This window comes from Aneurinibacillus sp. Ricciae_BoGa-3 (assembly GCF_028421645.1).
Classification (GTDB): Bacteria; Bacillota; Bacilli; order Aneurinibacillales; family Aneurinibacillaceae; genus Aneurinibacillus_B.
Map to the genome: position 1 here is coordinate 621,682 of NZ_CP116888.1, position 56,830 is coordinate 678,511.

The window sequence follows — 56,830 nt, forward strand, 5'->3', positions numbered from 1 at the left end:
GGAAGGTTTGCTATCACGTACCAACACCCGATAATCAATGTCGGATTCCCATACACTATCACGATTAAAAGTGTCCAGCCACTTATAAATATCAAGTAGTCCTCTTTGCTTTAGGCGATTAAAGAATTCCTGATTTAACTGTTTCTCATAGTCACTTAATTCGTTAGAAAAAAACGAATAAACGGTTTTGTCATATCTCGATGCTTCCAAGGCAGAAGCATAATCACGTAATTCATCGATTGACATATCTGACAATGATTTTTCAGGAATAAGGAAACGTTCTAGTCCGTATTTTTTAATTCTTTGGTCTAAAATTTTCTTTGCTTGTTGCATAGTTTTCTCCTTTTTTATGACGTAAGTTAACAGCGAACTCTTAGCTAAACAGCCTCAATGAACTTCACTAGCTATTGAAGAAGATACAAGCAATGTCATAGCTTCCAAGTAACTCAATTTCACACCTTGTGGAGTAAATACCTTTACCTGATTGGTATTGATGCCGTTATCTTCTAATCGTATGAGCTCGGTTTCCACATCCACTAAAGAACCGTTAATGCTCATGGACATTTCTTCATTCTCTTCAAACCAAACCATTTTCCACATAAATGTCACTCCTTATAAAAGTTGATAAAGTATACTTTGTCTCCTTGTCTTTCTTTCTTATGTATAATACTAATCTATCACATAAATTATAAAAGGTAAATTTAAATTTACAAAATATAAAACGAACGTTATAATTAAGTTAGTATAAAATGAATGTGGTTGAAAGCCTATTTGGAGTTGGGAAGATGAAAAACCCTTTTGAAAACGAAGTTCCCAATCGCTGTCGATGGAGAGCGATTAACCGTGGAAGAAATAAACGATTGAAGTTAACTAAACCATTGAAGTTTGCAGTCACGACTAAGCAACGTGATATTTTACACCAAAAAGCTTTGAAATTTCGAAAAGAAGTAAAACACCGCATGATACAACGAAGAGAAAGTAAAGGTGAGTAGACTTGAACGAAGACCAATATCGCAAACTTGATGTGTTGCTGGATAGACATATTATGGGGAATGACCCGATTGTTAATGTTTATACTCAGCTACCCGTAATTCATACATCTCCTGCTCCTTACTCAACAAATTTAGAAGCCGCTTTTCAATTGGTTCAAAAATTGAGAGGCGACGGAGGTTTTTGTTTTGGTCTCACTGAAACAGATGAACTCGGTTACGGTATTCCTGTTACGGATGAAAGTGTATGGTGTGCCAGCTTCTATACAAAGGATAGGGGAGTTGTACAGTATAAGTATCATTCGGAAATCCCATTAGCAATCGGATTAGCCGCATTAAAAACGGTTGGTGTAGAGGTTACATTTCCGATTAAAGATATCTGGAAGCCTGATGGTTTCGTTGTTGAATAAAGGATGAATCTTAAAATGAGGTTTATTATGTACAGCCAAGATTGGACAAAACTCGAAGTAAGACGCTGTTACCGACACTTTAAAGGCATGCTTTATTACGTTTTTTGTGTAGGGAGACACACCGAAGGGGATAGGGAAGTGCTTGTAACCTATCAAGCCCTGTATGAAGACGGCGAAATCCATCACCGTCCGTTTGATATGTTTATTGAGAAAGTTCCAGATGATAAACAGGATGAAAATGTAACGGGTCAGACCTACCGTTTTGAACCGTTTGATGGCAAGTTGATTTTATAGGAAGTGAATGGGAAAAGCACCTATCAGATAGTACAACACAAAGAGCGAGCGATAATTGTCAGCCTTGGCGTTTGGTACAAAAAATCAAAGGGAGATAGAATCACATGAATAAAGAAATCGTAACCCGAATAGAAAACGTAAAGATTCAAATAGAGTATGGGGTGTATACCCATCAAAAGGGTACAAGCGTATCGATTGAAGATAAAGTAACAAAATTTGTGCGTACGTTCAATAAGCTGATGGAGGCGATTTCTTCGACCACATTAAAAAAGATGAAAAAGGAATATGAGGTAGATGAAGTTCATGTTAAAAGTTTATTCGTGATAAGTGAATCGGATGAAGGACAAATCATTACGTATCTGGATGACAAGGATACAACCATGACCAATATTAATCTGACGGTAGACGAAGGGAAAGAGCCGTCCATGAAAAGAAAAATCACCATTGATGCGGGTACAATTGGTTTCTTTGAAGTAGAAGAAATTACCCAATACTACGCTGATATCAAAGAAAGCGAAGGGGAGCAGGCGGCAAAGGATTTCTTCCGACCTGGAGAATTTGATGGCGATAAAATAGAAGACTACAACGGCAAGCATTTTATCTATGGTTACATGGAATCTTTGACACAAAGTGACCGTTGTCCTTCTTTTCTCTATGACAGCTTGGTAGAAATAAAGAAAGTTACCGTAGAAGAAGTGGAAGAAAATGAATAAACGGGTGCAGTGTGAACGATGTCAGTATTGTAGCGTGGATTGGCTATCGGAAAACCTCGCTTACCAATGCAAAAAGGGACAGCGGGATTTAAGCAGAATGGAAACCATTGAAGGTTTTGAAGTCGAGTGTACAGAGTTCAAATCCCGATATATCGAATATCCTTTAGAAATTACAGGCATTGATAAATCAAAGTAGAAAGGGCTTCGTACAAACCCAAACAAAACAGGTAAGTTGGTAAAAATTCGTCCATCTGCAGAGAAATACGAAAATAAATCCTATCTTGGAATACTATTGGGAGACAGTGATATCGGTCTTTTGATTTCGCATTCGCCAACAACAGGGATTAAGTGTTGAGAGGCATTTTAATCCTGCTATTTATGTGCCTGAACTGAACGAAGTCATTTATGGCATAGAAAGTTGGTGGGTGTTCATAAAAAGTGAAGACGAAGTACAAGCGATTACCAACGAGGATATTGAAAACGTATGGTATATGCGATTGTTGAAGGACTTATCTGTCGAGGAAAAATAGCATCTCATTGAATACCGATGGTAGGAAGAATGTTAGCCACAGTTTATCATTCTTTTGCGACAGGCATTTGATGAAAATAGGAAGGGATTAATTTCATTATAAGCTTTTACGTTTTTTTCGTAATATATAGGTTTATGTTTTCCGAATGTTGTTTTCTGGAAAAAAGAAACAAGCCACCAGTTAAGATGACTTGTTTCGGTAGGGAATGATATTGGATTTAGACGGCTTCGTCTTGTTTTTGAAACCGCCCCGCATCACTATCTCCTTCTTCATTCTCCTCTTTTTTTTCCAAATAGGAGTTGAAATCGGAAGCCATGATGGACAGTCGTTTTTGTACGTTTTCCTTACGAGCACTTCCCGACTGACTAGCCTCGAAGTAGGCTTGTGGAAGGTTATCGAAGAATCCTCTTGCCCAATCACCAAAATCTTTAGGCGTAATGGTGATGCCTTTTTTCTGGATATCTAATACCAGTTTAAAGAGCATCGGAACGTGAAGTTTCTTTAAGAACTTTTCTTTGCGAGTAAATGCTTCGTTGAGATAAAAACATGCGTTTTGCATTTGCGCCCGTAATTCATCCTGAATTTCAACATTGCGTAATTCTTGGACGAACGCTTGCAGTTCTTTACCGCTAAAGCCTGTCTCCCCGTTTTTAAGAAGAGCCAAAATTTGAAGCACCAGTTCCTGGTCAACGTAACGCTGTCTTGCGGATTTTGAAAGGTTCACTTTTTCCGCAAAGAAGTCCATGCTGGCAATATGCTCAACAAATTTAAGCACTTTGCTTCCAAGGATAGCTCTGGTTGTTTCGATTGGACGTAACGGTACGCCGTTGTTGAAACGGTAGAAGAGTTCTTCCATCTCCTCTTGTGTCGCTTCCTCAATTTTAATCGCATCGATTTCGTATTGAAGAAGACGGTTTTGGAAATCTTCTGGAAGTTCTGAGAAACGAAGCCCCGCAATTTCTACACCCTCAACAGGTGGGGTGTCTTGATGAAGCGGATACCCCTCTTTTTCTGAGATGTATGAGAAAACACTCGTTAATCTTTGTTTTCCGTCTAAGAAGTTGTAAACGGAATCCTCTTTAGATGCAAACAGTGCAGGGATAGGATAACCAGACAGGATACTATGAATCAAAATGGATTGACGCTTTAAATCCCATATGTTTTTCTTGCGCTGAATGACCAAGTCAAAATTAACTTTTTTGCCCTTGAACATCTTGGCTAATCGTTCTACTTTCCATGAAACTTTTCCTGTTTTCATGAACACACACTCCTTTTATATTCGTTTCCTTTATAAAAGTATATTGCCAATGCATGTGATTCTATACAATGAAACGAAAAATTTCTGACAAAAAATAAAGAGGTTTGGAACCAAACTTTATTAGTTCATATTATAACGTAAATGGGTTAGAGGTGAAAGAAAAGGTTATGTATTTTGATATAAAAAAGACCTCCCTTACAATAAAAGGGAAGCCTATAGTTTAAAAGACACCTATACGTATGATTCGATAACTTGAAGTTGAAGTTTATTTGCTTTGACAATATCGTACACGTATTGTTTAAAGAAGGATTCGTCTTCGGGTAATCGTTCACCAGATAGGATGCGCTCTACTGATTGGTTGGCGTTTGGGAACTGTTTGCAATACATTTCGGTATTGTATTCTATCGTGAATTGGAGAAGTAGTTGTCGTTTCTCTTTTAGTGGTGTTCCTTTTTTCTCTAAATACAGGGCAAAGAAACGAATCGAACTGTTATAACCTGAATCTTGTGTTCTTCTAACCCATGCTTCAAATTCATCAGGGGAGATGTCGATGTTCTTTAAATAACAAAATCTCGCAATGGCTCGTTTAATGCTTTTTCGTTTTCGGAAGGCTATTTCTTTTAAATCAGGCATCATTGCCGCTCCTTTTATTTGACTATAGTTTATATACTATATTATATAGTATATAAACTAAAAAAACGACAGCTTTTTAAAATTACGCCATGATTTTCCTTGATTTAATTGACAATATGATACAAATTTGTTAGCATTGTCTTATAATTATGGCATAAAGCCACAATGTGAGTGAAAATGTTGCAAAAAGCCACATATAAATCAGGGGGAAGTAAAGTGGATACGTTAATAGGGGAACAACTAAAAAGGATGGAAAATCAGATATCTTATATTCATCCAGACAAACAAGTAAATTATGCTAGCATGCTTGGTTGTTTAAAGAAGTACAACCCCAATCTTACACTCGGCAGTATGGATAGCTTGAGTTTTTACTATAAAAGAATTTTAATGTTGCGGTTGATTCATCATTCCTTAAATGACGCTGTTAACAAAATAAAAACAGTTATAAAGGGCGACACAAAAAAAGAAGCAGTCCTTGATGATTTTCTGTTAAGTGTTCGAGCTTTTTGCGTAGAGAATGTGGACATATCATCTGGAAGATATGAAAAGGACGAGCATTTTTTCTATCAACAACAGGTTCACTCAGCACTTTTTCTCAATCATTCTTTAACAAGTTTAATTTTGGAAAATTTTTTCAAAGTAACTGTCTAAACCCTTAATGTACATATTGAAATCGTATAAATACATAATAAAAAAGCCAAAAAAGCCTCTTAAGATGGAGGTTTTTTCAATGTCAATTTTTAAATAATTATTGACTATATGCTAAAATTAATGTATTATAAAAATACCCCCTTTGGAATATAAAAAGGACGAGGTTTTTTGAACCTCGTCCACTTTTATGCTTGATTATAACTGGTAATTAAGCTATCAAGTTGGGTTAATTCCTGTTTCAATCCATCATGTTGAAAAACGGGTGTTTCTGGAACATCCATATACCATCTCTCGAAAACATTGGAATAACCTAGTTCCAAAACAGATTTTTCGTTTTGCTGGGGTTCTTTAAAAGCTACTTTTAATACATATCGACCTGTATCTTTTATGGCATCAATGCCCTCAACTTTTTGCAGTTTATCTTCAGTGAGAAATTTTAAGTCAAAGAAACGTTGGGCAATGATTTCTCGTTCATGGTCGCCAAAATCAAAATATTGGGTGTTTACTTCTTCGATGGCATCTTCTAACTGAGAGTAAAACCTATCGGTTTCTTCGTCGTCCTCAAAAGAGTCTGTATGTGAGGTTAAGAATACGTTCCAACCGATTTCTTCATAGCAACTGATTTGGAACGAGTAGGGAAGACCAGGGACAAGTATCCGCAAGCCGTTCTCCATCCATGTAATCTCTTTTTCTCTATGTTTAAATATTTTTTCTACTTGATTATGTAATTCATCGCACCCTTGATAATTTACGGTTGCTTTCATTTAACTCACCCCTTATAAGCTATTATATCAGTTTTTGTAAAATTGGGAATGGAATTCAAGGGAAAAGGTAATAAAAATTTACCTTTTTTATTTATTATACTAGTTTGTATGAATGAAAAGGAGAACTTGAGATTGAATAAAAAGGTTATATCGTTATTTTTCGTAATTGTGGTGGTAGGCGTCCTTTTGTTTGGGTTAGAAATGTGGTTCACGAGCTATTATAAACATCAAATTCAACAAAAAGTATCATCTGAACACGGAACAATCGTAAGCATACAGCAATCGAATTGGTTACAAGACCCGTTCCCGCTTTGGGAGCATGGTAAAGGGGCTTATATTTTCAAATTCGTTTATCAAGCAGGCAACCATCAATATACAGGTTGGGCATTGTGTACCTTATTGCACACAACATGGGAACTTCCCACAGATAAAAAGCAGTGATTCCTTTTTTGGTTTCATGCTTTTTTTGCTATACGAATTCGTCGTCTTATAAAAAACGTTAACCAAATTATAATACAAAAGGTACAAAAAACAGGTCCTTATGAGAATATGTAAAAGGAGAGAGGCAGATGTCTATAACAAAATCAGGGAGAAAGAAGCTTTTTAGACTTACCACACAGCGCAAAATCATGTTGAGCAACATTATTGCGACCATAGCAGATAAGATTGAGTTGGAAGAAGGCTTTGGTCGAAGGCTGATGGCACGCATTGAAGACGAGGGAGAGCGAAACAAACGATTAATGGAATCAGAAACGAATCTTAGTCGTTTGAAAACCTATCACGATGTACTTCAAACCGTCGCTTCTCACGAACATGATTTTCATTTGGCATGTTTTGTAAGGAAAAGAGGGAGTGGCGAAACGAGTGGGAGATTCCGCTTGAACTCTGCAATGAAACAATCGAAACGGTCTGTTCTCTTTTGCTGAAATACAAAGAGACGGCGAGTGAAAAGCACAAACTGGACTATGACACTAAAGTTGGTTTTTTAAAAGAACTGCAGAGCTTTCGTGAAAAAGGCGAATAATAAGAATCAATAAAGGAGAGATTGGAATGCATGATAGGTCTTGGGAAAACCTTATTAATCCAGATATGAACATGTTAGGTTAAAAAAACGATACTTCGCACATGAAAAGTTGGATTAACGACATCATTACAAGGGTGGAAGCTATGGAGGATAAAAAACAAGCTATACGTGTTTTGTTTGTCATCAATCAAAAGATTGGCTACACAAAAGGTTCTCCTCACTTTTATACCGAATCGTTATACCAAAGACTTCAAATAACGGTAAATAGGCTTCTTGATAACTATATGAATCAAATAGGCAAAGCGTACGGAGTGCAAGGAATGGCGTTAAAACAGAAGGATGAGTAGAGGTGGAAAAACAGGTGAATGTTCATATCGACTTGTCTCGTGGAGCGCAACAAGTCATTTAACAGTTAGGGTTAAGAATTATTAAAGAGGAAGAATCGGATTGGGATTTTATATCACCTTTACTGTGGAAGAGACGGATTGAACAAGAAGAGTTGGGGATATTTCCTGACTCTTTTTCTTATGTAAGAAAGCAAGGCATTCCCTTGCCTTCTGAAGCTGGTTACTGTAAATCGTAACAGACTTCGCAAAGATACACTTCTTCTTCCTCACCTTCATCATTAATTTTGTAACCGATATTGTACTCTGCGCCCGCTTCAATCATATGTCCACAATCTTCGCCGTCACACATGAAGTCTACATCACTCGTATACATTTTCATCACCTCCTGATGTTAGTATGTGACGTTTTAGGAAGGATTATACATAAAGAAAATGGGGGCTGTATAAGGTCGAATAGAAGGGTGGTTCTATATCAAAAAAATAGGGAGGCACATGAGGACTAATCTTCTGTGTCTCTTTTTATGCAGATTTTTAGGCTTTGGACTATCTCTTTGGCAGATAAAATATCTTCGATTCCCGTTCCCTTGATTTGAGGGGCAATGTTAAAATCCACTGCATAATGTTTGTCCTCATGAGGTACATAATCAATGGCAAAGAGAGCGACATCAATGGATGGGTGATAATCAAACTCTTTTTGTAGTAGTGTTACCGTCACTTCCCCAAAGTTAGAACGCCAGCTATCGGTACTTTGATAGGCAAGCCAAAAACAGTGTTGACCGATTTGGAGTCTACGAATCGAGGTGCTTGGCTTATCAGGAGTGAGGTACTCGGATGCAAAGGAATCCGTATAGTTATCCAAGGCTTGTTTAGTTGGAAGAAGGACTTTGCCTTCAGAGCGATGGGCTGTTTCATTGGTATAGATAACTAAACTGGCAATTTGTTGTTTAGCTAAATCTTTAACCCGTCCAAATCGAGGTGTAAATTCTCCTTTGTTTTTCAAAAACCCTAGCATCTCACTACGTTTCATTCCGCCGTTTGAATAGCGTTCAAGAATCCGTCCTTCTCTATCGAACCAGTGGTCGTAATAATCCGAGAAATCAGTCTTTAGTTTTATATTCATAACAGACCTCCTTATTATATAGACAACAATGAATTAAATTGATACCATAGTCAATATTTGAAACCAAAAAAATACGCATATAATAGAAAATCATTTCAATATAACAGGGGTTCTTATTGAACGAGCATGGAAAAGGAGAGATACAAGATGGGACAGGTTGATAGAGCGTTTTTGGAAGAAGTAGGCTTAGAATTGGTTTATGATTATGGACTTTTGCGAAATGAGCAAGAAACAAACATCTTTAAGGAAAAAATGAACCAAATTGAGACGGATGGTTTTTGGGGTTTTGGGAACAATTATGCCCTTACTTTAAAACACATGAAAGAACATCTGCCTGATGTAAGAACCGTCGTAGACATTGGATGCTGTTGGGGAGTATTTAGCTACATGTTTAAAGACTACCAGTACATTGGAGTAGAAGAAGACCGTGAAATTTGTGAGAAGGACTTATTCATTCGTTACTATCCGCATCATCAGTACGTAGCGGGTGGTTTCCCGTATGCGAATCCTGGTGGTGATGTCTTCATTGCATCGATGTCATTGGGATACGGGGGAACCTTATACCATCAAAAAGATAATCCAGAAGTCATCAATCTTTTTTTAGATGAAATTTCAAGGTACAAATACGGCTATATCAAAGCAGATAAATGGGTAGAAGACTTAATTGCTGAACGTTTTGAAAAGGTAGAGACCATTGGGAAGGTAAAGCCAGTAAAAATACGAAATGTGATACACAACCTTGGCGATTATATGGGTTTTTGGAAACGTAAAGACATGTAAAAAGGCGAAAGCAACCATTGAGTAATAAGTGGTTGCTTCTTTGTTACTTTAAGATGGAGGGAATCGAAAAATGTTAGAAAAAATAGGTGAAGGTGATTTTGGCATTGTCTATGCAATGGGTGATAGAGTCATTAAGAAATACCGAGTGGCTGGTTGTATTGACCATTTGATATTAGCAGATTTGCAAGCAACAGGTTGCGTACCTAGACTTTTCAAATATCAGACAGATAGATATGTGGTCATGGAAAGAATTGGGGGGGAAACGTTAGATGAAGTGAACCCTTTTGATGTCATTGGAGAAACTTGGGAACAAGGTCTACGAGATGTCCTTCATAAAATTGTGGCGGCTGGTTATCTACCAACAGACCTTTCCTTTGAAAATGTTATGCTAACGTTTGCATGGAGAGTATAAGTTGATTGATGTCGGACATTATCAAAAAATCAGCGACATGGAACAATGGATGATAGAACGCCACATTGAAAAGGCAATGGACATGTTTGTACGAAATTTCACTGAAGAAGAGGATTAACAAAATAATAAAGCAGGCATAGACCTTAGTGTTTTCATTGAAATTGATTATAGTCTATGATAATCTTGTTTTGACTTATGGAAAAAGGGAAGAGGAGAGCTTTATATGATAAAAGAGACTTTGATTGTCGTTGACACAGAAACAGGTGGATTAGACCCCAAGCGGGATAGTTTGCTAACGGTAGCGTTTGTTGTTTTGGATGGAACCCGTGTGATTGCCAAACAGGAATGGAAAATCAAACATCCTACGTATCATGTTACGGCAAAAGCTTTGGAGGTTAATGGAATTGACCTTGTTACCTTTGATAAGGAAGCTTTACCGAAAGAACAAGTCGCCCACGAGATGATAACGTTCCTCGGTACACATTGTTCGGAACGCAAAGGGATGTTTGTCGGGCAGAATACCATTTTTGATAAAGCGTTTATCGAAAACTTCTTGAAGGGGTTGAATGATACCTCGTATTTTTCTGCCTACAAGGACTTAATTAGCCGTAGGTATGTGGATTTAATGAGCATTACGGCTTTCCTCAATATGGCGGGAGTGCTGGATACGGATGGATTAGGACTGGATAAGGTGATAGAGACATTCAATCTGCCTGTTGAAGCCCGTCATACAGCTTTGGATGATGCAAAAGTGACATTAGACGGACTTGTAAAGATGATAGGGTTGATTCAAACTAAACAGTTTGTTTCCTAACTACATGATTAAGGAATTTGTATAAAAGAGAGATGTAGCGGGTGGTCGCTCGTTGCTTCTCTTTTTTTAGTTAGATAGGTAGTTGGGCTTTTCGCAAGTAGTTTGGCTGTTTGATGTAGACAACCACAGCTAGTTCTTTCTACATAATGGTTAGAGTGAATGCCAACCTAATATCACGAATATTTCTTACTATAAAGGCAAAAGCACCATATAAGTTTGGCTTCTACTGGCAGAATCCTATCGTTTTAATGCATGAGGTTAAGTATAGATGGTTGTCAGAACAATAAAAAAAGAAGATAGTTTCCTATCTTCTCAGTCAATACTCTTCTTCATATTCAACTTCATTAAAATCTCGTTCGGTTCTCGTCCATTCCTGCAGTTTACTATTAAAAATAACCCCTCTAGGTGCGGATAAAGCCGAAATATCTAAGTCGTCATCCCACCAGACCCCATCTATCTTTAATACGTGTTCCGCAAAAAGAGTAGATAGCAAATCGATGACATCAATGGGTGAAGGCTCACCAAACACTTTCTTGTTCATTTTCTCGGTCGCAATAAAGCCATCTATTTGCTCGATTGCTTCCTCGTCTTTATTACTTTCTTCTAGGGCTTCCTCGTATGTTTGAAACAGTATACTTGCCTCTTCATCCAGGTCGCCATGCCAAAACGTATAACGATAGAGTGTGGCACAGAGAATATATCCCATTTCCAATCCCCATTTTGTCATTTCATCCACTAGTACTGCATTCAATTCATGAAAATCCAGGAAACTCGCATCGTTCTTTACGAACTCATACAAAGAACTTTCAAGGTCTCTATCTGAAATTTTTAACCATGCGTTAGGATGATTGGATATGGATAATCCACTACCCTCATAACTGTTCTTTCTTTTTCTACTGTTATCTATTCTACCGATATGGTACACCTTATTAATGTGAACAATAGGAAAGTTATTCATCGTTTTTCCTCCTAAAAAGAGAAGCCCATATTTTTATATGAGCTTGTCCGTATCTTTACTATTATGAAACAATTCGCCAAGTCGCATCAGGACAATTTTCAGTATTAAACCTTGTGGCTATTCCCATTTGAGCTACCTGGTAATATAACTGGTCTCCATCCTTGTCTTCATTATAGAAGACTTGGAATTTTTCGTTCTCGTTGCTTCCTGCTTTATCCATACTTCAAGCAAGCAAAGATTTCATGTGTTTGCTTATTTTCTTATCCTTTTCTTTTAACTGTCGTATTTAGGCAACTTTCTCTTCCTCATTGGGTTGCCAATCCCCATAGGCTTCTAAGTTGGTTTCAAACTCATTTTTCAGGTATTTTTGCACCTTACTTAATAGGTCTTGAACAGAAGCGGTAACGTTTCCACCATATGCGTATTCTTTATACTTATTGAAAAAGCGATAAAGTGGAGATTTGGTTGGGTTGTGGAAGCGAAGGACTAATCCATACTCCTCATTCACCAGTTTTAAATGTTCATCTTTGATGATATTAAGAATCTCTTTTTCGGTGTATTTTTTCAATAAAGAGCCAAACGGTTCAGCATACAATCCGCCGCACCAATACGTAGTCGTTCTAAAATAATAATCGTATTCATGAAAGTCCAATTTGGTTATAGCCTTTTGAATCCTGTCTTGAAAGTCCAAAGCACATTCAAAGTGCCAATCGAAGGCTTCACACTCGTTCAGAACATCAATAAAAATGTCACTTACGTTCAGTTCTTCGATTTGTTGACCATAAATAGAATGTCTTGTTTTTCTCATTGTCATGGTTCCTCCCTAAGTAAAGTAAATTTCCTTTAAAAATGTTTTATTTAAAAACCTGTTTTCTGTGACTTCTTTGATTATATGCATCATCTGTTGAACTATAGAGCAGGCATACTACGATTTACTTCGATAAAGACATTTTTACGTTTCTATAATATAAGACCAATTCGTGGATTTGCACGATATGGTTAGAAAAAGAAAAGGAGGTGGACGCATGGACATTGATGTGACTTTAAGAAAAAACATTATAAAGGGATTGCTCGTAGACATCATCGCAGACGAAGATAAAGAGACGGTCAAGCTTACAAGAGGATACGTTGCCAATGTATTATCTAAAGAAAACAATAAGAAAGGTATCAGAGTTGAGCTAAGTAATGGTAAAAGAGGGCGTGTGTATTCCATTCCCTCCAAAGACGATATCAAGCGGGAAAACTTCAAATTCTACAACATCTTTTTCTTTCTCCCTAAAATCTATAGTGTTTGGAACCAAACAGAACGGAAGTATATGATTATTCATCATATGAACCAAGCAATGGGACGAACCGAGAAGACGGCTTTGCTTTTCACCGATAAGGAAAAAGCGAAAGCATTCATTAAAGGAACCATGTATGAGGGGAAAGATTTTGCGATTCGAGAAATCAATCGGAATAAACCGATTCCTGACAACTTCAAAACGCTGGACGTGGATTATTTTCGTATTGACGGGGAAAGAAAGCTATCCTTTGAAAGGTTGATAGAGTGGGAGCAATACTTTAAAAACATGCGATAAAAGATTAAGCAAATTTAATTATTGAATATAATCAAAAATATATATAATATAAAATATAAACAAATTAAAGGGAGGTTGATAGTTTTTGTCTTATCCGTTTGATGCGCCTGAAAGAGCAAATCAAGACAACATTTTAAAAGTGGTGATGCAGAAGTTTTTCGTCGCCATGTTAATCGTTTTTATTGGTATGGTTATCGGAATGAAATTTGTGCCGATAACATTAGTAAATATCGTACCAATCATCACACTGGTCTGTATCATATGGGCGGTTATGGTTCGGGGTTCACGAAGTTCCCGCCATAGTTATAAAGAAAGTAATCCTGTATCGATGGGGTTCGTCTATTTCATTTCCTTTACGATTGGAGTTGGAATCTACCCCGCAATCGTGTATCATGTTTCCCATACGGGAGCAACAATGGTGCTGACGGCTTTAGGTATCACAACAGCGTTGTTTGGTGGATTGACATTGTACGCAAGCACGTCCCAAAGAAGTTTTGTTTCCTGGGGTACGACGTTGTTCTTTTCGTTGCTGTTGATAATTATTTTTTCCATTGTGAATCTATTTCTTCATGCACCTCTCTTATTCTTGGCTTTATCCATCGTTGGAGCTATCGTATTTAGTGCGTATGTACTTTACGACATTTCCATTATAAGAAATTCGGATATCACAGAAGAAGATGTACCTTTTGCCGTTCTAAATTTGGTGTTGGATTTTGTGAACCTTTTTGAGGAAATTTTAAACATTGTGAGTTTTTTCAGGAGATAGTACACGGCATGAATGTCGAACGCCATGAAAGATGGCGTTTCTTTTTTGAAGAGAGGAAAATACTTTGTTGATTCTATATATGATTATCACTGCAGTTATTTTAATTTTGAGTTTTTATGGGTTATCCAAATTCTCTGCTAATGTAGATGAAAAAGTATTCAGTTCAAAAGTAAAAAAGTATACAGGTCTTGAATTGGTTTGCATCTATAGTATCATCACATTCACCTGTTTGCTGTTTTTTGAAATTGGCATTTTCATTTGATAAGAGATAACCAAGTTTACAATTTTAAATGATAAAAGTCACCATCGGGGGCGACGCTTGAGCGTTGTCCTTTTTATTTATTGGTAAGTACATAATCAATCAATATCGTAACAACTATAATATAAGATAAATTCATCAAACAGGTGTTTACATAACAAATCAAAAGGGAGCGAAAAAACATGAAGGAAAAATTTCAAGCTGTTTTAGACAATCATATCAAAGAGGATGCTGAGTTTTGGGTGTATTTCTTCAATGAAGAAGATGGAACTCGTACCCTGCATAAAAAAGATAAAGCGTATGTACAGGAATTGTTTAATCAGGTAGAGGAAGTAAGTCTTCACCATGACTTTAAAGATGTATTGATGGTGACCGACAAAGGCGTATTTTTGGTAGACTTCAATGAAAATATTTACTATGAAACAAAAGATACCGAAGGTTATTATGAATATGTGAGCAAGTATAACAAGTATCACAAAGTGTACATTAAACTGGATAAAGAACACAAAACGATTACCTTTAAGTTAGGGGATAAGTGTAAAACCTTAGAGTTAATGGAACACACGGAATTTGTTCATAAACCGTATAAACGAAAATATTTGAAGTGTGTATCGGCTCAAAACCTGGAATCCCACATGCAGGATGCTTTCTGGAACCCCATTATGGTTACAGTAGGTAAGAAAGTCCTTGGCATTAAGGATATTAAGGTTGCGTGATTAGGATGATTAAAACATGCGATTCTTGCCGTAAAAAGATAGATATTCAAGAGCAGATTGAGAATATGGACTTCTTTTATCAAACGGAAGGCATCTGCCAAGATTGCAAAAATCTTAAGGAATAAGGACGAAGGAGAGAGAATGAATGATAAAACTGTTTGCTTCAGAAGAAGAGGAACAAATCATTCGAGAATTCGACCAGGAGCTTTATGAGGATATGAAAAGACGAGAATCCTTGCTGATAGGAGTTTATAACTACCTTGTCAGTGGTGGGGTTGTTTTCATCAATCAAGGACAAAAGGTACGAAAAGAAGGATTGGTTCATCCCAATACCAAGGGAGAGACCCCGTTTCAGTTTAGCTATTTTGACCAATACGGCGCTGTCGGAGATTTTCAAAGGGACACATTGGAAGAAGTAGCGAAAGAAATAGTAGCGTATGGGTTTGTTCCTGCCAATGAAAAGGAATTGCGTTATATTAGTTAGAATATTGGAGAGAGAAGATATTTGAAATTGTTCGAAAAGGAGCTAAAATCGTGGATAAAATCATTGGAGAAGCGCAACTTACAGAAGACTTCGGAGCATTTAAAAAGAATGAAATTGTAGATATTCTGGATATGGATATTGAAAAGGAGGAAGCATTGTTACAGCGGAAAAATAGCGACCTAAAAGATTGGGTTCCGCTTGATAAAGCGTTGGCTCTTGAATGAAAATAGGGAAAAGAATATATTCAAATACCAAATTAAATGTGAATTTCAGGGTATGCAACTTTCAGTGTGGTGAATAAATAATTTGATTGATTTATATACAGGTAGTTTCTGCAAACTTCAGTGTGGAAAAGACCAAAAAAAACGAACTAAGGAGATTTTATAAAATGGAACATTTAGTTAACGAATTAAAAAAGGAAAATGAAGAATTAAAAAGTTGTTTAAGATGGATGATGGATTGTTACAAAGCGACTTTATGGAATAAACCTGTGAGGAATTTAGATGAAGTGTTTTCTTATGCCGATAGCCTTTTAAAAGAAAATAAAGATTGTTAGTTAACTCTTCATAAGTTCCATGTTATCAAGTACGCACAGGAAGACTTAAACGCTATTAGAGTGCAGATTAAGAATGGTCTTCCTAAAGATGAACGTAGATTCCTTACAAAAGACCGTTGGGTTCTACTTCGTAACAAAGAGGATTTAGGGTGGAAAGACATTGAAAGGCGTATGGCTTGGTTTAGACGCTATCCTCTGCTTGAAAAAGCCTACTGGCTAAAAGAAGGCATCAGAGACGTTTATAAACTACTCTATAGACAAACAGGAAGCTCTGGAATGGGGAGAGTGAAATTCCCTCCGAATTCAAGGAATTTAAAGAGATTCGTAAGACCTTTAAATAACAAAGCAGAGATATTTAACTATTTTGATAGCCCATTTACGAATGCCTACACCGAATCAATTAACAACATTATCAAATCGGTAGAAAAGGCAGGAAAGGGGTACACATTTGACGTGTTAAGAGCAAAGGTTTTATACGGTACGAAAGCTACTATTAAGAAACCAAAGTACACTCCTGAAATGGACTTCCAACGCTTTGAAAAGTTATGGGGCGGTAAATTCGATGAACCGATTCACATCTTAACAACTGTAGTGAATCCCTCTGGAAATGATGTTGATAATTGGAACTGTGGAGTGGACATGACCACACTTTCCGAGATTTTAGAGCGAGGTGAGTTTTGATGGATTTTTTTCATCAATTCCACCCTGAAAGTTAGATACCCGAATTTCACGTTCATCTTAAAGGGCGACCAGTATTTTGGGCGCAAGGCAGACCAATAATGCAAACCGTATGTACACTAATTTGTGACCATCCTGATTCATTCAACATCCAACTCAATTACGATAAAGTAGATTCGTTAGTAACAACAAAAGATTAAAATATTAGCTAGACACTTTCAAAAGAAAGTGTCTTTTTTATGTTTCGGTTGAAAGAGGAGGTTTACTTCTGTATAATTAAAATTGACAATAAACAATAAATATATATAAATAGACTTTAAATAATTGAGGGGATGCGGATGGTAAAGCCATACCACGTAAAATTATTAGAATCCAAACAAATCCTTACGGATATATCCGTTCCACTAAAAAATAGACTAGGATATATAGATGGAGAAAGCCTTATTCTGCCCATCTATTTTTACCGTTGTGTAGGGATTAATGGATTGAATACAGAGGAACAGGATATTTTCTTTAATACCCTTTATGAATTGAATCAGTCGCTAGAAAAAAGCATAGCAGGCTATATCAAGATGGAGGGGCATCTTTTAATGCCATCTAGTGACGAAATTAATGAAGTCACAAAGGAATTGAATAAAGTTGGAATCGGAGCAGGTAACGGGATAGATGGAGTGATTAAACGTATACTCACTTCCCATGTATTAGACAAAGGTATTCCGCCAATATTTTATCCTTCTATAGCGGAAGCCTTTCGTAAGGTGATTACTTTATACGCCTCAAACGAACGAACGCTAAACGTCTCTAAAATGGAGAATTTCGCAGTGAAGATAACAGCCTGGTTCCAACGCTATGCACCTCATTTATTAAGGGATGGGTCATTATCTGATGTACCCAAAGTTGTTTTTTACGGGGATATTAAACCTCATGAGGTTTACTTCCTAACCTTTTTAGCCTTAATAGGAATGGATGTCCTATTCATCCATACAGAGAAAGAAAAGGATAGCGTTTTTGATGAAGTGGATAGAGAAGGCGTATTTACCAAGAAAATTGAGAATCCGTACAGTTTACCATTACCCGCATTCCCATCAACAGGAAGGGCAATACGAAAAACAACCGTGGCTTATTCAGCTTCTAAAGAAATCGATACCGTATTGTATGGTAATGATTCAGGCTTGTTTAAAGCATGGCAGTATGAAAAAGATATAACAAAAGCTATTACGCTTAAAACGACCTATGAGGAACTTAAGATATTGTGGAACGAAGAAGCGAAATTCCGTTCTGAATTTGAGGTGAAGGATGAGAAGGTTTATGTTCCTAACCTTTTTGCCAAAATAAACGGAACAAATGAAGACCTGAATGAATATGCCAGGGACATTCGGATGTTTACCTCTACCGAACACACGGTTCTCCTTCCACAAGTCCCGTTTACTCCTATTACTTATAGCAAGCAGGAATTGTATTCAACCGCCTTTTTGTTTACAAAAGAAGGCTTTGTGGATAAGGAACTGCTGTATAAAAGTCCTGTATACAAACTAAAGTATTTAAAGGAATCCATTCAAGATTTAATCGTGTATAAAATCAATGAGTTGATTTCATCCAAACCCTTTAAAAAAGAGATAGATGAAAAAATGAGGTTACGGATTCTGATGACAGTTATTACGATGGAACCGCAACTTCTACGTTTAATTGAAGTCTTTGATTTCACAAGCAAAGTCCCGAAGATTGTCGTTTATGACAATCAACGAGATATATTTAGTGAAGAAGACACGATTATCATCGCTTTCTTTAATGTCTTGGGTGCGGATATCGTGATTTTTACACCAACCAATTACACGAATATTGAACATGGGATACAAGAAGAACGATTTGACATACACCAGCTTCCATCTGTTCGATTTGAAATTGATTTTGCAAGTCTCCCAATGCCAAAGAATAAAGAAGTGCCAAAATCGATATGGCAAAAGCTATTTGGATAAGCACGTAATTAAAAACGAAAAGTTTAGGAGGAAATGTAGCATGTTAAACCTACAAAGAAATGAAGTGGAAGCCGAACTTGAACTGACGAAAGAATCGGTTCCAATGGTGGTTGAACAACAACGAACGCAAATTATCGAGAAAGTCCGAAATTCACCAGAAGTACAAACCATTATCCAACAAATCGATGTGATGAAACCAAACAGTATCATGACTTTTGGAGGACGTTCTGCAGAAGAAATCTCGAAGTCATCGGATAGCATCCTTCGCTCCTTAGAAGCTACGAAAACAGAAGATGCAGGGCAACTTATTCTCGTTTTAAACAAGATAATGGACAAGTTCGACCCGAAAGATTTCGAGAAGGAAGGCAAGCAAGGATTTCTTCAAAAGATATTTTCGAATGCGAAAAACCAACTGGAGGAACTTTTTAAAAAATACCATACGATGGGGGATGAAGTGGAGAAAGTTTTTGTTTCCCTCCGTCAGTTTGAGTCTGAAATTCAAGGAACAAACAGAAACTTAGATGATATGTATCAAAATAATATCGCCTATTATGAGCAACTGCAACGCTACATTGTGGCTGGAGAAATGGCGGTTGAAGAGTTAACCAATAGTTTAATCCCTCAATGGGAAAAACGAGCCAAACAAACAGGAGATAGAGTGGATGTAATGACCGTTCAGAATCTTCATCAAGCGAAAGAGATGATGGAACAACGCATTTATGATTTGCGGTTGGCAGAAAATGTTTCGCTTCAAACGTTGCCCATGATTAAAGCCATTCAATATAGCAACTACAACTTGGTTCGTAAAATCAATTCAGCTTTTATTGTCACGCTACCTGTGTTTAAACAGGCATTAGCTCAAAGCATTATGCTTAAACGTCAAGCGGTACAAGCCAAAGCAATCACCGCTCTGGATGAAAAAACGAATGAATTATTAACGAGAAATGCGGAAAATACCGTTGCTCAAACGAAGGCAACCGCAAAATTGGCTTCTGGTAGCTTTGTTCAAATCGAAACCCTCGAAAAAACATGGCAGACGATTATGAAGGGAATTGAAGAAACAAAACAAATTCAATCGGATGCCAAACGTCAACGAGAAGAGGGAAGTCAAAAGCTCCTGGAATTTAAAAGAGCGTATGAAGAACAAAAATTGTTGAATTAAAAAGAGGAAACAAAGACTAGAGGGTTGCTACATGCAACCTTCTTTTTTGTGTTTATCTCCATTCTAAGACACGATAAAACTGTTTAGCTGTTATCAAATATCATGATAAACCATAAAATAAGTACATTGAATAAAGTCAATAACTTTTAATAAAGGGGGAAGTAAATTTGGCAAACAAATCAAATCAACGATTAAAAAAACAAGTGCTGTTAAGTGTCTTATCAACCGCCTTTGTATTAAGTCCTCTAACGGCTTTTGCAGAGACCACCAATAGCCTGATTGAAAAGAATCATTTTGCTCAAGAGGGATACCAGCAAGAAAAAAATATCGAACAACTAAAACAAAAAGAAGTGGTGATTCCACTTGTCCAAAGCGTAACCCCTTCCATTGGCGCATCGGTTGTGCGTCCTGACCAAAGCGTCACTGTTCAACTTGACCCCAAAGCGGAAGAATATAAAAGGATGTCCAGCTTAATTTCCAGGGGCTTTGTTACAGCGTACCTCATAGATGGAAAAACAGCTACACCATTAGCTCAAAACCAAATGCAGTTTGATGCCGTTTCTGGAAAGGTGACGGTACAACATCCATTATTAACTCGTTATCATCAATATTCAGTGGTGCTTGCCTATGGCATGCAAACAAGAAATGAGAACATTGTACAAGATGAAAAGCGGTTACTTCCTGCTGATTTAGAGAAAAACCTGCCATCAATCGACGTGGTGACGGCTGTAGATACAACAGGTGATACTGTTACTTTACTTAATCATGGAACAATTTCGCTTCCCGTTGTGCATACGGATTACGAAGGACATTCGCTTGTGAAGTCAGTCCAGCCTTATAAAGTAGGGGATGTAGTGACAACGCTAAGAAATCCAATAGATGGAAAAACACACCTGGTTGCACGCAATCAAAATGCCATTTCGACTTTGTTCACCACTGGTTCCGATTTATATGAACCAACCCATGTATCGTTGCCAGAACTTAACACGAACCCAAGCGTGTTAACGAATGCCGATGTGGTAGTCAAAGCCACAGATGATTATGGTTTACCTGCGAACGTAAAAGTGGTTGTAAAAACAACGGAACAAGGAAACCGTTTAGCCAATTCTCTAACCATGATTCAGTCTCCGACGCAGTTAACCAATGGTTCTGCAGATTTTAGGGCAAATGACCACGAAGCGGAAAAAGTCCAGGTTCAAGTCGAGGTTACAGGACAATATGGAGCCAAAAGTGCGTCATCTGAACTCCAATTCCAACCAGGTAATACAGATAAAATTAATCTGACACCTGAAAAGGATTATGTCGTAGGAAAAGCTTCTTCGTTAAAAGGACAAGCCTTAGATGTATACGACAATCCCGTCAAGGATGGGACAGCAATCGAATCATCTTCCAGCCGTGGTAGTCTTAAAGGAGCGCAAACAACCAATGGCAATTTCGAATTGGCGTATCAACCTTCTACGATTAAGGGTAATGATTCCTTAAGTATTTCGGCTAAGGATAGTGGAAAATCTGCAACAACGAATGTATACAATAGAGCCGACCATCCCGCCAAAATTAATCCCAAATCGGTGGATGCAAAAGCGGGTACGCCGTCCCAACTGGTGTTTGACGTTTTAGATACCTTTGGCAATTCCGTTGAAGATGGGGAAGCTCTCACGTTGTCCTTTGACAACAATGCGTTACCTTCTCAAATCGTAATAACACAAAATGGACAAGTGGTTTTTGAAGTGAATCCATCTACTGCAGGTGACTTTAACTACCATATTGATTCAAAAGAAAATGGATTCAGCTATGTTTCTATTGCCCCTTTAAAGGTGGCTCAGCTTGAAACCTATTCCATCGATATTAAAAAAGATATGAATGTTTTATCAAATGGAATGTTTAATTTTAATCCTGGAACATGGACGTACGGTGGGGATAGAAAACAATCGCCTCTTGCTGATGATGGAGCTATTCAGATAAAAAATCCAGGTGTATCTGGTAACTATAGCCATGCTATCAACAATTCAACAACAGCAACCATTGAAGTCGAAGCGAAAACTTTGGCTAATGACGGCTATGATGGTATGAACGGGATGGTTTTATTACGGACAGGTGATACAGGGTTTGTTCTTTCTCTCTTTCCAAATAAAATAGAGCTATACGATGATGTTTTTTCATCACCTCTTTTTTCTCTTTCTATTAATGGCACAAGCTATCACACTTATCGTTTGGTAAAAGATGGTAACAAAGGAACGCTTTATATCGATGGAAAAGCGGTCAAAACTTTCTTTCTTAGAGTAGGTACAGGTTATGGTCAACATTGGTTTATGATAGGAGATGGAACCTCAATGGGTGGTAATTCTATCGATGTTTATTACAAGTCCATTCGTATTGCCGAAGGACAAGCTCTCTATCTGCCATAAATAAAACAATAAAAAGCACGGAAAAGAGTTATCTTCTCTCCGTGCTTTTTTTATATCTACCGAGATTTATTGATTTGTGACCCATTTTTTGTTCAAGGCTTTCCCTGATGCCTCAACGCTACCGACTATCATCAGCGCATTTTTATCAATCTCTTTCACCAGATTTTTAAGTTTCGAAGTTTCCAGGCGAGAGATAATCACGTAAATGATATTTGTTGGGTTTTGTGAGTACCCGCCTTTACCTTCTAAGAGGGTTACACTACGTCCAAGAGTCGTCTGTAGAGCCGTTGATAAAAGCTCATATTTGTCCGAAATGATTAGAACCGATTTGGTTTCATCTAACCCTTGCACGACAATATCGATGACTTTAAACACAATAAAATAGGTAATTAAGGAGTAAGCGGCTTTATCAAAACCAAATACTAGCCCTGAAATTCCTAGAATGAACAAATTGAAAAACATAATGATTTCACCAACGGAAAAACTAGTCTTTTTATCTAAGATGACCGCTAGTACATCCATTCCGTCTGTTGAAGCCCCGTTTCTTAAAATAAGACCACAACCCACACCCATGCAGATGCCGCCAAATACCGTTGCTAACAAAACATCATGCGTGATAACAGGAATCAGTTTGGCAAAATTAAGCCCAATGGATAAGGTTGTGATAGCAAATAGTGTAGAAAGCGCAAAAGTTTTACCCATTCTCCTGTAACCAATTATCAAAAATGGAATGTTTAGAAGGAATGTGAAAATACCAAGAGGGATATGAGAGATGTGGCTTAACATGATGCTGATACCCACAATGCCACCATCAATAATGTGATTGGGAATCAGTAAACATTCTAACGCAATGGAGGCAAGGGCTGAACCCATTAACATAAAAAACAATCGAAAATAAACACTTCTTTTTTTCTTCATCAAACCACCTTATTTCTTACATTTTCCTTCTTTATTATACCATAGTTCGTAAATATTTTATAGTATGTTACTGTTATATTATTGACTAAAGACAATTAAAAATGTATAATAAATGCATAATAAAAAACAGGTGTTGTACATAAAAAGGGAGGCTTTTTAAAATGGAAGAAAACAAAAAAATTGTGGTGTTTACCGTTGACGGCGAATCATTCGGAGCCGATATTTTAGAGGTAAGTGAAATTATTCGTATGGAAAAAATCACACCGCTTCCCCAAAGCGCAGAGTTTGTAGAAGGTGTCATTAATTTGCGTGGAGAACTTTGTACCATCCTAAATCTGCGAAAGCGATTAGGCTATGAACCACAAGCAAATAATGACGACGCTAAAATCATTGTTGTCAGTGAAGCGCAATCAGGATTGATTGTGGATAGCGTAACAGAGATTATTAACGTCCAAGCGGAAGATATTAAACCCATTGATTCCATCGACCTGCTGAAAAATGGGGGAATCGTTGATTATCTTGTACAATCGAACGACCGCATTACCAGCGTTCTAAAGATGGATGAAATTTTAAAAGGTACATCAAAAGAAAAACAAGAAGAAGTAGCCTAAGACTTGGGGTGTGAGGGGTTTCCTTCACACCTCTTTTATTTTCTTTAGAAGAGGAAAGGAGGTAGTCATGGTATCATTTCAAACGATACGATTACGAGAAGTAGGTGATAGGTGTACAGAGATTTTCGACTTGGCAAATCAAGTTTTAGAATCCAAGAACGAGAACGTTTTAGATTTGATTAATACGTATAATCAACAAGGGTTTTCTCTCGCTTCAGTAAACCAACGGGATTATTTTCTTACAAAACGAGTTAATTAAATACAGAAGACGTTTCTGGAAAGGAGTGTGAAATGTGGATAGCGTTACAATTATTTTGGTATCAGGTATGGCGTTTTTCTTCGCAATTATATTAATTAGTATTATCACTTTAGTAAGATGGCATCATACACGGAAAGAAAATAAAAAAACACCTAAAACCTAAAAGTTAAACCGATTCAACAAACGAAAAGTTCTTTTTTGCGCTTTTTTACTACCTCAATTTTTTCCGTTCCTAACCAAATTTAAATATAAACGAAATATTTTAAAATGTTGACTATAAACAATCATTGAGGTAAACTTCAGGTAACAACATGTAAAAGGGGTCTATCTATGAAGAATATGAAAAAAGTTTTTCTTCCAATTGTCGCTACAATAATAGGTGCGACACTTTTCTCGGTAGGGTGCTCAACAAATGAAATTCAAGTTCAACAAGAGCAAAAAGTGCAAAATGCTATCCATGTATTTGAACAAACAAAAGTTCCTCAAATTAACAAGAGTCTAGAACGGGAAAATATTCGTCAACGGATTCTTGTATCCAATGACCCGAATACGTTGATGTGGATTTATCCGATGTCAGCAGGTCGAGTAATTGGTCGATTCCCAGTGAAGGGGAAAGTGACAAGTGGCGGAAAGCGGCTGACAGCTACCACGGAATTTAATAATGCAGGGAATACGCTTGAATCACCAGATGAAATGGGAACGTATGGGGCAAGTGGTGACTATATTTTCTGGTTTGACCCTGCAGGCAGGTATCACCAACATAAAGGTGATTATTTCTTAAGTCCCGTTCCTTATAAAATTGACCTTGGTTATGGAACCATCTCTACGGAAGTTGACCAATCAGAAGATTCCAAGCGGTCATCGTATAACAATCAAATACGACAAACAAACGCCAAACTTGTACAGCAGGAAGAGCCAAGTACTCCAACTGTGGTGATGGATAAGGGGGCAAAGTAAATGAGTGAAGCAGGAAAGGTTTGGGCATGGATTGTAGGGGTTTTGTTGGTTTTAGGCGTTGGCGTATTTCTAGGTAAATTGGTTTTGTTTCCATCCCATGTTGCCAACAAAGCGGTGGATACCGCTTATGGTGTGACGGATAAAACGCTTAATGCAGACAATGCGCTTACCAATTACGAGAAATTCAAAGATTTGTATAACGGTGCAAAAGCCCAAGTCATGAACATCCAAAATACCAAGAAAAGCATGGCAGACTTGAAGGCAACCTATGGAGTACCGACTACCTGGACAAAGGATGTACGTGACCAACAAGCCTTTCTGCAACAAAACCTTGATGGTTATATGATGCAATATCAAAGCCTTGTAAAAGAATACAATGCTGATAGTTCTAAATTAAATCGAAATCTCTTTAAAGATAAAAATCTACCAGCCGAATTACCCTTGGATTACACCCAACTACAATAACAAAAAACTGGTGCAGATGATAAATAGCATTCTCATAACGAGAATGCTATCTTTATTCATCATTTTCTTGTTATATCCATATTTGTTCCAATAATTCTTGCGCTTGCTGTTGTGAGAGTAAACCTAATTTCACATCATTGCTACTATCCATTGACATAATCATGCGTTGTTTACCATCTAAGATAATGTTCTCTTTTACGTTCTTATTTACGTTTTTATATATCAACCATCTGTTAAGTATCTCAGGTGTTTTGAATAAAGTCTTAATTGTATTCCTTTTTTCATTTTCAACTATTTCACTTATATTCATTCAAACTGCTCCTTCTCGTAGTTTGATGATAATGGAAATGCAGTTGCAAGTTGGTTATCCCCATTATAACAGGAGGTTCATGTGCTTAACCATACAAAAAAGAGACCATTGGATTTAAATGGTCTCTTTCCTTCCTATGCAATTTGTACGTTTGCGTTCGAGCCGTTGAAAGGTTCTTCAACTATATGAGCAATATAGGTGTCTCCTTCGTACTCAAACTCATAATCACCAAGAAGCGTTTCTTCTACATCATTTACTGCGATTTCACATCCATTTTGGTCAACAGGACAGGGTCAATGTAAGGCGTATCGCCATGAGATAAGCACCCAACGCCTTTCTACTTTTCAGTAGTAGGTTTTCAAGCACTCTCTCCCGAACCGTACAGACACGTCTCCGTGTATACGGCTCTCCACTTATCAATCTAACTTTCCATTGTGTAGGTCGTGGTGACAATCGAAGCACATAGCCATAGTTTTCCTGTTTCTTGAAATCATGAATTTTTCCCAAGCCTTTTTACCTTTTAGGTTTTTTAGCTTCTTCACATGATGAATCTCAAGGGCTACGTTATCTCTTCCACACCACTCACCGTGGTTTGCTAATAACCTTGTAATAAGGCTATTTCTTCCATTGTATTTGAGAGTATTAGGTTCGATGTCAACACCGTATCCGTCATCTCGTCCAAGACGTTCTACTTCAAAACTATCATCATGAAAGTATCGTACTTTACTGCCTTTTGCAGTTTCATATTTTACTCCCAATTTGCCATCAATTCGATGACTATCAGCCTCTTTACCTACAGACGATTTGTTCTTTGACGCAAGTGTCATTAGGAAACTGTACTTCATAAAACTACGGAACTTGGATAGCGTATTGATATTGCTTGCCAACTTATAGTAGTTGTGTAGTCCACGTATTTCCGCATTATAGATGCTGATGATTTCAAGTTCATCATGGTTCTTGAGGTAGGGGCGAGCAGAGGCTCTCCAATTGCCATGCTTATCAATACGAAGGGCTTTCAATTCTTTGAGTTTATTTACCCATGTATCGGTAGGAATGGTTAACCCAACAACCAGATTATTAGACCTTAATGTAACTCCATCTTTTCGAGGTCGCAACGCCTGGTCTCTACAGACATTCACTTCAAATCCTAAGAATTTAGCCTTGTCACGGCTGTTTGTTATTAGCGTCTTTTCTTGTGACAACTCTAAGTTTAGTTGTTCATTAAGGAATGTAGTGAGGTCAGCTTTAACTTTTTCAGCATTTTCTTTGCTTCCAATTACGCCTACAAGGAAGTCATCTGCATACCTGACGTATTGTATTCTACGATAGGATTCATCCATAGGGTTTGCATAGGATTCTTGTAGTTGAAGTTTCCTAAGTTTCTTATAGTTCTTATTTGCTTCAACCTTTTGTTCTGGTGTTAAGGTGTCCCATATTTTTGCCATTTTGTTCTTATGATACAAAGCTTTTTGCTTCGCATTTTTATAAGATTGATTTTCCTTTTTGGCTTTTCCTTTGTCAAACATTTTCTTATATTTATCCATGTACTTATCCAGTTCATGGAGGTAGATGTTTGATAGGATAGGACTCATAACGCCTCCCTGTGGAGTTCCGCTATACGTGTGATGATAAGTCCAATCCATTTGAGAAAGTAGCGGTATAGGCGGCAATCACCTCATCACGGCTATAATCTTCAGCAAAACCTTCTTCATTCTCTAATATCTCTTGCACGGTCTTTGCTTCTGATTTTGATACATAAGTGGTTGCTTCATAAATCATGAATGCCTTCTCCTTTTTATGTCGTTTGATTTCAAACACCTGCATTTTTTTATGATGATATCATGTTATGCAACCGTAACGCTTTTAATAAGAAGGGGTTGAGCACATGGTTGCTTTGTGGCTAATAGAAGCGAATATTTGCTATCTGTATAACTAGAATATAGGAGAAGTATAAAACAGGGTTTTACTTAAAACTTTTTAACAGGAAAAAATCATTTATTTAAAAAGGAGAGATTTTACAATGGAAGGTATTAAAAAAATTCAAATCAGCAAATTGGTAGCAGAAGGTTTTAAAGGATTTAAAGAACGAACGGAACTTATATTTGACGCAGGTAAAAATACGTTCATTGGTGACAATGGTAAGGGAAAAAGTAGTATCGGTGATTTAATTGTCTGGATTATTACGGGTAAAAATATTCAAGGGAAACAAAAAGACTTGAATATCATCAACAAAGATTCGGACACTGCCATTGGTACACTAAGCTTTGCGGATGAAAATGGGGAATCTCATGAAATTGAGCGTAAGATGAATGGGACAACCACCATAAAATTCGATGGCAAAAGAATATCTCAAAAACAATTAGAAGAGCAAATACCAATGGAAATGTTTTTACTTATTTTCAGTCCGTTTTACTTCTTATCGATGGATGCTGAAAACTCCAGAAAAACCATCTATTCACTACTTCCAGGGGTGAAAAAGGAAGAGGTATTAAAGCAACTGGATGCCGCAGAGCGGGCGTTTTTGGAAAAAGAAACGTTTGATATTCAGACTACCAATGAGTATCTGAAAAACCGTCGAAAAGAACTTACGGACATCGAAGACAAGAAGAAATATTTAAACGGGTATATGGCGAAACTGCAGGAGCAAATTGTCATTCCAGATGAACTCAAATTTGATGATAATAAAATCATCGAGTTAGAAAAACAACTGGAAGAAGTGAATAGCAGAAAGCCAGTTCTCAAAAATTTATCGGATTTGCTACTCAAAAAAAGTGAATTTGATAAAAAGATAGCCGAAATCAGGGGAGAACGCTTTGAAAGTGAGAAGATAAAACTTGAACTTCAAAAGGAAAAAGCGGTTCTTGAACAGAAGTTAGCGGTTGTTCAGGCAAAAGAATACAAGCCTGCCGATACAGCTAAACTGGATACCAAACTAGCGGTTCTTCGAAATGATTACAAAAGTGTATTTGGTCAGCAAAAAGAGTTGGAACAACAAATTCACGCTTTAGATTCCAAACAGATTCACTTCCACGAAGGAGACCAATGCCCTTCCTGTAAGCAAATCATTACCGCCCAAACGGTTTCTGTACTCAATGGCGAACTTCAAAAACAGGTAAAAGAAGAAAAAACGGTTATGCTTGCCAAACAAGCGGGTCGCCAAAAGACATTAGCGGAACTAGCAGAGGAAGGAAAGGCTTTAGCCGAAGAAATCACCAAAGCAAAAGAGGAAGACGAGCGTAATCGAAAAGCGTTTGAAGAAGCGAAAGCGAAGGAAGTGACTTCTATTCAAGAAGCTTTAAAAGAAGTCGTGACCAAGTTAACCAACCTTGCCACACTGGAAGAAAAGTTTGCGAACGAAAAACAAGCAAAACTAAAACAAGTAATGGCACAGGTTGATGCCCTTCAAATTGATAAATTGGAAAAAGAAAATGCTCAAATCCAAAAGAGCTTCGATGAACAAGTGGGTAAGTTAAAAGCTTCTTTGCAACAGTCACTTTCCGAACTTCGTAAAGAGAAGGAAACCGCCATTAAGATTGAGGCTCGTCGAACTTCTTTACTAAAACGAGTAGAGGATAACAAAAAGGAACTGGACATGAAAAAAGTTGAGTTAGAGGGTTTTGAGAAACAAGAAGCGCATATCAATGCACAGATTTCTCACATGAAAATCTTCAATGCTCAAAAAACAGCTATTGTGAACAGTGCGCTTTCCAAATACCTGACTTCGATTAGCTTGAAATTAGAAAAAAGTATTCAATCGACAGGTGAGGTGAAAGAATGCTTTGATATTCTCTATGAAGGAAAAGAACTAAAAGTGTGTTCGACCTCCGAAAATATTAAAGCAGGACTTGAAATCTCGCATATGATTAGCCAATTGTCTTCATTGGATTATCCCGTATTCGTGGATAACGGTGAATCCATTACCTCGTATGAGGAAAAGGCTTCTCAAACCATTGAAACAATGGTGGTAAAAGGCAAAAAGCTCTCTTTCATTAAAAATGGAAAGGAAACTGAAATTGTTCCGAAACCAAAGACAAGAAGCAAACGGGCTTCGGTTGTTGATGAAGCCGCATTGTAAGAGGTTGTCAATGCCTAAGTAGTAAACAGAAAGCATGCTTCCCTTAAACAGGGAGGGGTGCTTCTTTTAAACTTTACATAATAATCATTTATGTAAACCAAACGTAGTTAAACACAAGTTATTTATTTAACTCACAACTAAGACATATAGTAAATAATAGAATATGTAAAAAATAGTTGACCGTATTCTATTAATGTTATATAATTAAATCAAGAAGAAACCACAGAGGAGGAAGAAAAAATGATAGCTAACGTCATTAATCAATTAAACGAAAAGAGTATGAAGTACAAAGTAGTACAAGAGCCGAATGGTCTGTCAATGGCTTTTGGTTTAATCACCCAAGGAAACAAGAGTAAGGTTGTCATTACACCAGAAGAAGCGGATATTAAAGTCAATGTTCTGGATACGGAAAAAACACTGGATGAACCAGGCTTCATCGCTTTCTTAGATAAGATTGCTGAATTGCGTTCCGTGCAAGAACAAGAAGCAAAACTGATTAAAGAATTAAAAGGCTAATAGCATTTAAGCACTCTCAGGTTATCGTTGAGGGTGCTTTTTCTTTGGGAGTTATAGATGGAAACAAAGACAGTATAATAAGAGATAACGAAAAAGAAGGCATGTATCTACATACATAAAAAGGGAGCGTGTAAACACATGAATGAAACACTAGGAAAGAAAATGTTAGCGGAATTAATGGATGTATATGACGAGGTAAGTCGGGGCTTGCATCCAGGCAAAGAAAAAGAAGAGATACAACGGGTACTTAGCGAAATCAATATGGCGTTATCTCGAATTCTTATGAATATTCGTCACTGCCATAATGCAGATTGTCCATGTCAACCCGAAAATCTCATCCGTAATTTGGTAGTGATGAATCAGGAGTTGTTGCAAAAACACTTGTATACGAATCAGTTTATCTTTTTAGCAGGTGAATTTGTGAAGGATGGACTTCCTGAAATCCCTAAAGACCAAACGGATATGAAGCATTTAATCGGTTGTATTGAAGACATAACCCGTTCTGGACGTATCAAGACACGATTCTTTTATATTGATTCTAAAACGAAAGAAGTTCGGGATGTAACGTTAGAGTTGTGTGAAACGATTGAGCAATATAATCAAAAGGCAGAGAGAATACGTGCAACAGGCGAGTATGCCATGAAGATTCCTTACGATTACAAAAAGGGGATGGCAGAATACAGCTTTGGTTGTGGACTTTCTCATTATCTTCAAGAAGATATATTTGAAGACATTTCAAAAGAAGCAACGTCCTTAACCTTTCCATTGGCATCATGTAAACTTTCGATGTATACCCATTCAGACGTAACAGACATCTTGGAGTGTCAGAGTGTTTTTGATGGTAAGATTCAGAAGTCGTTAGAAATGCGTTTTGCTTCTTAAGGATTATCCTTTATTTTCATATAGGAAGGGGAATCTAGTATGGAAGTAATATTAATAGTTTAAGCAAACGAATCCAGTCCTAGACTGGATTTTTTTTTGCATAAAACAAGCATATGAATCCATACGCCTGTTATCCTGCCATATGATACTCTTTGAGTAGATTTTGTAAAGCGTGTTTTGCCCGATTAACATGTGATTTAACGGTATTGAGTGGTAATTGTAAGGTTTCAGCCACTTCATTAAGCGATTTATCTTCAAAGTATCGAAGAATAAACACGTTTTTATAATGTTGCGGAAGCGTTTGAAAGGCATGTTGGAAAAGCTGTGAAAACTCTTCGTTTATGTAGGTCTTTTCCACGGTATCCCTGGAAGCGATTTGTAAAACATCCTTTTCTTGAATAACATCAATCCGCTTCATCCTGTAATAATCAATGCAGTAATTGTTTGTAATACGGTTTATCCATGTGGTTATTTTGGACTGACCTTTGAATTTATGGAGATTTTGATACACACGGATTAAAACTTCTTGGGTAATGTCTTTTGCATCTTGTTCATTTCTTGCTTTAAATAAAGCAATTTTATATATCTGAATTTCTGCTTCTTTCAAAAGAGTAGAAAGGGCTTCTTCGTTTCCTGCGTTAATTTCATCTAATGTGCTATTCATTTTGTTGTATGACTCCTATGTACATATTGTATAGTCATTATAAACGTTTTAAGTGTCTATAGTCAATAAAACCACATAAAATAATCGACATAAAACGACATTTTAAAAAATAAAGCTTGAAAGTGATTATTGTCGGAATTATCTATCATAAGTATTGTTACCAAATTGTTACAAATTTTAAATTTTAGTTGTTTTTAGTCAACAATAGTTTTAAACTAAAAAATGGTACACAAGTAAAGAGGAGACAATGTATGAAAAGTAAAACTTTAAAATGTTCGCTATCGATTGCTATATTAGCTACAATGATACAAACAACCCCCTGCATTTGCAAGCCCTGCCAATGTGCCAGTCACACAGGGACAAATCAATACCACCAAAATCAAAATTAATAACCTGGGAACAGAAATACAACAATTAGATAACAAAATCATCATGGCAATGGATAAAACTCAAAAACTAAATGATGATATAAAAGCACAACAAGAAAAAATCCAAGAAACGAAAACCGAAATAGAAAAAGCTAAACAAGACCTTGAGGCACAAAAACAGATTTTTTATGCAAGACTAAGAAATATTGATGAACAATCACAACCACTTATTATTACCTATGCAGAACTTTTGATGTCTTCTCAAAGCCTAACTGAGTTTTTAAATCGTACAGATGCTATTTCGACAATTCTTCAAAGTGATTCTGACGTAATAAATGGGTTAAAAGAGAAACAGCAAACATTACTAGATGCACAGAAACAATTGGACAATGAATTAACTGTTTTAAAGAGTAAGCAAGAAGAATTGGTATTGCAACAAAAGCAAATTGAAGCCGATAAGCAAAAAGTTCTAAAGCAATTAGCCGATTCAAAAAATACGTTGCAACAACAGCAACGGCAGTTATTACAACAGCAACAAGAGCAAGCAAAATTAAAACTTCAACAAGCTCAATTGCCCTATGCTGATACCGCTATGCTAACGTATTCTTCTGATAAAGCGAAAACAGTCATTACGACTGCTGAAAAATATTTGGGCGTTCCATACGTTTGGGGTGGAACAACACCAAGTGGATTTGATTGTTCTGGTTTAATGCAGTATGTTTTTCATTCGATAGGCGTAAATCTCCCAAGGGTTTCACAAGACCAACAAAATGTAGGAACCATGATTTCTCCCACCCAAGTACAACCTGGTGATTTAGTATTTATGGGTGTCCCTGCATTCCATGTCGGCATGTATATTGGGGGAGGCAAATGGATTGAAGCACCCCAAACAGGAGATGTGGTAAAAATTGCGGATTACAATCCATCCATATTTTCTTCTGCTTCAAGAATATTAAATTAAGATATTGTATAAAAGGGATTCTGATTATCAGGGTCTCTTTTTTCTTTTTTGGATGGCAGTTTTTCTTATCCAAAATCATCTTAGGAATAAAAGAAGAAAACCTACCCAAACAGCGAGTAGGTTTTTCTATAGAGAAAGGGGGCTTATCAAATAGTATGATAGATGGAATCCTTAATAGAACGAATTTCTGAATGGGCTTCTTTAACACCGTCATGAATCAATATTTCAACGGTATCATTTTGAAAGCAATGAATGTTCTTATCCTCACAAATAATAATGGAGTCATACTCACAGCAATGAATGACACCATCCACAAAAAATCTATCCTCTGTCCTGCAACATCCTCATGGTCTACAGGATACAAGGAACCGTCCTTTTGCATCTGGTAGGTTTGAAAATAGTGAGGTTTCTCCGCAAACACTTTCTTCGCACTTTCGACATCTAACACGCCATTTGTAATGGTAATCATGATTATCATCCTCCGTTATGTCTCAATCATTAAGTATCTAAGAGACTCCTTGTTTTCTTGAATTACTTTATGTTATGCGGTTTCCCGAAACATATAAGAGGACAGGGTTATTACCGTTCAATCGCTCCTTGCCAGTTCGTTCCATTAGACCAGCTTTTGATAGTGCATTTGGATATCCACAATCTCATTTCCGCAGTTATAACATGAAAGGGCATGTGGTATTTTTTCATAGTATTTACCAGGATAGCTCTCGCATCGATGACAATGCGCATAATAAACCAATTTCATCTCGCCTTTATTCGCTAAATGACGTAAAAATTCATGAATATCGGACAGAGAAAAGGCTTGTTGTATTGTGGTGTCTAATTTTTCATAAATGTCTTCTGGGTTAATGGAGTCTCCTTTCTCATAATTTTCAACCAGTGACAGCACTGTCTTTTCTAAACGTGTATCCGATGATGGAGTGGAGTTATTTTCCTGATGGATATCTTCGTCCTCTTTTAGCTCAATTCTATTCAACAGTTCTTCTTGCTCCAGACGATTTTTCCTTAATAGAAACTCCATAAAGATGCTTATGTCACCTTCGAAGTTTTGAAATAAATCTGCAGATGTCCCGCCTAATAAATTTGTTAGGGAGTATGCCTTGTTTTCAATATGAAGCGTGGCATCAAGAGAAAGACCACGCTTGGCATGAATGGCTTCTTGTATTTGTTCAATGTTCTTTTCCTTTTCTGCTAACTCTTGCAGTTCGGTTAATAACCCCAACAGTTTTTCTCGTTTCGTACACATAAAAGTCAACTCCTATCTGGTTTCATACATCGAGTATAGGATTATTTTTGACTATGGTCAATAATTTTAATAAAATAGCCTTAAATCTATAGATTTATTTTCTTTGCGATGCTATACTAAAAACATGGATGTTCATTAAGAACGTTCTTTTTATATACCCTTTTTTATTTTGACTATAAGCAATAAAAAATAAACATTGACTAAATCATATGGAGGAGTTTAATGAGAACGTACACGATGGAGGAGACATCTGCCTATTCAAAAAAATATACGAGGTCAGATATCCATCCTTTTTTAATGAAAAAACCCTACACCCTTAGGGTTATTGATGTAGAGGAAGATAAAGACTTTCAAAAGAAAGACATTGACCTCTTATGGATATACAAACATAAAGGCGCAGAATTGATGAAGCGAGTGGAAGTAAAAGTTGATAGGTATGATAAAACAGGAAATTACTTTATCGAAACGGTATCCAATTGTACAAAGAATACACCAGGCTGTTTCCTCTATACCGAAGCAGATGTACTCTTTTACTATTTTCCAGGAAGCAAAGAACTCAATGTTTTGCCTATGGCTGAAGCTAGGGAATGGTTTTTAAAAAATCAGCACAAATTTAAGGAAATTACATTGTCTACCACAGGTTGGGATAATGTGCTTTACGAAAGCAAAGGTAAATTGGTTCCGAAGAAGATGATGAACGAAATGGTTGAGGGTGTTCGTGTTTTCAAAAAAGGCGTTTGCATTTTTAAAAATAGTGCTTAATGGAAACCAAACAAAGGCTTTCATGAGATAAAGATACGTAGTAGGTAGAGAAGCCTCTAATTGGTTCCTAAAAGGATTCTAAACAAGGAATTTCAGGGAATACAGGTGCTCTATGTTTCAATAAGACGTTGTATGTATAGGCATGGATAGATTATTCAATCTTATAGGAGTTTATAAACGTGGAAAGCGATAAATTAAAAATTGCGATTCATCACCTTAAAGCGATAGCAACGAAATCTGATTCTTGGGCATCTAAGCATGCTTTGAAAGCACTTGAGTTAATGAATGAACTTAACCAAAAAATGACGATAGAAGATTTGAAATTGTCAGTTCGAGGATATAACGTTCTCAAAAGGGCTGGAGTGAACTTTGTAGATGAATTAAAGGGAATGTCTTATGAAGAAATAACAAACATCTATGGCATGCACATAAAAGTATTGGAAGAAATTGAAGACACACTTGGAATCAAATTTGAAAAGAAACCATTAAGGGATGTATGAAAACTAATAAGTCATAAGAGAATGCAATCATTTAATTTGAAACTGTGAAGGGAGAAACAGATGAATTTAGGAAACAAACCACAAGGCATTTATTTTGAACAAGCACTTCAACATTTCTATAAGCAACATCAGATAGAAAAAATTGTCACTGATTTTGACTTTAACCATCAATGCAAAGTCTACATCGGGAGCGGTCAAATGTTCAATGAGTTTGGACGATTAGGGCTTGAAATGATAGCAGACATTTGTGAAGCGATTAACCTTGATTATTATCTTCCGCAACACAATACGGGCATCAACAAAAAAGATGCAGATTTTCTAATAACCAATGAAATGATTGTGGATGACGATAACAAGGAAGTTGAATCCTGTAACATGCTGTTTAGCCACTTTACGATTCCAGAAGACAGCGGGTTAAGTGCAGAATGTGGACGCTTTGGCTATATGCGAAGCCAATTCCCCCAACGATATATCTGCAGTGTGGCTATCTTAGATGACATTCGGAAGTTATCGAAGCCAAATCCCTTGCAGGAAGGTAAGGACAACCAAGTCATTTATATGAACTCATATACGGCGGGTATCCCTGATTATTTTGGCAATACCCTATATGATTGCTTTGCCTTTATGTATAAGAGCTTACAGGAGCAAGAACTAAAAGAGTGACAGGGATGAACACGATGACAGATGAACAGATAGAATCCATACGTGAACGGTTAACGAACGCCACGGAAGGAGATTGGGTGTCAGGATTAACCTATCTCGTAGCCGCAGTAAATGATGGTTCTAATCCATTTTGGATACCACAAAATATTCCCGCAGGCGAATGTGTATGGTGTAAGGCTTATAAGTTAATCGGTACAAGAACGAGAAACGGTGTCACGGAACATGTTCATGGAAATATAGCGGATGAATCCAGCATCGTAAGTCCATCCGCACTCGAAATAATCACAAGCGAACAATCAGGATTAACCATCGATAATGCGACGTTTATCGCTCATGCAAAACAAGATATACAAGCGTTGCTTGAAGAAGTAGAGCGTTTGAGAACAAAGGAAAACGGAGACAATGGGCGAGTTTAAGAAAAGAAGGTGTCGTTGTGTTTTATGCAGAGCATTTAAAAGGATTAACGAATCATAAAGGAGATGTGTGGAACATGTTAGTGATTGATGGGGTGGTAGGGGTAGGTAAATCTACTTTAATGGAGATTTTGGCAAAAGAGAAGGGGCTTTTGGCTTACGAAGAACCTGTTGTCAATAATCCCATCTTAGATAAGTTTTATTACAATCGGGAACGTTATTCGTTTCCTCTTCAAATCTTTTTCCTCAATGAGCGGTTCCGTCACATTAAACAGGCATCTTTACAGCCAAATGCTGTGCTAGACCGTAGTATTTATGGCGACCTTATTTTTGCCAAAATGCTAAAAGACAACGGTGAAATGTCTGTTGAGGAATTTAATATCTACCTCGATTTATTCCATAACATGATTGAACACTGCAAAGTTCCCAAACTCATGGTTTATTTGGAGATTTCTCCAGAGGAAGCCATGAAGCGTATCGTAAAACGGGGCAGAGACTTCGAACAAGTGGTAGAAAAAGAATATTGGATAAAGTTAAACGAAAACTATCGACAATACTTTGCTCAATACTCTTTTTCGCCTGTTCTTACGATAAATGTAGATAGCCTGGATTTTGAAAACAAAAACGAAGATAGAAAATATGTACTTACGAGAATAGATGAAAAGTTAAGACAAATTAGGACACAAAAAGAATTTCACAAATCTTAAAATCCATTGTTCGGTTTTTGTTGATTCCTAAACTGTCTTATCCATGAAGAGAGAACAATCGCGCTTAAATGATACTTTCTCGCAATCTGCGTATGGCTAACATTTTTTTGTAGGGCTTCCTTTACCACCTTTTCTTTTAATTCTGGTGGATAATGATGTTTCAATTGATAACCGCCTCCTTTTTTCGAGAATTATCTTCCTCTTTTGTGTGGTTTTGGAAGTCATCTGTATTTAACCCTACCCAAAAACACGTTCTTTGAAACCAAATAATACATGATAAATAAAGGAATTTACAGTGGTAATATCTTCTATTCTTACCCACTTATAAGGGGAATCAATCTGTGAGGTGAACGTAATGAAAATTGTCGAATTTGAATGGTTGAAACAAAATAACGAACAGTTAAATGAGGCGGATAAAAAACGGTTGGAAGAATTGCATGTATTCGATTATATCGAGAATGGTGAAATCGATATGCCTCTGACACAAGCGGTACAGATGATGCAAGAAGTGGCTCAAATTGTAGGGAAGTACACAATTTCTAAATAACCAAGGAAGGGAGTTATTCAAATGTTGAAATTTATAATATTTTTTGGGATTCTCTTTTTTATTTTCGTAGTACCTATTTGGATGACGGTGAGAAATTATAAGAAAATGAAAGCTGAACTTGATGAAGGAAATGAAATCGTGGATATTAAACCGTATAGGAGAATATACAATATTTCCAAAGAAGACCGAAATAGTTTGGAAAGTCTACTAAACAAATACGGTTTGGAGATGCATACGGTTATGTCGAAACCAATAAGTCTTGGAAAAACGCATGAATAGTGAATGGGAAGAAAGAAGATTGAGGTGAATACGTTAATGTAGGCGTTTTACCAATGAAAGAAGACGGTTTCTCAATAAAGAGATTACCGTCTTTCTGTTTTTTGTATGTTCAGTTTAAACAAGTAGTAAACAAAATCCTTGCTGTTTTAATGATATCCTTTAACTCGTTTATCCTTTTATGAAAAAGTTTTGTAGTTCTCAAAGCCTCTATGTATTCAGGCTCCAAACTTCCTTCTCCATAAAATTTTCGAAGTCGTTTAAGATTTTCTTTTGCATGGGGAAGGTCAATCCTTTCAATATGAGCCAATTCGCTTTTTACTCTTTGTAATGCAACTGGCGTTAAAATGATAGACATTTTATTTACATTCCTTTCCTCGTTAAATAGAGAGGTTATATTTCTCAACCATACGATGGAAGATAGCATCTGGTTTGATACCTAACGCCATCTTTGCGAGAGAATCCGCTATTTCATTGAAATCATCTCCTGTATGTGCATCCACTTTACAAAAAATCACCTCAATATTGGAATTCTCCTCAAAGAATTTTTGCATCCACTGGTAATAATCTTCGGAAAACTGGTTGTCTCGTTTCCAAAAGCCAGTAGCATGCAGGCACACTCCTTTATAATCGAAGAACAAAACCAGCTTCTTATAGCCATTTTTCTTGGCAAATAAAAGGGCGTTCATCGCACCGAGAAGCTCACCGCCTATTTGTTGCATGGAAATGGCTTGTTTGTTTCTGCCAACACCCTTATCGGTATGAACAATTTTTCCACCAAGTACACACACTAGACCATATGAATAGTTTTTAATATCCGAATTAAAACTACCATCTACGTAACAATGCAGGCAATCTATCGGAAAGGTTGCATCTGCTTTGCGCAAGAAAGGTTCATCCGCTTGTAAATAGGATTCCGCTTCTTCCCTGGTAAAAAATCCCTTGTAATCTGGAGTAACACCGTGTTTCTTTTCGTTTATCCCTTGTACATAACTTTTGGCTTCGTCCCATGTCGTTAGAATAAGATTTTCCACGATTTCCTTAGAGATAGGATTCAATCCTTTTTTAATAGCATAGAAGTTCTTTTTTGCCATTCTTTTTTCGCTCCTTCTGTATGATTGTTCCTTGTTATAGCAACTTGAAACATCAAGACCTGGTTTATTGGTTTTATTATTTAATATACGAAAATTTAACGATAAATATAAGGTAAGTATATAACAAAAAATCTATAAACAAAAGTTAACTTAATTTTGACCATAGTACTTATTACAGTTATACTAATTATTGAGACCTATATCTACTCTTAAAAAAGGAAGGAAAGAAGCAAGATGTCGATTAAAAGGAAGTTACCAATTTATATTGGAGGACTAGTCACCGCATCTTTGGTTGTAGCGGGACTTATTAGTTATAATACAAGTTCCAATTCTCTTATTAACGCTAGTAAGGATGGATTGCACACAAACACGGAACGAACGAGTGTCATTATCAGAAACCTTGAAAAATCCGAAGAACAAATGGCATCTATTATGGCGAATAATAAGCGTCTTCAAGATTTGGTTGTCATGAAAGAACAGACAAATGACCAACAATTTTATACCAGTAACAATGTTTTATTAGGAGCCGTCAACAATTTTCTTAAGGATAGTTTTGCAACGACAACAAATCATGACCATTTCTTTGTATTAGATAACAAAGGAACGGATATTGCGGATAGTCTACCAGAAAATGAGAGGAAAAGCTTTGCAGACCGAGATTATTTCAGTAAGGCTTTACAAGGGCAAACAGCTATTGGCAAAATGGTCATTTCTAAAACCAATGGTAAACCCGTGATTGTCATAGCTGTGCCTGTTAAGGATAGTCAGGGTAAGATTGTTGGGGTGCTTGGCAATTCGATTTTAGCCGATTTCTTCACGTCGAATATCCAAGGGATTAAAGTGGGAACCAATGGAAAAGTATATATCATGGATAGGGATTCAACTATTCTTGGGCATAGTCAGGATAAAACTTGGGTCAACAAAAAGTCACAACGCACTGAACTTTTGGATGCTATGAAAACCTTACCTAACGACAATAACGTGAATGTGTCCACCATAGATGCTGGTACAGGAAGCGATAAGAGCCTTGTCACATTCGCAAATATTCCTGGTACAAACTGGGTTGTTTTTCTCGAAGATAAGTATAGTGATATTCAGAGTCCAGTTCGAAGTCTCATGGTAGAAACGTTATTAGGCTTGTTGTGCTTGGCATTATAATTTCCGCCTTGTTAGGTTTATATCTTTCTAGAATGGTAACAAGTCCTTTATCTCGATTAATGGAAAAGATGAAAGAGATGTCAGAAGGAAACTTAAAAGTTACGATGAACGAAACATATAAGGATGAATTTAAGGTACTAGCAGAAAGCTTCAATACAATGGTGGAGAAAACAAAAACCGTTGTTTCCAATATGCAACGTTCCGTTGAAGTACTTAACCAAAGTACCTCTGAATTAGATACTTCGGCAAAAGAAACATCAGAGTCCATTATGCAAACCACCATAACTACGGCTGAAATTGCAAAAGCGGTTGAATCGCAAGCACATGATGCAGAAGGTGTGGCACAGAGGGTTACACAACTGGGTGATGAAATTAACCACATTAATGAACAAACGGAAGTGGTCAAACATCATGCTGATGATATCATCCAAGTATTTAACGAAGATAAAAAAGTGATTAATAACCTGTTAAAAATCAATCAACAAAGTGCAGAAGAGATGCAAAAAATGTCTGAAATAACCCAAGCGTTAGAAACAACCTCTCAAAACATTGGGGATATCACCAAAGTCATTAGCGGTATTTCGGAGCAAACCAATCTATTAGCTCTCAATGCTAGTATTGAAGGGCGAAGTGGGACGAGGCTTTGCGGTTGTCGCTGATTCAATCCGCAAACTGGCTGAACAATCCTCTCAATCTGTAAAAGAAATAGATAACATTATCAAAGAAACGCAAAACTATTCCAAAGCTAATATTACCAGTATTGAGTCCATGCAAGCTATTTCAAATGACCAAAACCAATATGTAGCGCAAACATCAAAGTCATTCGATGACATTATCAATCGAGTAACCGAAATCGTGAATCGAATCACCTTAGTGGCAGATGAATTGGAAGACATGAAAAAGGGAAAAGATGATGTGATTGGCTACGTTCAAAACGTATCCGCATCTACCGAAGAGGTATCCGCCTCTGTTGAAGAAGTAAGTGCGACATCGGAAGAACAATCGGCAATGGTTCAACAACTGTCAGGTATGGTTGAAACCATTAACAACCTGACAAACGAATTGACCGAAACAGCAAAAATATTCAAAGCCTAATAGTACAACTTCTAAGATTAAGCCAAATTTGAAAGAGACATCCTTATCAACAATAGGGGTGTTTTTTTTTGTGTCTAGCTTGGTTAAATCATACTTGTTCACAATGTAGCGTAATCAATGAAGAGGTTTGTTAAAGATAAATTTTCCGAAACTTAATAGCTGATAATCTGTTAGAAATGATGGGGGCTACTAGATTCAAAGAACAATCGGTTTCAGCAGAAGATGTTAGACTAACAAATATCATGCTTTAACTGACTATAGTTACTGTTGCTACCTTTCCGATTTACCAGTGGATAAGATTATCAGAAAATGGGGATTGGAACAGAACTGCTAAATAAGGCAAGGAAGATTATTGATGAAGAGGTTATTCTTCTGTTATACCCAAGTGCGATGCAGTATTATCCAAAGTAGGTTTGGATAAATTAACAATGGCTTTTTCCTCCGTCAAAAGCGTAGTTTTCTGGATACAATTCGCAACTAACAAAGTTTTTTAGTGGGTATGAGTAGGTAAAAAAAAATACAAGCAACGAAAAATCATTGCTTGTATCTTTGGTGTTTAATCTGTTATTCGCCAAGATTTTGATTCGAGATAGGTTTGATTGCTACGTTTACCACTGCAGAGCGTCCGTTTTTAACGGCTTGTAAGGCTTCTTCCAGTACATTACGAAGTTCTTCTGGTTTTTCTACCCGTTTGGCATAAGCTTGTCCAGTCGCTTCAGCAATCTTTTCTAACTGCATATCATCACCGAAGTTCACGTAGAACAAGTCTTGTTGTTTAGCCAAGCCTTCAGGATGAACGCCGAGTGTAGAAAGTTTAGGGGAATGCCAACCTCTGTTGTTATAAATAACCGTTAGGAATGGTGCATTGTATTTTTTGGATACAAAGTGAACGGATGCTGGAACACTGAATAGGTACGAACCGTCACCTGTAAGAGCGACAACCGTTTTATCAGGATTAGCAAGTTTGGCTCCAATGGAAGCTCCGCCATGCCAACCTAATGAACTAGCTCCGCTACCGAACAATGTACCTGGCTTGTCACGAAGGATATGATTCCATACCACACTGTAGTTTGAAATGGTTTCGTTCATGATAATGGTATCATCATCAAGTAGGTCACGCAGGGTTGCAGTTAGAAATTGAGGGGTGATGTATCCATCAGCGACTTTGATTTTTTCTTTCTCTGCAAACTCTGCACGTATCCTATCGTGCTCTTTAGAGAGGCGTCCATAACGCTCTGTGATTTCTTTCGTTTGTTTAAATACAACTTGTTCTAGGTAGTCATTGAGTTGCTTTAAGGCGACATAAGAATCGGCTCGCATCGGTTGTTCGGCTTCATAATACCAGAATGGAATTTTATCTTTTAACGGGTCAACGTCAATCCAAAAGACTTTTGCATCCTCTTTCGGTTTAACATTGAGCGGAAGCCAAGGAATATCGCTGTCGATAACGAGTACCACATCGGCTTGTTTCAGGTATTCATTGACTCCGAAATAACCTTCATAACCAAGGTGCATCGGATGATTTGCAGGGAAGTTCATATAGTTAGGACCCGCCTCCATAACAGGGAGAGCTAACTGTTCTGCAAGCTTAACCAATTCCTCTACAGCTTTCACATTTCGTCCAAGATAGCTTGTAACAATGAGTGGATTTTTAGCTTGCGATAGAGTGGATGCCAATTCTTTTACTTTCTCTTCGTTAAGCGCAGAAGGGGCAAGAGGGGCAAACTTCTCTTTGTCCACTTTCATACGTGGAACTTCTTCTTCCAGCATCTCACGAGGAGACATCATATAAACAGGACCTTTGGGTTCGCTTTGTGCAATTTGCATCGCACGTAGCGTAAGTTTCTGGATGTTTTTACCTGTATGAACATCATAATCCCACTTGGTGTATTGACGAACAATGGCACGTTGGTCAGGTACATCTTGTAAGTAGTGAATGAACTCATTACGTCCACCTCTTAATTCACCTTCCTGTGTAACAGGGGATGCTCCAGAGAAGATGAAAACAGGGATTCTACCTCTTGTTGCATTATGAATCGCTCCGCCCATATTTTGTGTACCAACATCAACGTGAACAAATACGGCTTGTGGACGACCTGTTACTTGTGCATAACCATGAGCGGCTGAGAGGGCAACCATTTCATGTGGGCAGATAATAATTTTAGGGAGTGTTCTTCCTTGCACATCGGCTTTTGCCCAACTCTCTACGATAGCAGGGTGGTCACTACCAATGTTAGCAAAAATGCAGTCAACTCCTGCGTCTACAAGTGTATCAATCATTGCATCTGCCGTTGTATAAATCGGTGTTGCTTCGTTTAATAATTCTTCTTTTGTTTTTTCATTCGTTGTCATAATGGTTTGTCCTCCTATGTAGCCTATCCTCCACATTTTGTGGTGGATAGACTTGATTGTATTTTGAAGTTATTTTGATTCCTTTACGAACATTACCGTAAAGAATGAAGCAAGCATAATGATGCCACCTAAGAAGATAGCGAGATACCAATGTCCTGTTTTGTCTACAATCATACCGCCAATAACAGGAGATAATACGGCTCCCATTTCTCCAATGAGATTCCACATACCAAAAGCAGAAGCACGATGTTCTTCATCGACAAGTTCGGCTGTCATGGCTTGTGAAATAGGTTGAAGAAGGTTTAGAACTAAACTACAGAAAAAGATAAATAGGCTCATGGCAACGAGTGAGTGACCACCCTGCATGATGTAATAGCCGAACCAGAAGGTTAACAGGGCTTGAACAGGGATGAAAATTAGGTATATCTTTTTACGTCCCATTCCTGATTTATAGGCTTTATCCGCTAACCATCCGCCTAAAGGGAAACCTGCGATACCTGCACCTGCATTAAACAGAGCAAAAAGAAGGGCAGATGTAACGAATGAAGCATGTCCTGACTTGGCAATAATGTCTCCAGACCAGAAGTTGAAGAACCATAGAATCCATAAGAATGGAATAGCACTGATATAAAGAAGTAGAAGGTTTTTGTTTTTCAAAACAGGAGCTATTTGGCTTCCGTTTTTAATTTGAACGACCGCTACAAGGACAAAAGCCACAAGAATTTCAATAATAGCGGTTGTCAGATTGCTTAGTTTGAATTGTTCAGAAAGATAATAGATGCCCATAACTGCGATAAATAAAGGAATGAAAAACTTTAAACATCCTTTTGTAGCCGATAAAAGGTCAATTTTCTCTCTGTTTTCAGACTTGAAATAACGACGTAATCCAATTGAAACAAGAAGGGTTGCGGTTCCGAATGTGACAAAAGGTGCTTGCCATCCATTTCCTACCCCGAATAATTTGTCACCCCACTGCGTGAAAAGCGCAGTTCCGATATAGGCAAGCGTAACCCCAAAGGTTAAACCTGTAATAACAAAACCCATAGCAAAACTACGTTTTTCAGGTGGTGTTACCTCGGCTATCACAGCTCGGTCATTCGAATAAAACATTCCTTCACCCAAGCCTGTAATAACCCGTAAAGCAATAAAACCAAAAAGCGTAAACATCAACCCACCAAACAATGTGGCAAGTGATGCCCACAATAGACTCAATACAATTGTGGTGCGGTGTCCATAGCGGTCACCAATGTATCCACCAGGGAATTGAGTCAGCATAAAACTGGCAAAGAAAAGACCCCCGATTAGTCCTCCTAAAGCGTGCGGATTTGAAGCATGGCTGAAAAACGCCACATGGTGATTAATCATCCATGTTACGACAGGTCCTGTCACGCCACGGTCAGCGGCACTCACTGTCCAACCAAGCATTAGCCAAAGCCATATCTTGTGATAGCTTTGCAATCCTTTTTTGTTGTCTGTCATTTTCATCCTCCTTTTTTTGTTATACGTTCGACAATATTCATTTATAAACGACTAATTGACTAAAAACAATATTAAACTTCGTAATAAATTTTGTCAATAAACAATATGTGATTTTATTTTGCTTATTTTATATTTAAAAAGAAACTTCCTTTATATAATAAAAAATCATTGCTAAAAAACGAGTGAAAAAAGAAGTTTTTTGAGTGGTAGCAAGGTGTGTAAAAATTAAATTACAAGAAAAACCGTTAAATATAGAATATGAGTAAAAAATATTTGACTATAGTGTTTGAATAATTTATAATACAAGTATCAGGTTTTTACTACATACAAATAGGAAAGAAGGAAACATTATCATGTCAATTAAAAGGAAACTGCCGCTTTATATTGGAGGACTGGTTACAGCTTCACTCGCTGTGTCAGGAGTAGTCAGTTACAATTCAAGTTCGAATGCCTTAATGAATCAGGCTAAGTCAGGATTAGCGACAAATGTAGAACGAACTTCCACGATTGTGCAAAACCTTGTAGTCGGGGAAGAACAACTGACAAGTATTCTAGCGACGAACAAAAGAATCACGGATTTGTTGAGTAATACAAGAACCCAATCGAATAACGACTTGTTAAAACAGGGACATACATACTTAAAACAAAGTTTTGATAAAACCACCAATCATGAACGTTTTTATGTATTAGATGCTAACGGAAATGATGTTGTGGACAGCGACCCACAGACTAAAAAATTAAACTTTAAAGACAGAGATTATTTCAAAGGAGCCATGCAAGGAAATATCGTGGTTGGACACATGGTAACATCAAGAGCCAGTGGAAAACCAATTATCGTTGTTTCTGCTCCTATTAAGAACGATAAAGGTGAAGTAATCGGGGTTATGGCAAACTCGATACTTGGTGATTATTTCTTTAACAATTTAGACCATATTAAGCTTGGGAAATCACAAGTATCAATGGCAGATAGGGATGGTACGATTCTCTCATTCCCAATTAAAACGAAAATCAACACCAAAGCTAAACGTCCTCAAATGATGCAAGGAATAAATAGCGTACCAAATGATACGAACATTAACATTAAGCAAATGGATTGGGGAACAGGGAGTGCCAAAACTCTTGTGAGCATATCAAATGTTCCTGGTACAAATTGGGCAGTCGTGATTGAAGACAGTTATGCAGATGTTCAAAGTCCCATTCAATCTCTCTTGTATAGCACACTAGCCGTTGTGTTAATCAGTATCATCGTTGCCGCTTTATTAGGCGTACTTTTATCACGAAGCATCACAATTCCGCTTTCTCGGTTGAAAGATAAAATGAAACAAGTGTCAGAAGGCGATTTGAATGTTTCAATGGATGAAGGTTATAAAGACGAGTTCAAAGTGCTGGCAGAAAGCTTTAACACAATGGTTGATAAAACGAAAACCGTTATTTCCAATATGCAACGTTCTGTTGAAGTGCTTAACCAAAGTACGACCGAATTGGATGCTTCGGCAAAACAAACGTCTCAATCGATTATGGAAACAACAACGACTACGGCTGAAATTGCAAGAGCGGTTGAGTCACAAGCACGGGATGCAGAGGGTGTAGCACAGCGAGTGACGCAACTTGGCGATGAAATCACCAATATTAATGAGCAAACAGAAGTGGTTAAAAAACATGCAGATGACATCATCCAAGTGTTTAACGAAGACATAAAGGTTATTGATAACCTGTTAAAAATCAATCAGCAAAGTGAAGAAGAAATGAAAAAAATGTCCGAAATCACACAGGCATTGGAAACAACATCACAAAACATTGGCGACATTACCCAAGTCATTAGTGGTATTGCCGAACAAACCAATCTATTAGCTCTCAACGCAAGTATTGAAGCTGCACGAGCAGGCGACGCAGGGCGTGGTTTTGCGGTAGTTGCCGAAGAAATTCGTAAATTAGCAGAAAAATCATCGGAATCTGCTAAAGAAATCGACAGCATCATCAAAGAAACCCAAAACTACTCGAAAGCCAATATTGAAAGTATTGAGTCCATGCAATCTATCTCTAAAGACCAAAATCACTATGTTTCTCAAACATCTGAATCCTTTGATGACATCATCACAAGGGTAACGGAAATCGTAAATCGTATCACTGTGGTTGCGGGTGAATTGGACAATATGCAAAAAGGTAAAGATGATGTTATTGGATATACTCAAAACGTATCCGCTTCTACCGAAGAAGTATCCGCTTCTGTTGAGGAAGTAAGTGCAACTTCTGAAGAACAAGCGGCTATGGCTCAGCAATTATCAGGTATGGTTGAAACCATCAACAACCTCACAAATGAACTTGCCGAAACAGCTAAGATTTTCAAAGCCTAATGCAAACCAGTATTGGTCAAAGACATCCTTATAGGGTGTCTTTTTTTTGTTCTTTATATTTCTAATCATCTGTGTTGACCGACATGCTTTATATAATAAACATGGCTAAAAAGAAAAAAGTAAATGATTACTATAGAACAATATATTAACAAATTGACTATAAACAAAAATAGATGGTAAAATGGGGTAAATAGTTTTTGGTAACGATAACTAAGAAGGAAGTAGTTATGTTCAAAACGGCAACATTATCTTGGTTTATTAATTGACTTTGTTCATTCTCATTCCTAGAGAGAAAGTTGATGCCTTTTTACTCATATCGATTAGGGGGAGATAGTTGGAACAGGATTTGATAGCCAATTTGTGCTTATTGCCTATACTGTATTTGTTCTTTTTTGTATTGTTGGTCTGCTCATATGGGAGAAAAAAGCCCGTCTTTACATTTCAATCTCGCTTATTACTTTCCTTATCATAGGTACACAACTATTAGGCACTAGCTATGCCTTAACCAGTAAAGGAATAGTTGATAAAAAACTCTTTCAAACCACATGGTATTCGTTTCAGGACATTATTCGGATTGAGAAGAAAAAGACCCATCTGAGCATTCTATCCACTTAGAAGTTCAAGTCCGAAATGGTGATATTTATTCCTTTACTCTCACAAACTTTAATACAACCTTTCTAAGAACTCATTTTCCCCATTTAAAACAAATAGTTATCATCAACCACCATCCAACGTGTTAGTAAACTAAGAATAGAAGAAAGAGGTAAGATAAAGTAAACGATGAATACCGTAAAAACAAGAAAAGAGACGGAACCAGAAGTTCGCTATTTTTATGAAAATCAAGATGGAGAGGTCTATGAATGCTTCTTTGATAAGCCCAAAAAGAGAGTGAATGCATCATGGATACGGGAGATGGCAAAAATAGAGGAGAGAAACGCTCTTTGTATCGTGATTTCATACGCGCAAGTTCAACGCACCTTAGAAAACAACGAAAACACAATTTTTCGTGCTCAAATAGATTGGTTGAAGCGGTTGAAGATTATCGATTGATGATTGAATAGATTCGATGGATGAAACGAGCCGAGCGTGGGGGTTTTGAGAAAAAATAGGGTGGGTTGAAACAGACGAATAATGAATATGAAAAAAGCTGACACCAGATAGGTAGTCAGCTTTAACTGTTTAGGAATCTAACAAGGAAAATAAATCATCTTTATCAAAATCTGGATTGGTTTCTACCTTAAGGGGTAGCCTGTACAAAAAACGTATGGAATCAGGTTCATCCTGGTACAGAGTTTCAAGTTGTTCATAGTCCTCAAACAGACAAGGGTCGCTTAATCCATATGGATTGGTTTCAATAATGGTAATGCCCTGGTCATTTATATGAACATCAACTACCAATGTATCGCAAGGGAGTAACGACTTTATTTCTTCAATAAATGAGATAATGCGTGCTTTGATGCTATCAACATGGTTTGTAACCCATTCATAATGATTCTGATAGTCATATTGTGTAATGGCAAAAAGTCTTCCGTTTTTTATGAAGCAACGAAATTCCCTTTCAGGTTTAAAATCCATCCATTTACGAGCTACCAGTATGGGTAAATGCCCATGTTCCTTTGCATCTCTGAAATCTACCCATGTTCGTTCACTCAATAAGCAAAAGGAGATAGCTTCCTGTGCTGTCCTGGCTGGACGAAGTTTTCCATTTAAAAAAGCGTCGGAGTCTTTTGGTGAACGCTTATCATTGCGTAAGAAAATGCCTTCAGGGAATACATGAAAAGCGGGAGCAATCTTATTTACAAAGTACGCGAATCGTTCTTGCTCTACTTGTGAGTTGCCTTCTGAAAAGATTAAACTCGAAAAATCATCCCGCTCTTTTTCCGTTAATGTAAAAACGAGAGTGGGGATAGAATATTTCATCAAATCTTCCTTCCAATTAGTCAAAAAGGTAGAGACTTCATAATCCCATGTATTCATTGCTAATTCCTCCTGTTATATCATTTGAGTAACATATAAAGAAAGGGCGTTTAAAGCAATGCCCTTTTATTAGTTAAGCCTTTTTAAACTCCACAATGTATTTAATCTTAACTTGTGAGTCCTTGTACACAATGTACTCATTATGAATCAAGGAACGTCCTTTTTTACCTAAAACTGAATTATAAGGTCTAGGTGCGGTGGTTAAATGTGGTTGAGCATCTTCATACTCTTTAATTTTACCTGTCGCCACATCGCAAACGAATAGGTAGTAAGAGTCACTGCCAGCACCGTTATTGAATCCCCAACAGTAGTTGGCACTCTTACTGGATTGGTCTGCAAAGTAGATTCCAGAGCCAAACATGCTACCTGTATGAACGGCAGATTTCGGTTTGATTTTTAACCCATTCTGCATAATGCTTAGAATATTTTCGTTTCGGGAACCATGAAACAATTCCATAGTGGAGACGTTGTATGGATTGAATTTATCAAAGCCAACCATATCTTCTACTTGAAAAATATCCTGTACATTGATTTTGAAATGGTGGTTATGTCCTTGAGAATTTTTAATGAATTCAACAAGATGTTTGTATTCCTTTGTTCGAGAAGAAAGCGATTTGAGCTTGATATTTAATGCCTTGTATTTCTCCTCTAATGTCTTTTCCAGGTCATTTTGCACTTTGACGACAGAACTCATAACGCCTAACAAATCTTTCTTATCATTAAGTTTTATATAGTCGTCAATAATGAACTTCCTATAATCAACTTTCGTACCAAATATAACGGGAATGATAGAATAAAATTGATTGGAATAATAATCAAGGTTGGTATGACTACCCTTATCCAAAAGCTCTTCAATCTTGTTTAAGATTTCGAGTCCTTTTGAAACTTGGAAGCTGGTTAGCTTGCCTAATGGCGTTTGGATGGAGGACACCAAATACCCTGTAGCTTCTTGATACAATTTTCCAATTAGTTTTAGTACCTTATCATTGATGTTGGTGAGGTTTTGTTTTGGAGCCTTTGTCGTAACCTTAACAGAAGTAGATGGAGAAAAACTGAATCCATCGTCCACATCGATTTTTTCATAGCCCTTCGCTTGTTTCGATGAAAGAATATCTTGAAATTCACTATCTGCTTCCCAACGTGAATGAAAGAATCGTCCTTCTTTCCGTGGATTTTTACCCATCCGACCGTATTCGGTGTAGATACGGTAAGGATATACGCCTGACCCTTCCTGAAGTTCAGCAATATAAAATTTATTTGAGTTGTCCTGTAGGGAAGCATAATTAAGTACCACTCGTTCCGCTACTCGACTGACATTGAAAGTTGGACACTGCACCGAATTAATTGCGACTGCCTTTGCCATAAGTAAATTTCCCCTTTGAAATGTAGTTTTAAAAAACTTCCTGTTTTACATGTAATTTATAGATTATATGCAAATCAAGAGAGGAATAAAAAGACTCCCAATCGGGAGTCTTTTGAAACAAAACTAAGCTATTTTTTTCTGAAATCCTTTTTCTAGTTGTTCATTCATCAGTTCATTGAATTCATTCTGAGCCTCCTGTAGTGTCTTAAATGACTTGGTTTGTTTTCCATGTGTCATTTGACGATTTCCGTAATGAATGGAAATCTTAAAGGGAAGTTCACCCATCGTTTCACTAAGTTCCAGGTTGAAAAATCGTTCGGAATCATTCTGTACAAGGGATTCATTCTGCAGTTCATGTCCAAACATAAACAATGAATCCATGTTAGAAACTGAATTTGTTTTCTTTACCATAATTTATTTTGCTCCCTTTGGTTTTGTCCTGTGAATGTAGTCCAAAAAACCACCTTTTTATGATTGTTCTTTTATTCTATGCAAATAAAAGAGATTTAAAAAAAAGGTAATGCATAAAAGCTAACGGCAAAAGGAAACGCATTTTCTTCACATTTTCGTCAAGATTAATAGTTGATAGCCCTTATTTTTTATGATGAAGTGACCATGGTTACAGATAAAGAAAAGAACTCTTGATAAAATGGATGCTCAGTTAAGAAATTGAGGTACAAAAGTAAGGAGAGGATTAGGAAGAAAGAAATAATAAATGAAAGAAATACTTTAAAGATAATAAAAAAACAAGTAAATAAGTCCTTCAATTTTTACGATACATAAGGAAGGATAGTAATTTTTGAAGCCGATTTTCCCATGAGCTGAGGGGTGAAAGTAACAATGAACATTCGAGTGATGATTGTAGAAGACGATGAAAAATGTTTTGAGGTTGAAAGAGAAGCCATAAGTAATGAAAAAGACATGGAAATAGTCGGAAACGCAAATGAAAAGCAACTGGCTTTAAAAATGGCAAAAGAATTAAAACCAGATGTTATTCTTCTCGATATCAACCTTACAGATAAAGATGACCAGCATGGAATAGATGTGGCGATAGAACTATCCATAGAATTACCTGAAACAAAAATTATAATGTTGAGTGGTCTGTTGAATGAAGATACCGTTCGAAGCACTATGGGAATTGGGGTGGCTTGTAACTACCTACTTAAATCTGATTATTGTAAAATGCCACAAGCCATACGGGATGCCGTTGAAGGAAACAATTCGATTGACAAGACTGTTATTGACTTTATTCTGCAAGACTATCGTAACAGCCTAAAATCAACGATGGTAAAGCTAACAGCTCACCATATTAAGGTGCTTGAACTCTTTTACAGAGGGCATTCCGTTGAACAAGTTGCAGATATTCTCAAATTAGAAACACAGTCTGTGAGAAATCTACAACAACAAATCGGGAAGAAATGTTTGGGTTGGAAATGGCGTTTTCGAAAACTGAGTGCTTTCGAATTGGCGCAACGAGCAAAAAAGTTGGAGATGTTTTAATCAAAATAAATATTGCAGATTCAATCTTACCTTATAGTAGATAAATGGAATTTTGTTGTTTCAAACATCAAAAATAGCAGACGAAGTAATCATAGGGGAGTAATCAATTTGAAAAAAATTAATGTCGCTATTATTCTAGCTATGACCGCCATTCTTATTTTCATCAATACGGCGTTTTACTATAATACAAGAAAAAACTTAATCGATGCACAGGAGCAGTCAATCGAAATCGTTTCTAAAAATGTAAAGAGTGCCCTCGAAACGAATTATCGAGGTGAAAAACTCTTTGATGATATGTTAGGTGACAAATTGTATACGGCATCCATAGCCGTAGAAAAAGCTTTGCCACCGCATATAAAAGATGTAAGTAATGAACAATTAGTTCAACTTTCAAAAGAATTGGGTGTTGATGATATAACTTTGCTTGTGAAAGATAGCAAGGATAGCCATTCGTTTATCGGAGCAAAATCGAGTGATAGCAAAGAAATAGGAGCGGAAACAAAAGATTGGGGAGCCAATTGGAACCGAATGTTTTCTCAGTTAATGGATAAACACAGCGTTACATTGGAGAAAAACTGGGGTATGTCGTTGCCCAATTATTGGGCAGGTCCTTACAGCATCTCTTCCACTCACCCAGGGCTGATGGAAAAATGGGGATATTACAACGATGGAACTACGGATTATTTAATTGACCCCTACATGGGTGAAAAAAGATACGAAAGCTATCAAAAAGAGGCGGGTGTCAATGGACTTATCCAAAATGCTATAAAAGAAAATCCATTTCTGATTGAAATAGGAGTTGTAAATTATAATGCGTTAGTCGGAACGGATAAAAAATCAAAAGAAGAACTCAGAACACATTCACTCGTATTGTCGCACCGATTTGTCCCTTTTGGAAATTTGCATTATCAGCATCCACTAGAGAAAGATTTGGCAACAAAAGCGATTGAGGGTGGTAATACGCTTACCAGTGTAGTCAATATCAATGGAAGAGACATTTTAAAAACCTATATTCCGATTACATTGAATTTGGAAGGTAACATCGTACATAATAAAATGATAGCCATTGTTGCCTCAAACTACGATATTATTCAACAAGCTTTATATAATAAAGAATTACAATCGTTACTAATTAGTTTGATTTGTTTTGTTTTTGGTCTCTTGTTCACGTTGTTACTTACTCGCTATGTTACAAAACAAGGCATACTTATAACACAAGTGCAAAGGATTTTTTCAGATAACATCGAGCGATTATTCAAAACGGTTAAAGCGCATCGGCATGACTTTAATCATCATATTTTTACGATACAAGGTCTTTTAGGTATGAGACGTTATGAGGAAGCACAAGAATATATTCGAAATTTAACCAGAATCCAGACCACGATAAATGATGTTATCCCTGTTGATATTCCTGCTTTAAATGGTTTGCTTCAAGCGAAAATAGCGGAGGGCATGGATAAACAGATACGTTTTGAACATCATTTTGAAGGATTCGAAGTCGTTTCACTTGATACTATGAAAATCACAAATCTCGTACGTATTTTAGGAAATATCTTAGATAACGCTTATCATGCGGTCGAATCCAATCCCAACGATAATCGACGAGTCATTCTAAGAGCGAAGGTGAAAAAGGGGTTGTTAGTCTTTGACATTCATAATAATGGTGAACCTATCGCGCCTGAACATCTTTCTCGTATTTTTGAATATGGATTTACGACGCGAGAAAATCAGGGTGGAACAGGAATAGGACTGGCAAGTTCTAAAAAAATCATAGAAGGATATAAAGGTGAAATCACTGTGACAAGTAATAAAGATTGGACAACTTTTACCATAAACTTACCATTGTCTCAACGTGAATTGATACAAGCAGTTTGATTTTAGAAGAGGAAAGAAGCTATTGTATGGGCTATATCAGATTTGCCTTTTGCAATTAGCCTTTTTCCTACTCTAAAGTCTTTTGGTCAACATCAATCTTTTCCAATATGGAGCTTGTCGCATCATAGAAAAGAAAGATTATAATAATGTTTTAAAAAAAGAAAATAAAACCTTCACCGAAATCATCCAGCTCAGTGACATCGTACTTTTTAATTAAAACATTAAAATGTTGATTCAGTAAGGGTAACATTTCCTTGAATCGTGTAGTTTTTTGTACATAAGAGCCAGTAGAATCATAAGTTTCCACAACATCGTCCTCTAACTCCTCCGAAAAGTTTATCTTGCACGTTCTATTATAGAGTTCGGTGGATAATTGGTTTAATTCCTGTGTAGATACAAATAAAAATTTCATTGTTGTAACCTCCGTGTCGTATGTAACTTCTATCTGTACTTAGTATATAAAAAGCAGGATAGTAGAACTATACTCATTTTTTGCAGTATATCCGAAAGTTGCATATTTAAATGATACGAAGGAAATAATTCCTATGATAATTTCAAGGAAATTCAAGGATAATAGACCTATCCGTTATTTGCGTGACCATATAAAAGCCCTCTTATAAACCTAGTATGTTAAGAGGGCTTTTCACTTGATTCTTTTTGAAATGGTTCGGATTCGATATAAATCGTTTGCGAAGGAAGTGCCAGCGTCACACATTCTTGTTGGAGGATATCCATAATTTTATAGTTAATATCTTGTTTAATCTCTAAGAATTCGTTCATTTCGGACGTGTTGGTTAAGTATTGAACCAAGATATCTAGGCTACTTTGATTAAAGGTGTCAAATACAATATAAACGGCATCGTTATCAACACCAGCATGCCCCAGGATGACTTGGCGTAAACGTTCTACTACTCGTTGTATTTTTTCAGGAGGGGTAGCATATTCAACACCTAAATAGAATCGCACCCGTCGATTCCTTCTTCTTGACCAGTTATAAATAGACTGATTGGCTAGAATCGCATTGGGAATGGACACAATCGCTTTATCAAAGTTACGAATTTTGGTGCTTCTGAAATTCATGTCTTCTACAATTCCCTCAATTTTACTATCAGTGGAAATCCAATCACCGATGGAAAAAGACTTATCAAGCGCAATGGCTATACCGCCAAATATATGAGACAGCATATCTTTTGCTCCTAATGCGAGAGCTAGTCCACCAATTCCAAGTCCTGTAATCACACCACTTAGATTGTAACCCCACTCATAAGCAATCAAGGTAAAACCCAAAACGCTAATGAAAACTTTGTACACACGACTAAAGAAAGGGAAGAGCAGGTTTTCTACTTTAATATTGAGTTGGCTTTTCAATTCTTCTGGATGCTCACCAAAAAAACTTCCAACATCAAACAAGGCATGTATAATATAAAACGTCACAATGGATTTTAGAATTTTTACCATGGGGTCAAAAGAGAGAAGTGTTACGTTGAGTGCATAGCAAAACGCTATCAACACACATATCGTAAAGAATAGATGGCGTAGATGTTTCTCAATTTGCTCAACGAATTCCTTCTTAAATCGTAATCGTTTTTTCAAATAATAAAACATCAACTGTTTAAAAGCGTATCTCAGAATAAAGTGTTGGAATAGCCAGGAAAACAGGATAATGGCTAAAAACACCGCAACGTTTGGTAGTTGTTGAAATAGGGTAAATTTGAGGTCAGCATAAAAAGCATAGAGTTTTAACAATCGAGTTTCTTCCTTTCATCGTGATAAAAAAGAAAATCCATGCATTACATCATGGAATTTTCTTGGTACTACTGAATGAGGTTGTCCAGTTCGGATTCATCTAAACTTTCTTTAGCGAGAAGTTCATTGGCTATGATAGCTAACAACGCTTTTTTCTCGGTTAAGAGGTTCAGGGTTTCTTGATACAGTTTTTTTCCTAACGTTGTCGCTTCCGATAATATTTTTTCATCGACCAACGTGAACGCTGAAACATCTATCATCCCAAAGGATTCTCCCATCCCATAATGCATGATAAAGTTTTTGATTTTTTTTGTGGCTTGTTCGATATCGCTAGATGCACCTGTTGTGACTCTCGATTCATCTCCAAGAAGTAGAAACTCCGCAACACGACCCCCATAGTCAATCTTAATGTCATTAAGAATTTCCTCTTTAGATAGAAGCCCCATT

The 56,830-nt window shown here is 37.0% G+C and carries 67 protein-coding genes and 2 pseudogenes (2 of these 69 running past the window's edge); 42 read left to right on the plus strand and 27 right to left on the minus strand.

Annotated elements, in window-relative coordinates:
* Together PP175_RS29085 and PP175_RS29090 are read right to left on the minus strand one after the other, a co-directional pair.
* On the minus strand, positions 1-333 hold the 5' portion of the coding sequence (locus PP175_RS29085) for a hypothetical protein (RefSeq protein WP_272443740.1). Its footprint begins 192 nt before the window's first position; the window shows 333 of its 525 coding nt (coding positions 1-333); its start codon is at positions 331-333; its stop codon lies off the left edge, out of view.
* 54 nt (positions 334-387) lie between these two features.
* Positions 388-600, minus strand: a complete 213-nt coding sequence (locus PP175_RS29090; RefSeq protein ID WP_272443741.1) for a hypothetical protein — start codon at positions 598-600, stop codon at positions 388-390.
* Between the two features lie 185 nt (positions 601-785).
* Here PP175_RS29090 and PP175_RS29095 point away from each other — a divergent pair, with 185 nt between their 5' ends.
* From PP175_RS29095 to PP175_RS29115, 5 genes are all read left to right on the plus strand, one after another.
* A complete protein-coding gene (locus PP175_RS29095) occupies positions 786-992 on the plus strand; it encodes a hypothetical protein (RefSeq protein WP_272443742.1) in 207 nt (68 codons plus the stop codon).
* A gap of 2 nt (positions 993-994) precedes the next feature.
* Positions 995-1,399 (plus strand): hypothetical protein, encoded by a 405-nt coding sequence (locus tag PP175_RS29100; protein WP_272443743.1) that lies wholly within the window; start codon positions 995-997, stop codon positions 1,397-1,399.
* Positions 1,400-1,426: 27 nt separating this feature from the next.
* Positions 1,427-1,693, plus strand: a complete 267-nt coding sequence (locus PP175_RS29105) for a DUF1653 domain-containing protein (RefSeq protein ID WP_272443744.1) — start codon at positions 1,427-1,429, stop codon at positions 1,691-1,693.
* A gap of 104 nt (positions 1,694-1,797) precedes the next feature.
* The gene (locus PP175_RS29110) at positions 1,798-2,406 is read left to right on the plus strand and encodes a hypothetical protein (RefSeq protein ID WP_272443745.1); all 609 of its coding nucleotides are present in this window, start codon (positions 1,798-1,800) and stop codon (positions 2,404-2,406) included.
* Positions 2,399-2,602: a hypothetical protein gene (locus PP175_RS29115; protein ID WP_272443746.1), complete on the plus strand. Its 204-nt coding sequence runs from the start codon at positions 2,399-2,401 to the stop codon at positions 2,600-2,602. The genes PP175_RS29110 and PP175_RS29115 overlap by 8 nt, the downstream gene beginning before the upstream one ends.
* A gap of 551 nt (positions 2,603-3,153) precedes the next feature.
* Here the strand turns inward: PP175_RS29115 and PP175_RS29120 are convergent.
* On the minus strand, positions 3,154-4,194 hold the full coding sequence (locus PP175_RS29120; protein ID WP_272443747.1) for a DUF262 domain-containing protein: 1,041 nt from the start codon (positions 4,192-4,194) through the stop codon (positions 3,154-3,156).
* A gap of 231 nt (positions 4,195-4,425) precedes the next feature.
* Positions 4,426-4,830, minus strand: coding sequence for a hypothetical protein (locus tag PP175_RS29125; RefSeq protein WP_272443748.1), 405 nt, complete (start codon positions 4,828-4,830; stop codon positions 4,426-4,428).
* A 213-nt stretch (positions 4,831-5,043) separates the two neighbouring features.
* On the opposite strand from PP175_RS29125, the gene PP175_RS29130 reads away from it, so the two are divergent.
* Positions 5,044-5,478 carry a hypothetical protein gene (locus tag PP175_RS29130; RefSeq protein WP_272443749.1) on the plus strand — a complete coding sequence of 145 codons (435 nt, stop codon included), beginning with the start codon at positions 5,044-5,046 and terminating at the stop codon, positions 5,476-5,478.
* Between the two features lie 185 nt (positions 5,479-5,663).
* Here the strand turns inward: PP175_RS29130 and PP175_RS29135 are convergent, their stop codons facing one another.
* Complete coding sequence (locus tag PP175_RS29135) at positions 5,664-6,242, minus strand: hypothetical protein (protein WP_272443750.1); 579 nt, start codon at positions 6,240-6,242, stop codon at positions 5,664-5,666.
* Positions 6,243-6,374: 132 nt separating this feature from the next.
* Between PP175_RS29135 and PP175_RS29140 the strand changes: the two genes are divergently transcribed.
* From PP175_RS29140 to PP175_RS29150, 3 genes are all read left to right on the plus strand, one after another.
* A complete protein-coding gene (locus tag PP175_RS29140; protein ID WP_272443751.1) occupies positions 6,375-6,683 on the plus strand; it encodes a hypothetical protein in 309 nt (102 codons plus the stop codon).
* A gap of 128 nt (positions 6,684-6,811) precedes the next feature.
* Entirely contained in the window at positions 6,812-7,168 is a 357-nt protein-coding gene (locus PP175_RS29145) for a hypothetical protein (RefSeq protein WP_272443752.1), read from the plus strand.
* Positions 7,169-7,409: 241 nt separating this feature from the next.
* Complete coding sequence (locus PP175_RS29150) at positions 7,410-7,613, plus strand: hypothetical protein (protein ID WP_272443753.1); 204 nt, start codon at positions 7,410-7,412, stop codon at positions 7,611-7,613.
* 220 nt (positions 7,614-7,833) lie between these two features.
* On the opposite strand, the gene PP175_RS29155 is transcribed toward PP175_RS29150, so the two are convergent.
* Together PP175_RS29155 and PP175_RS29160 are read right to left on the minus strand one after the other, a co-directional pair.
* Entirely contained in the window at positions 7,834-7,986 is a 153-nt protein-coding gene (locus PP175_RS29155) for a hypothetical protein (RefSeq protein WP_272443754.1), read from the minus strand.
* A 125-nt stretch (positions 7,987-8,111) separates the two neighbouring features.
* The gene (locus tag PP175_RS29160) at positions 8,112-8,732 is read right to left on the minus strand and encodes a hypothetical protein (protein ID WP_272443755.1); all 621 of its coding nucleotides are present in this window, start codon (positions 8,730-8,732) and stop codon (positions 8,112-8,114) included.
* Positions 8,733-8,879: 147 nt separating this feature from the next.
* On the opposite strand from PP175_RS29160, the gene PP175_RS29165 reads away from it, so the two are divergent.
* From PP175_RS29165 to PP175_RS29175, 3 genes are all read left to right on the plus strand, one after another.
* On the plus strand, positions 8,880-9,512 hold the full coding sequence (locus PP175_RS29165) for a hypothetical protein (RefSeq protein ID WP_272443756.1): 633 nt from the start codon (positions 8,880-8,882) through the stop codon (positions 9,510-9,512).
* 70 nt (positions 9,513-9,582) lie between these two features.
* Complete coding sequence (locus tag PP175_RS29170; RefSeq protein WP_272443757.1) at positions 9,583-9,924, plus strand: serine/threonine-protein kinase; 342 nt, start codon at positions 9,583-9,585, stop codon at positions 9,922-9,924.
* A gap of 223 nt (positions 9,925-10,147) precedes the next feature.
* Positions 10,148-10,738: a 3'-5' exonuclease gene (locus tag PP175_RS29175; protein ID WP_272443758.1), complete on the plus strand. Its 591-nt coding sequence runs from the start codon at positions 10,148-10,150 to the stop codon at positions 10,736-10,738.
* A 316-nt stretch (positions 10,739-11,054) separates the two neighbouring features.
* Here PP175_RS29175 and PP175_RS29180 read toward each other — a convergent pair whose 3' ends face one another.
* A complete protein-coding gene (locus PP175_RS29180) occupies positions 11,055-11,696 on the minus strand; it encodes a hypothetical protein (RefSeq protein WP_272443759.1) in 642 nt (213 codons plus the stop codon).
* 286 nt (positions 11,697-11,982) lie between these two features.
* Complete coding sequence (locus PP175_RS29185) at positions 11,983-12,504, minus strand: hypothetical protein (protein WP_272443760.1); 522 nt, start codon at positions 12,502-12,504, stop codon at positions 11,983-11,985.
* Positions 12,505-12,721: 217 nt separating this feature from the next.
* Here PP175_RS29185 and PP175_RS29190 point away from each other — a divergent pair, with 217 nt between their 5' ends.
* From PP175_RS29190 to PP175_RS29235, 10 genes and pseudogenes are all read left to right on the plus strand, one after another.
* A complete protein-coding gene (locus PP175_RS29190) occupies positions 12,722-13,276 on the plus strand; it encodes a DUF2196 domain-containing protein (RefSeq protein WP_272443761.1) in 555 nt (184 codons plus the stop codon).
* A gap of 85 nt (positions 13,277-13,361) precedes the next feature.
* Positions 13,362-14,042: a Bax inhibitor-1/YccA family protein gene (locus tag PP175_RS29195; protein WP_272443762.1), complete on the plus strand. Its 681-nt coding sequence runs from the start codon at positions 13,362-13,364 to the stop codon at positions 14,040-14,042.
* A gap of 441 nt (positions 14,043-14,483) precedes the next feature.
* On the plus strand, positions 14,484-15,017 hold the full coding sequence (locus tag PP175_RS29200) for a hypothetical protein (RefSeq protein WP_272443763.1): 534 nt from the start codon (positions 14,484-14,486) through the stop codon (positions 15,015-15,017).
* A 145-nt stretch (positions 15,018-15,162) separates the two neighbouring features.
* Entirely contained in the window at positions 15,163-15,501 is a 339-nt protein-coding gene (locus tag PP175_RS29205; RefSeq protein WP_272443764.1) for a hypothetical protein, read from the plus strand.
* A 50-nt stretch (positions 15,502-15,551) separates the two neighbouring features.
* Positions 15,552-15,725, plus strand: coding sequence for a hypothetical protein (locus PP175_RS29210; protein ID WP_272443765.1), 174 nt, complete (start codon positions 15,552-15,554; stop codon positions 15,723-15,725).
* 164 nt (positions 15,726-15,889) lie between these two features.
* The gene (locus PP175_RS29215) at positions 15,890-16,057 is read left to right on the plus strand and encodes a hypothetical protein (protein WP_272443766.1); all 168 of its coding nucleotides are present in this window, start codon (positions 15,890-15,892) and stop codon (positions 16,055-16,057) included.
* An 18-nt stretch (positions 16,058-16,075) separates the two neighbouring features.
* Positions 16,076-16,738, plus strand: a pseudogene (locus PP175_RS29220) (ISL3 family transposase); the annotation flags it as partial.
* Between the two features lie 335 nt (positions 16,739-17,073).
* Positions 17,074-18,711: a YceG family protein gene (locus tag PP175_RS29225; RefSeq protein WP_272443767.1), complete on the plus strand. Its 1,638-nt coding sequence runs from the start codon at positions 17,074-17,076 to the stop codon at positions 18,709-18,711.
* 40 nt (positions 18,712-18,751) lie between these two features.
* On the plus strand, positions 18,752-19,873 hold the full coding sequence (locus tag PP175_RS29230) for a toxic anion resistance protein (protein WP_272443768.1): 1,122 nt from the start codon (positions 18,752-18,754) through the stop codon (positions 19,871-19,873).
* 167 nt (positions 19,874-20,040) lie between these two features.
* Positions 20,041-22,278: a hypothetical protein gene (locus PP175_RS29235; protein ID WP_272443769.1), complete on the plus strand. Its 2,238-nt coding sequence runs from the start codon at positions 20,041-20,043 to the stop codon at positions 22,276-22,278.
* Positions 22,279-22,344: 66 nt separating this feature from the next.
* Here the strand turns inward: PP175_RS29235 and PP175_RS29240 are convergent, their stop codons facing one another.
* The gene (locus PP175_RS29240) at positions 22,345-23,196 is read right to left on the minus strand and encodes a YitT family protein (protein WP_272443770.1); all 852 of its coding nucleotides are present in this window, start codon (positions 23,194-23,196) and stop codon (positions 22,345-22,347) included.
* A 161-nt stretch (positions 23,197-23,357) separates the two neighbouring features.
* Between PP175_RS29240 and PP175_RS29245 the strand changes: the two genes are divergently transcribed.
* From PP175_RS29245 to PP175_RS29255, 3 genes are all read left to right on the plus strand, one after another.
* Entirely contained in the window at positions 23,358-23,807 is a 450-nt protein-coding gene (locus PP175_RS29245) for a chemotaxis protein CheW (RefSeq protein WP_272443771.1), read from the plus strand.
* 589 nt (positions 23,808-24,396) lie between these two features.
* Positions 24,397-25,023: a hypothetical protein gene (locus tag PP175_RS29250; RefSeq protein ID WP_272443772.1), complete on the plus strand. Its 627-nt coding sequence runs from the start codon at positions 24,397-24,399 to the stop codon at positions 25,021-25,023.
* The gene (locus PP175_RS29255) at positions 25,024-25,488 is read left to right on the plus strand and encodes a hypothetical protein (protein WP_272443773.1); all 465 of its coding nucleotides are present in this window, start codon (positions 25,024-25,026) and stop codon (positions 25,486-25,488) included.
* 70 nt (positions 25,489-25,558) lie between these two features.
* Here PP175_RS29255 and PP175_RS29260 read toward each other — a convergent pair whose 3' ends face one another.
* The 3 genes from PP175_RS29260 to PP175_RS29270 all read right to left on the minus strand — a co-directional run bounded on the left by PP175_RS29260 (position 25,559) and on the right by PP175_RS29270 (position 27,577).
* Positions 25,559-25,798 (minus strand): hypothetical protein, encoded by a 240-nt coding sequence (locus PP175_RS29260; protein WP_272443774.1) that lies wholly within the window; start codon positions 25,796-25,798, stop codon positions 25,559-25,561.
* Between the two features lie 416 nt (positions 25,799-26,214).
* Positions 26,215-27,390 carry an HNH endonuclease gene (locus PP175_RS29265; RefSeq protein WP_272443775.1) on the minus strand — a complete coding sequence of 392 codons (1,176 nt, stop codon included), beginning with the start codon at positions 27,388-27,390 and terminating at the stop codon, positions 26,215-26,217.
* Positions 27,391-27,412: 22 nt separating this feature from the next.
* On the minus strand, positions 27,413-27,577 hold the full coding sequence (locus tag PP175_RS29270) for a hypothetical protein (protein ID WP_272443776.1): 165 nt from the start codon (positions 27,575-27,577) through the stop codon (positions 27,413-27,415).
* Positions 27,578-27,818: 241 nt separating this feature from the next.
* Between PP175_RS29270 and PP175_RS29275 the strand changes: the two genes are divergently transcribed.
* The 3 genes from PP175_RS29275 to PP175_RS29285 all read left to right on the plus strand — a co-directional run bounded on the left by PP175_RS29275 (position 27,819) and on the right by PP175_RS29285 (position 31,271).
* Positions 27,819-29,873: a hypothetical protein gene (locus PP175_RS29275; protein ID WP_272443777.1), complete on the plus strand. Its 2,055-nt coding sequence runs from the start codon at positions 27,819-27,821 to the stop codon at positions 29,871-29,873.
* A gap of 240 nt (positions 29,874-30,113) precedes the next feature.
* The gene (locus PP175_RS29280) at positions 30,114-30,389 is read left to right on the plus strand and encodes a hypothetical protein (protein ID WP_272443778.1); all 276 of its coding nucleotides are present in this window, start codon (positions 30,114-30,116) and stop codon (positions 30,387-30,389) included.
* Between the two features lie 138 nt (positions 30,390-30,527).
* Positions 30,528-31,271, plus strand: a complete 744-nt coding sequence (locus tag PP175_RS29285) for a hypothetical protein (RefSeq protein ID WP_272443779.1) — start codon at positions 30,528-30,530, stop codon at positions 31,269-31,271.
* 130 nt (positions 31,272-31,401) lie between these two features.
* Here PP175_RS29285 and PP175_RS29290 read toward each other — a convergent pair whose 3' ends face one another.
* Positions 31,402-31,935, minus strand: coding sequence for an RNA polymerase sigma factor (locus PP175_RS29290; protein ID WP_272443780.1), 534 nt, complete (start codon positions 31,933-31,935; stop codon positions 31,402-31,404).
* 342 nt (positions 31,936-32,277) lie between these two features.
* Here PP175_RS29290 and PP175_RS29295 point away from each other — a divergent pair, with 342 nt between their 5' ends.
* A complete protein-coding gene (locus PP175_RS29295; RefSeq protein ID WP_272443781.1) occupies positions 32,278-33,264 on the plus strand; it encodes a C40 family peptidase in 987 nt (328 codons plus the stop codon).
* 217 nt (positions 33,265-33,481) lie between these two features.
* Here PP175_RS29295 and PP175_RS29300 read toward each other — a convergent pair whose 3' ends face one another.
* Together PP175_RS29300 and PP175_RS29305 are read right to left on the minus strand one after the other, a co-directional pair.
* The gene (locus PP175_RS29300) at positions 33,482-33,733 is read right to left on the minus strand and encodes a hypothetical protein (protein WP_272443782.1); all 252 of its coding nucleotides are present in this window, start codon (positions 33,731-33,733) and stop codon (positions 33,482-33,484) included.
* Positions 33,734-33,877: 144 nt separating this feature from the next.
* Positions 33,878-34,522 (minus strand): hypothetical protein, encoded by a 645-nt coding sequence (locus tag PP175_RS29305; protein WP_272443783.1) that lies wholly within the window; start codon positions 34,520-34,522, stop codon positions 33,878-33,880.
* A gap of 222 nt (positions 34,523-34,744) precedes the next feature.
* Here PP175_RS29305 and PP175_RS29310 point away from each other — a divergent pair, with 222 nt between their 5' ends.
* The 5 genes from PP175_RS29310 to PP175_RS29330 all read left to right on the plus strand — a co-directional run bounded on the left by PP175_RS29310 (position 34,745) and on the right by PP175_RS29330 (position 37,567).
* Positions 34,745-35,284: a hypothetical protein gene (locus PP175_RS29310; protein WP_272443784.1), complete on the plus strand. Its 540-nt coding sequence runs from the start codon at positions 34,745-34,747 to the stop codon at positions 35,282-35,284.
* 179 nt (positions 35,285-35,463) lie between these two features.
* Positions 35,464-35,784, plus strand: coding sequence for a DNA-directed RNA polymerase subunit alpha C-terminal domain-containing protein (locus tag PP175_RS29315; RefSeq protein ID WP_272443785.1), 321 nt, complete (start codon positions 35,464-35,466; stop codon positions 35,782-35,784).
* A 60-nt stretch (positions 35,785-35,844) separates the two neighbouring features.
* Positions 35,845-36,447, plus strand: a complete 603-nt coding sequence (locus tag PP175_RS29320; protein ID WP_272443786.1) for a hypothetical protein — start codon at positions 35,845-35,847, stop codon at positions 36,445-36,447.
* Between the two features lie 5 nt (positions 36,448-36,452).
* Complete coding sequence (locus PP175_RS29325) at positions 36,453-36,863, plus strand: hypothetical protein (protein WP_272443787.1); 411 nt, start codon at positions 36,453-36,455, stop codon at positions 36,861-36,863.
* Positions 36,864-36,937: 74 nt separating this feature from the next.
* Positions 36,938-37,567, plus strand: coding sequence for a deoxynucleoside kinase (locus PP175_RS29330; protein ID WP_272443788.1), 630 nt, complete (start codon positions 36,938-36,940; stop codon positions 37,565-37,567).
* Here PP175_RS29330 and PP175_RS29335 read toward each other — a convergent pair.
* Positions 37,564-37,731, minus strand: a complete 168-nt coding sequence (locus PP175_RS29335) for a transposase (RefSeq protein ID WP_272443789.1) — start codon at positions 37,729-37,731, stop codon at positions 37,564-37,566. The two genes, PP175_RS29330 and PP175_RS29335, sit on opposite strands and share 4 nt — an antisense overlap.
* Positions 37,732-37,913: 182 nt before the next feature.
* Between PP175_RS29335 and PP175_RS29340 the strand changes: the two genes are divergently transcribed.
* Both PP175_RS29340 and PP175_RS29345 read left to right on the plus strand, forming a co-directional pair.
* Positions 37,914-38,114 carry a hypothetical protein gene (locus PP175_RS29340; RefSeq protein ID WP_272443790.1) on the plus strand — a complete coding sequence of 67 codons (201 nt, stop codon included), beginning with the start codon at positions 37,914-37,916 and terminating at the stop codon, positions 38,112-38,114.
* Between the two features lie 21 nt (positions 38,115-38,135).
* Positions 38,136-38,393: a hypothetical protein gene (locus PP175_RS29345; protein ID WP_272443791.1), complete on the plus strand. Its 258-nt coding sequence runs from the start codon at positions 38,136-38,138 to the stop codon at positions 38,391-38,393.
* A gap of 109 nt (positions 38,394-38,502) precedes the next feature.
* Here the strand turns inward: PP175_RS29345 and PP175_RS29350 are convergent, their stop codons facing one another.
* On the minus strand, positions 38,503-38,748 hold the full coding sequence (locus PP175_RS29350; protein WP_272443792.1) for a hypothetical protein: 246 nt from the start codon (positions 38,746-38,748) through the stop codon (positions 38,503-38,505).
* 22 nt (positions 38,749-38,770) lie between these two features.
* Entirely contained in the window at positions 38,771-39,484 is a 714-nt protein-coding gene (locus PP175_RS29355) for a ribonuclease H family protein (protein WP_272443793.1), read from the minus strand.
* A gap of 234 nt (positions 39,485-39,718) precedes the next feature.
* Between PP175_RS29355 and PP175_RS29360 the strand changes: the two genes are divergently transcribed.
* Complete coding sequence (locus tag PP175_RS29360) at positions 39,719-40,642, plus strand: cache domain-containing protein (protein ID WP_272443794.1); 924 nt, start codon at positions 39,719-39,721, stop codon at positions 40,640-40,642.
* 32 nt (positions 40,643-40,674) lie between these two features.
* Positions 40,675-41,737 (plus strand): annotated as a pseudogene (locus tag PP175_RS29365) (methyl-accepting chemotaxis protein).
* Between the two features lie 564 nt (positions 41,738-42,301).
* On the opposite strand, the gene PP175_RS29370 reads toward PP175_RS29365, so the two are convergent.
* Both PP175_RS29370 and PP175_RS29375 read right to left on the minus strand, forming a co-directional pair.
* Positions 42,302-44,089 carry a thiamine pyrophosphate-requiring protein gene (locus PP175_RS29370; protein ID WP_272443795.1) on the minus strand — a complete coding sequence of 596 codons (1,788 nt, stop codon included), beginning with the start codon at positions 44,087-44,089 and terminating at the stop codon, positions 42,302-42,304.
* A gap of 69 nt (positions 44,090-44,158) precedes the next feature.
* On the minus strand, positions 44,159-45,568 hold the full coding sequence (locus PP175_RS29375) for an MFS transporter (RefSeq protein ID WP_272443796.1): 1,410 nt from the start codon (positions 45,566-45,568) through the stop codon (positions 44,159-44,161).
* A gap of 353 nt (positions 45,569-45,921) precedes the next feature.
* Between PP175_RS29375 and PP175_RS29380 the strand changes: the two genes are divergently transcribed.
* On the plus strand, positions 45,922-47,922 hold the full coding sequence (locus PP175_RS29380) for a methyl-accepting chemotaxis protein (protein ID WP_272443797.1): 2,001 nt from the start codon (positions 45,922-45,924) through the stop codon (positions 47,920-47,922).
* A gap of 780 nt (positions 47,923-48,702) precedes the next feature.
* The gene (locus tag PP175_RS29385) at positions 48,703-48,972 is read left to right on the plus strand and encodes a hypothetical protein (protein WP_272443799.1); all 270 of its coding nucleotides are present in this window, start codon (positions 48,703-48,705) and stop codon (positions 48,970-48,972) included.
* A 129-nt stretch (positions 48,973-49,101) separates the two neighbouring features.
* On the opposite strand, the gene PP175_RS29390 is transcribed toward PP175_RS29385, so the two are convergent.
* The 3 genes from PP175_RS29390 to PP175_RS29400 form a co-directional block, all read right to left on the minus strand.
* Positions 49,102-49,899 carry an ATP-grasp domain-containing protein gene (locus PP175_RS29390; protein WP_272443800.1) on the minus strand — a complete coding sequence of 266 codons (798 nt, stop codon included), beginning with the start codon at positions 49,897-49,899 and terminating at the stop codon, positions 49,102-49,104.
* Positions 49,900-49,972: 73 nt separating this feature from the next.
* Positions 49,973-51,262: a WGR domain-containing protein gene (locus PP175_RS29395; protein ID WP_272443801.1), complete on the minus strand. Its 1,290-nt coding sequence runs from the start codon at positions 51,260-51,262 to the stop codon at positions 49,973-49,975.
* Between the two features lie 123 nt (positions 51,263-51,385).
* A complete protein-coding gene (locus PP175_RS29400; protein WP_272443802.1) occupies positions 51,386-51,673 on the minus strand; it encodes a WGR domain-containing protein in 288 nt (95 codons plus the stop codon).
* Positions 51,674-52,102: 429 nt separating this feature from the next.
* On the opposite strand from PP175_RS29400, the gene PP175_RS29405 reads away from it, so the two are divergent.
* On the plus strand, positions 52,103-52,762 hold the full coding sequence (locus tag PP175_RS29405; protein WP_272443803.1) for a response regulator: 660 nt from the start codon (positions 52,103-52,105) through the stop codon (positions 52,760-52,762).
* Positions 52,763-52,870: 108 nt separating this feature from the next.
* Positions 52,871-54,637, plus strand: coding sequence for a sensor histidine kinase (locus tag PP175_RS29410; RefSeq protein WP_272443804.1), 1,767 nt, complete (start codon positions 52,871-52,873; stop codon positions 54,635-54,637).
* A 151-nt stretch (positions 54,638-54,788) separates the two neighbouring features.
* Here PP175_RS29410 and PP175_RS29415 read toward each other — a convergent pair whose 3' ends face one another.
* The 3 genes from PP175_RS29415 to PP175_RS29425 all read right to left on the minus strand — a co-directional run.
* Positions 54,789-55,049: a hypothetical protein gene (locus tag PP175_RS29415; RefSeq protein ID WP_272443805.1), complete on the minus strand. Its 261-nt coding sequence runs from the start codon at positions 55,047-55,049 to the stop codon at positions 54,789-54,791.
* Between the two features lie 218 nt (positions 55,050-55,267).
* The gene (locus tag PP175_RS29420; RefSeq protein ID WP_272443806.1) at positions 55,268-56,383 is read right to left on the minus strand and encodes a mechanosensitive ion channel family protein; all 1,116 of its coding nucleotides are present in this window, start codon (positions 56,381-56,383) and stop codon (positions 55,268-55,270) included.
* 68 nt (positions 56,384-56,451) lie between these two features.
* On the minus strand, positions 56,452-56,830 hold the 3' end of the coding sequence (locus PP175_RS29425) for an ATP-dependent metallopeptidase FtsH/Yme1/Tma family protein (RefSeq protein WP_272443807.1). 1,394 nt of this gene lie beyond the right edge of the window; only the last 379 of its 1,773 coding nucleotides appear in the window; the start codon falls outside the window, past its right edge; the stop codon is at positions 56,452-56,454.

Coding starts and splice junctions, on each gene's coding strand:
- PP175_RS29230 (WP_272443768.1), top strand. CDS start 18,752: ATGTTAAACCTACAAAGAAATGAAGTGGAAGCCGAACTTGAACTGACG.
- PP175_RS29175 (WP_272443758.1), top strand. CDS start 10,148: ATGATAAAAGAGACTTTGATTGTCGTTGACACAGAAACAGGTGGATTA.
- PP175_RS29110 (WP_272443745.1), top strand. CDS start 1,798: ATGAATAAAGAAATCGTAACCCGAATAGAAAACGTAAAGATTCAAATA.
- PP175_RS29400 (WP_272443802.1), bottom strand. CDS start 51,673: ATGGTAAAGAAAACAAATTCAGTTTCTAACATGGATTCATTGTTTATG.
- PP175_RS29225 (WP_272443767.1), top strand. CDS start 17,074: ATGGTAAAGCCATACCACGTAAAATTATTAGAATCCAAACAAATCCTT.
- PP175_RS29125 (WP_272443748.1), bottom strand. CDS start 4,830: ATGATGCCTGATTTAAAAGAAATAGCCTTCCGAAAACGAAAAAGCATT.
- PP175_RS29300 (WP_272443782.1), bottom strand. CDS start 33,733: ATGATTACCATTACAAATGGCGTGTTAGATGTCGAAAGTGCGAAGAAA.
- PP175_RS29180 (WP_272443759.1), bottom strand. CDS start 11,696: ATGAATAACTTTCCTATTGTTCACATTAATAAGGTGTACCATATCGGT.
- PP175_RS29370 (WP_272443795.1), bottom strand. CDS start 44,089: ATGACAACGAATGAAAAAACAAAAGAAGAATTATTAAACGAAGCAACA.
- PP175_RS29330 (WP_272443788.1), top strand. CDS start 36,938: ATGTTAGTGATTGATGGGGTGGTAGGGGTAGGTAAATCTACTTTAATG.
- PP175_RS29345 (WP_272443791.1), top strand. CDS start 38,136: ATGTTGAAATTTATAATATTTTTTGGGATTCTCTTTTTTATTTTCGTA.
- PP175_RS29265 (WP_272443775.1), bottom strand. CDS start 27,390: ATGAGTCCTATCCTATCAAACATCTACCTCCATGAACTGGATAAGTAC.
- PP175_RS29165 (WP_272443756.1), top strand. CDS start 8,880: ATGGGACAGGTTGATAGAGCGTTTTTGGAAGAAGTAGGCTTAGAATTG.
- PP175_RS29240 (WP_272443770.1), bottom strand. CDS start 23,196: ATGAAGAAAAAAAGAAGTGTTTATTTTCGATTGTTTTTTATGTTAATG.
- PP175_RS29350 (WP_272443792.1), bottom strand. CDS start 38,748: ATGTCTATCATTTTAACGCCAGTTGCATTACAAAGAGTAAAAAGCGAA.
- PP175_RS29250 (WP_272443772.1), top strand. CDS start 24,397: ATGAAGAATATGAAAAAAGTTTTTCTTCCAATTGTCGCTACAATAATA.
- PP175_RS29205 (WP_272443764.1), top strand. CDS start 15,163: ATGATAAAACTGTTTGCTTCAGAAGAAGAGGAACAAATCATTCGAGAA.
- PP175_RS29245 (WP_272443771.1), top strand. CDS start 23,358: ATGGAAGAAAACAAAAAAATTGTGGTGTTTACCGTTGACGGCGAATCA.
- PP175_RS29360 (WP_272443794.1), top strand. CDS start 39,719: ATGTCGATTAAAAGGAAGTTACCAATTTATATTGGAGGACTAGTCACC.
- PP175_RS29290 (WP_272443780.1), bottom strand. CDS start 31,935: ATGAATAGCACATTAGATGAAATTAACGCAGGAAACGAAGAAGCCCTT.
- PP175_RS29355 (WP_272443793.1), bottom strand. CDS start 39,484: ATGGCAAAAAAGAACTTCTATGCTATTAAAAAAGGATTGAATCCTATC.
- PP175_RS29270 (WP_272443776.1), bottom strand. CDS start 27,577: ATGATTTATGAAGCAACCACTTATGTATCAAAATCAGAAGCAAAGACC.
- PP175_RS29415 (WP_272443805.1), bottom strand. CDS start 55,049: ATGAAATTTTTATTTGTATCTACACAGGAATTAAACCAATTATCCACC.
- PP175_RS29095 (WP_272443742.1), top strand. CDS start 786: ATGAAAAACCCTTTTGAAAACGAAGTTCCCAATCGCTGTCGATGGAGA.
- PP175_RS29405 (WP_272443803.1), top strand. CDS start 52,103: ATGAACATTCGAGTGATGATTGTAGAAGACGATGAAAAATGTTTTGAG.
- PP175_RS29395 (WP_272443801.1), bottom strand. CDS start 51,262: ATGGCAAAGGCAGTCGCAATTAATTCGGTGCAGTGTCCAACTTTCAAT.
- PP175_RS29285 (WP_272443779.1), top strand. CDS start 30,528: ATGAATGAAACACTAGGAAAGAAAATGTTAGCGGAATTAATGGATGTA.
- PP175_RS29255 (WP_272443773.1), top strand. CDS start 25,024: ATGAGTGAAGCAGGAAAGGTTTGGGCATGGATTGTAGGGGTTTTGTTG.
- PP175_RS29215 (WP_272443766.1), top strand. CDS start 15,890: ATGGAACATTTAGTTAACGAATTAAAAAAGGAAAATGAAGAATTAAAA.
- PP175_RS29260 (WP_272443774.1), bottom strand. CDS start 25,798: ATGAATATAAGTGAAATAGTTGAAAATGAAAAAAGGAATACAATTAAG.
- PP175_RS29115 (WP_272443746.1), top strand. CDS start 2,399: ATGAATAAACGGGTGCAGTGTGAACGATGTCAGTATTGTAGCGTGGAT.
- PP175_RS29120 (WP_272443747.1), bottom strand. CDS start 4,194: ATGAAAACAGGAAAAGTTTCATGGAAAGTAGAACGATTAGCCAAGATG.
- PP175_RS29090 (WP_272443741.1), bottom strand. CDS start 600: ATGTGGAAAATGGTTTGGTTTGAAGAGAATGAAGAAATGTCCATGAGC.
- PP175_RS29105 (WP_272443744.1), top strand. CDS start 1,427: ATGTACAGCCAAGATTGGACAAAACTCGAAGTAAGACGCTGTTACCGA.
- PP175_RS29305 (WP_272443783.1), bottom strand. CDS start 34,522: ATGTGTACGAAACGAGAAAAACTGTTGGGGTTATTAACCGAACTGCAA.
- PP175_RS29280 (WP_272443778.1), top strand. CDS start 30,114: ATGATAGCTAACGTCATTAATCAATTAAACGAAAAGAGTATGAAGTAC.
- PP175_RS29200 (WP_272443763.1), top strand. CDS start 14,484: ATGAAGGAAAAATTTCAAGCTGTTTTAGACAATCATATCAAAGAGGAT.
- PP175_RS29320 (WP_272443786.1), top strand. CDS start 35,845: ATGAATTTAGGAAACAAACCACAAGGCATTTATTTTGAACAAGCACTT.
- PP175_RS29275 (WP_272443777.1), top strand. CDS start 27,819: ATGGAAGGTATTAAAAAAATTCAAATCAGCAAATTGGTAGCAGAAGGT.
- PP175_RS29185 (WP_272443760.1), bottom strand. CDS start 12,504: ATGAGAAAAACAAGACATTCTATTTATGGTCAACAAATCGAAGAACTG.
- PP175_RS29385 (WP_272443799.1), top strand. CDS start 48,703: ATGAATACCGTAAAAACAAGAAAAGAGACGGAACCAGAAGTTCGCTAT.
- PP175_RS29160 (WP_272443755.1), bottom strand. CDS start 8,732: ATGAATATAAAACTAAAGACTGATTTCTCGGATTATTACGACCACTGG.
- PP175_RS29310 (WP_272443784.1), top strand. CDS start 34,745: ATGAGAACGTACACGATGGAGGAGACATCTGCCTATTCAAAAAAATAT.
- PP175_RS29380 (WP_272443797.1), top strand. CDS start 45,922: ATGTCAATTAAAAGGAAACTGCCGCTTTATATTGGAGGACTGGTTACA.
- PP175_RS29145 (WP_272443752.1), top strand. CDS start 6,812: ATGTCTATAACAAAATCAGGGAGAAAGAAGCTTTTTAGACTTACCACA.
- PP175_RS29135 (WP_272443750.1), bottom strand. CDS start 6,242: ATGAAAGCAACCGTAAATTATCAAGGGTGCGATGAATTACATAATCAA.
- PP175_RS29375 (WP_272443796.1), bottom strand. CDS start 45,568: ATGACAGACAACAAAAAAGGATTGCAAAGCTATCACAAGATATGGCTT.
- PP175_RS29150 (WP_272443753.1), top strand. CDS start 7,410: ATGGAGGATAAAAAACAAGCTATACGTGTTTTGTTTGTCATCAATCAA.
- PP175_RS29190 (WP_272443761.1), top strand. CDS start 12,722: ATGGACATTGATGTGACTTTAAGAAAAAACATTATAAAGGGATTGCTC.
- PP175_RS29155 (WP_272443754.1), bottom strand. CDS start 7,986: ATGTATACGAGTGATGTAGACTTCATGTGTGACGGCGAAGATTGTGGA.
- PP175_RS29390 (WP_272443800.1), bottom strand. CDS start 49,899: ATGAATACATGGGATTATGAAGTCTCTACCTTTTTGACTAATTGGAAG.
- PP175_RS29170 (WP_272443757.1), top strand. CDS start 9,583: ATGTTAGAAAAAATAGGTGAAGGTGATTTTGGCATTGTCTATGCAATG.
- PP175_RS29325 (WP_272443787.1), top strand. CDS start 36,453: ATGAACACGATGACAGATGAACAGATAGAATCCATACGTGAACGGTTA.